This is a genomic window from Paraburkholderia nodosa, assembly GCF_001718195.1.
GTDB classification, from domain to species: domain Bacteria; phylum Pseudomonadota; class Gammaproteobacteria; order Burkholderiales; family Burkholderiaceae; genus Paraburkholderia; species Paraburkholderia nodosa_A.
This window is the reverse complement of record NZ_MCNV01000003.1, coordinates 564,014-620,370: the sequence shown is the minus strand read 5'-3', so window position 1 is coordinate 620,370 and position 56,357 is coordinate 564,014. Positions and strand designations below refer to the sequence as shown.

Below are 56,357 nucleotides of genomic sequence, written 5' to 3'. Positions count from 1 at the left end.
GCGGCTTCGACTACGGCATGGAAGCCGACTACTCGCGCTTCCGCATCACGGAAGACAATGCGACCGAAGGCGACCGCGTCGTCTTCAATCCGTACGTGTCGTACTCCCTGATGGGGCCGGGTTACTTCGTCACGCCGAAGGTTCAGTGGCACTTCGCGTCGTACAACCTGAGCAACATCGGCCCGGCGGGCACGACCTTCGGCTCGCCTGTGGGCACGCCGAAGAGCTTCACCGAATCGATCCCGACCTTCAGCTTCGACACGGGCCTCGTGTTCGACCGCTCGGTCCGTCTGTTCGGTCAGGACTACATCCAGACGCTGGAACCGCGCCTGTACTACGTGTACACGCCATATCGCAACCAGCAGTTCGCGCCCCTGTTCGATACCGCCGAGTCGGACTTCGGCCTCGCGGAAATCTTCACGCCGAACACCTTCGTCGGCAACGACCGCATTGCCGATGCGAACCGCCTGACGGCCGCGCTCACCACGCGCTTCATCGACCCGGCTTCGGGCGACGAACGCGCGCGCTTCGTGATCGCGCAGCAGTACTACTTCCAGGATCAGCGCGTCACGCTCAACTCGGGCGAAAGCACGAGTCAGGCGACGCATTCGGACCTGATTGCGGGCGCTGCACTGAAAATCGGGGCCGGTTTCGCTTCGGAAACGGCGTTCCAATATAATGCCGACAGCAACCAGCTCACCAAGGCGAGCATCGGTTTCGGGTACAGCCCGGGAACGAGCCGCGTGCTGAACGTGGCTTACCGCTACACGCGCGCGAACACGACGCTCGACTTCCAGCCGATCAATCAGGTCCTGATCTCGGCTCAATGGCCGTTCTCGCACCGGGTGTACGCCGTAGGCCGCTTCAACTACGATCTGAACGGCCATCGGATCGTCGACGGCCTGGTCGGCATGCAGTACGACGCCGACTGCTGGGTGCTCGGGGTCGGCCTGCAGCGTTACGCGAACGGGCTCAATACGTCGGGCACGCCGAATTCGTCAACGCGGTTTCTCGCGCAGCTTACGCTCAAGGGACTGTCGAACGTCGACAACGGGCTGGTGGCGGCGTTCCGCACGGCAGTGCCGGGGTACACGCAGCTGCCGGCTCAGTCGCCGCCGGACTCGCGCTTCACTGATTATCAATAACGCGTGATCCGGAGCGCATTGCTTGCGCCTCGGGGCAACGCGGTGTCGGTTGCATAGAGACGGGCGAAGCGTGCCCGCCAACATTGGAGTATCTGTGGGAATCATGAAAAAGCTTCGCCTGGCAGCGTACGCTGCGAGTCTCTTCGCCGTTGCAGGCGTGTTGCCGGCCGCGCCGGCGCAAGCTCAAGGTCTCCCGGCCGGCAACGGCCAGACGGTCGATACGATCGCCGCAGTCGTCAATGACGGCGTGATCACGCAACGCGAGCTCGACAGCCGCGCCGAAATGATCGCTCACCGGCTGCAGCAGCAAAACGCGCCGGTTCCGCCCGATGAGCAGTTGCGCGCGCAGGTACTCAACCAGATGGTGCTCGAGCGCATTCAGCTGCAGAAGGCCAAGGAAGACGGCATCACCGTAGACGACGCCGCCGTGCAGCGCACGCTGGAGCGCCTCGCCCAGGCCAACGGCATGGATCTCGCGACCTATCGCGCGCGCATCGAGGCGGCTGGGGTGCCCTGGACCACGTTCCAACGCGACGCGCGCACGGAGCTCACGCTCTCGAAGCTGCGCGAGAAGGAAGTGGACAGCAAGGTCACGGTGACGGACGCCGAAGTCGCGAACTACATCGCGAGCCAGCGCGGACCGAACGCGGGCCAGTCGAACGACCTGCATTTCCAGCACATCTTCATCAAGGCGCCGCTGAACGCCTCGGAAACCGACATCGAAGCGGCGCAGGCGAAGGCCAATGCGCTGCTCAAGGAAGCCCAGTCGGGTAGCAAGTTCGAGAGCCTCGCGAAGTCGAACTCGCAGGCGAGCGACGCGGGCAAGGGCGGCGACATGGGCTTCCTGCCGCAGTCGAAGCTGCCGCCCGAATTCGTGACCGCCGCTGCCACGCTGCGTCCGGGCGAGGTGAACCCCTCGGTGATCCGCACCAACGACGGCTTCGAGATCGTGCGCCTCGTCGAGCGCCGCCAGGGCCAGGGCACGGCCGCCGACGCGCCCAAGCTCGTGCAAACGCACGTGCGCCACATCCTGCTGCGCGTGGGCGACGGCATGTCCGAGCCCCAGGCGCGCCAGAAGCTGCTCGAGATCCGCCAGGAAATCGCAGCGGGCGGCGACTTCGCCAAGTTCGCGCGCACTTACTCGCAAGACGGCTCGGCTTCGCAGGGCGGCGACCTCGGCTGGATCAGCCCGGGTGAAACCGTGCCTGAATTCGAGCGCGCCATGAATACGCTGCAGGACGGCCAGCTGAGCGAGCCGGTACGCACCGAGTACGGCTACCACCTGATCCAGGTGCTGGGCCGCCGCGACGCCGAAGGCTCGATCGCGCAGCAAATGGAACTGGCGCGCCAGGCCATCGGCCAGCGCAAGGCGGAGCAGGCCTACGCCGACTGGCTGCGTCAGCTGCGCGACAGTGCCTACGTCGATTACAAGATCGCGGGCATGACGCCGCCGCACAACTAAGCGTCACCAGGGGATCGAGCCATGAACGCCTCCGCATCGTCGTCGCCGGCTCCGCGGAGGGCGGGGCCGATCCGCATTGCCATCACCACGGGTGAGCCGGCCGGCGTCGGCCCCGAGCTGACCGCCGCTGCACTGGCGGGTGCCTCGGCGCACTGGCCCGACGCGCAGTTCGTCGTGCTCGGCGACAGTGCGCTACTCGAAGCGCGCGCGCAGGCCGCGAGCGTCGACTGGGCCGCCGTGCTGGCGAACCAGCCCGTGCAGGTCGAGCATGTGGCGCTGGCTACGCCCGCGAAGCCAGGCAAACTCGACGCCGCCAACGGTCGCTATGTGCTGGCGCTGCTCGACCGTGCCATCGACGGCGCACTGGCAGGCGAATTCGACGCCATCGTCACTGCGCCGCTGCAAAAGAGCACGATCAACGACGCCGGCGTGCCCTTCACCGGCCACACCGAATACCTCGCCGAACGCACGCACACGCCGCGCGTGGTCATGATGCTGGCGGGCACCGGCGCTCGCCCGCTGCGCGTGGCGCTCGCCACGACGCATTTGCCGCTCAAGGACGTGTCGGCGGCGCTCACGGTCGAGGGGCTCGTCGAAACCCTGAGCATCATCGACCATGACCTGCGCCATCATTTCGGCGTGCCCCTGCCGCGCATCCTCGTGACCGGCCTCAACCCGCATGCGGGCGAGAACGGCTACCTGGGGCGCGAGGAAATCGACACGATTTCGCCGGCACTGGCCGCCGCCGCCGCGCAAGGCATCGACGCGCGCGGCCCGTACCCCGCCGACACGCTGTTCCAGCCGCGCTACCTCAAGGACGCCGACTGCGTGCTGGCGATGTTCCACGACCAGGGCCTGCCGGTCCTGAAATACGCGACGTTCGGCGAAGGCATCAACGTCACGCTCGGCCTGCCGATCGTGCGCACCTCGGTCGATCATGGCACCGCGCTCGACCTCGCCGGCACTGGCCGCGCGGACGCGGGCAGCCTGATCGCCGCCCTCGACACCGCCGTTTCGATGGCGCGCCACCGGCGCGCCATCTGATTGATTCCAGAGAAGATGTCCAACAGCAGCAGACAGCACCAGGGCCACTTCGCGCGCAAGCGCTTCGGCCAGAACTTCCTCGTCGACACGGGCGTGATCGATTCGATCGTCGACGTCATCCGCCCGCAGCGCGGCGAGCGCATGGTCGAGATCGGGCCGGGTCTCGGCGCGCTCACCGAGCCGCTCATCGAACGGCTCGCCACGCCCGAATCGCCGCTGCACGCGGTCGAGCTGGACCGCGACCTGATCGCGCGCCTCACGAAGAAGTTCGGCCCGCTGCTCGAACTCCACGCGGGCGACGCGCTCGCGTTCGACTTCGGCTCGCTCGCGGCGCCGGGCGAGAAGCCCTCGCTGCGCATCGTCGGCAACCTGCCGTACAACATTTCGAGCCCGCTGCTGTTTCACCTCACCACATTCGCCGAGCGCGTGATCGACCAGCACTTCATGCTGCAGAACGAAGTCGTCGAGCGCATGGTGGCGGAGCCGGGCAGCAAGGCGTTCGGCCGTCTCACGGTGATGCTCCAGTACCGCTATGTGATCGACAAGCTGATCGACGTGCCGCCCGAATCGTTCCAGCCGCCGCCCAAGGTGGATTCGGCGATCGTGCGCATGATTCCCTACGCGCCGCACGAACTGCCGAAGGTCAACGACGCCGTGCTCGGCGAACTCGTGACGGCCGCCTTCTCGCAGCGCCGCAAGATGCTGCGCAATACGCTCGGCGATTACCGCGAGCGCCTCGACTTCGACGCGCTGGGCTTCGATCTGGCGCGCCGCGCCGAGGAAGTGCCCGTCGAGGAGTATGTGAGCCTCGCGCAGGCGCTGGAAGCGGCTGGCGGCGCGTGATATGCGCGTGGCGCGCCGCCGCGTTGCCGGTGCACTAAGCGTCGTCGCTCAGGCAGCCTCGGCGCGCTGCGCCTCGTAGGCCTTGAGCTGGCTGTAGACGACGCGCAGCACCGAAAGCTCGGCCGACGCGTGCTGCGCCGCGCCGCCGCGCTGGATGAGGTCGCCGAGCACGTGATCGGCCTCGATGCGCGAACCGTTCTGCACGTCGCGCAACATCGAGGCGGTGAGCGACGATCCCTTGGCGAACAGCATCGCGCGCGAGCGCTCGAGGAAGCTGTCGCGCACGGCATGGCCGTGTGCGGCTGCGATCGCGCGGCATTCGGCGAAGAGTCGCTCGATGATCGTGGCGCCGTCGGGCGTGGCGAGAATCACGCCAATGGGCGCGCGGAAAAGGCACGTGCTGCCCGCGAGCGACGCGAGGAACACCCACTTCTCCCACATCTCCTGAAGAATGTGATCGCTCGCCTTCACGTGAAAGCCGGCATTGCCGAACTGATCCGCCACGGCTTGCACGCGCGCCGAGACGCCGCCGCCGAGTTCGCCGAACGTGATGGCCTGCACGTCGTTCAGATGGACGATCTCGCGCTTGTCGTTGAGCGTGGACGCAATCAGGCAGACACCGCCCAGCACCGCCTGCGTACCGAAGCGCGCCTGCAGGACTTCGAGATGATGCATGCCGTTGAGCAGCGGCAGGATCAACGTGTTGGGACCGACGGCCGCGGCGAACGAATCGATGGCATTGTCGAGGTCGTAGGCCTTGCAGCTCAGCAGGACGAGATCGAACGGCTGGCCGCCTTGTGATTCGAGCGCTTCGCGCGTGACGGTCTTGACGTCGCGCAGCGTGAGATCGCCCGCCGGACTGCGGATGACGAGGCCCGCTTCGCGCAGTTGCGAGGCGCGCGCCTCGCGTACCAGAAACGTCACGTCACGTCCCGCAGCGGCGAGCCTGCCGCCGAAATAGCCGCCCGTCGCACCCGCACCGACTACCAGAATTCGCATGTCTACTCCTCGGTTCTCACGTTCATTGCTCGCACGCTGTGCTTGCGCCTGGCTGGGGAAATTGCCGCGGCAATTTCGCGATGGCGTCCATGCTAGAGCAAATCGGCGTATCTTGCCGGCGCCGGCAGGGCTGGCCCGTTTTTGGTACAGTCCGTTTTTTGACGACGGCAAAACGGAGTACACCATGCGCCTGCTGCACACGATGATCCGGGTCGGCGACCTCGATCGCTCGATCAAGTTCTATACCGAACTGCTCGGCATGAAACTGCTGCGCCGCGAAGACTACCCCGATGGCAAGTTCACGCTGGCCTTCGTCGGGTACACGGACGAGCGCGACGGCACCGTGATCGAACTGACGCATAACTGGGATACGGCTTCGTACGATCCTGGGACGGGCTTCGGCCATCTGGCGGTCGAGGTGGAAGATGCCTACGCTGCCTGCGCGAAGATCAAGGAACAGGGTGGGACCGTGGTGCGCGAAGCCGGCCCGATGAAGCATGGGACTACGGTGATCGCGTTCGTGACCGATCCGGATGGGTACAAGATCGAGTTCATTCAACGCAAGAAGTAAGGACGTTGGTAGTACAGGCTGGCAATCCAGCCTGTTTCTTCGGTGAATTGTTTCGAACTGCGAATGAATTGAATTTCAGCTGGAATTCGCGAACTCGCAATGGAGATATCACATCCCCGGCACCATCTCCGGCGGATGCTGCTTAAGCTGCTTCCTCGCCTCGCGAAACTCCGGAAAAATCGACTCGACCGTCTGCCAGAACCTTGGACTATGATTCATCTCGCGCAAATGCGCGAGCTCATGCGCCACCACATAGTCCACGACGGAGAGCGGAAAATGAATCAGCCGCCAGTTCAGGCGAATTCTCCCTTCGCTTGAACAGCTGCCCCATCGCGTCGCTGCCGAAGAAAGCGCGTAAGACCGAAACGAGACGCCGAGCTTCTCGGCATACACCTCGAGCCGCTCACCGAAGATCCGCGTCGCTTCGCCCTGCAGCCACCCCGTCACGCGGTCCTTGATCTGCTGCGCGTCGGCATGCGGCGGCAGCGGCAACGCAAGCACGCGCGTCTCCTGATCGAACGCGAGCAAGGAAGCCCCGAGCTTCACCGTGATCGGCTTGCCAAGATAAGGCAGCTCGGCCCCATCGCTCCATTCTACGCGCGGCAAGGCGCGCTGCTCCGTGCGCGTCTGCCATTCGGCGAGCTTGGCGAAGATCCACCGCTGCTTCTCGGCGATAGCGGTCTCGATATCGGCGATCGCGACCCACCTGGGCGCCGTGATGCTGAGCCCGGTGCCGTCGATCACGAACCCGATCGATTTGCGCGACGAGCGCTTGAGCCGGTAATGCAGCGTACGCGCGCCAAGCGCGACAGAACGCAGCCGCGTGCCATCGGGTGCAAGCGGTGCCTTGCCGGGCTTTTCAGGCGAGGGCGGAGTCCCGCGCTGCGGTGTGAGGGAGGGAGAGGATGCATCGGGCGCCACGACAGGCGCCGGTTCAGCAAAGAGCGGCAAGTCGAGTTGCCGGTTGTCGAGTGCCGCGGTTGGGCGCGGCGCGGGGGACTTCTGCATCGTCAGGCCTGGTGCGGATGGGCGTGCGCGGCGTGGACGTGTGCCGTTCGCGGGGCGTTTGCGCGGAGCTTCTGGCGCAGTGTTGCGCGGCGCGCCCAGCCGTGCAGCGAGCAGCGCCCACATCCGCGCCACCACGCTTCGCGCGGCGTGAGCGAGCCCGCTCTGTGCCTCAAATCCGTGCCGCCTTCGCCGCTGCGCCATCCGTTCCGCGATAAGCCTCAGGATCGATCCGCCGCATTTCCGTTTCGATCCACGTTTGCACGCGCGTGTTCACTTCGTCGGGCGTGAGTCCGGTCGTCTCGATCGGCTTGCCGATCGACACCGTGACTATACCCGGATATTTGATGAACGAGTTTCGGGGCCAGACGTGGCCCGCGTTGTGCGCGATCGGCACCACGGGCGCGCCCGTTTCGATGGCGAAGCGCGGGCCGCCGGTCTTGTACTTGCCTGTCTTGCCCACCGGTATGCGCGTGCCTTCGGGGAACATGATCACCCAAGCGCCTTCGGCCATGCGCTGCTTGCCCTGGCGGATCACCGAGGTGAATGCGTTCTTGCCTTCCTTGCGGTTGATGTGAACCATCTTCAGCATGCCCAGCGCCCAGCCGAAGAACGGCACGAACAGCAGCTCGCGCTTGAACACGTAGCACATGGGCCGCGGCATGAGCGCGGGGAACGCCAGCGTCTCCCATGCGGACTGGTGCTTCGAAAGCAGCACGGCCGGCCCGTCGGGCAGGTTCTCCATGCCCTCGATGCGGTAGCGAATGCCACAGAGGTGGCGCGCAACGAACAGCGTGGAGCGGCACCAGCCCACGGCCATCCAGTAGCGCCGCGTCGCGTTCAAGAATGGGAACGCGATAAAGCACGCCGTGGCGTACGGCATCGTGTAGACGATGAAATAGATGAACAGCAGCAGGGAGCGGAGAAAGCGCATCGGTCGAGCCGGTTTAAAGTTCGCGTAAGCCGCCTGCGCCTCTACGCAGTGACGTTCGCGAGAAAGTCGAGCGCGAAAGCGCGCAGGTCGTCGTGGATCAGCGTGCCTTCGGGCAGGCCGCCGGCGGCGAGCGTCTTCTCGCCCTTGCCCGAACGCACGAGGTGCGTGCGAAAGCCGAGCGCCGCGCCTGCCTGCAGGTCACGCAGCGAGTCGCCCACCACCGGGGTACCGGCCGGATCGATCTCGAAGCGTTCCGCAATCATCTTGAGCAGGCCCGGTTGCGGCTTGCGGCACTCGCAGTGGTCCTGCGCCGTGTGCGGGCAGAAGAACACGGCGTCGATGCGGCCGCCCACGGCTGCCGCCTGGCGGTGCATCTTCGCGTGCATGGCGTTGAGCGCGGCCATGTCGAACAGTCCGCGCCCGATGCCCGACTGGTTCGACGCCACCGCGACGCGATAGCCCGCCTGGTTCAGGCGTGCGATCGCTTCGAGGCTGCCGGGTATCGCGACCCATTCGTCCGGCGACTTGATGAACGCGTCGGAGTCGACGTTGATCACGCCGTCGCGGTCGAGGATCACGAGTTTTCTGGTGGTGCTGGTCGGCATGGCGTTTCGCTCAGTTCCCCTTGTTTCCGCTTGTTTCCGCTTCTTTGCGCTTATGCAGCGAGTCGCGAGATGTCCGCGACGCTGTTCATCTGGCGATGCAGCGCCTTGAGCAGCGCGAGACGGTTCGCACGCAGCGCCGGGTCTTCGGCGTTGACCATCACGTCGTTGAAGAACGTGTCCACGGTTTCGCGCAGCGCCGCGAGCGCGGTGAGCGCGCCCGTGTACTCGCGTGCGGCGAGTTGCGTTTCCACGCGCGGCGCGACCTGTTCGAGCTGCGCGAACAGCGCCTTCTCGGCGGATTCGACGAAAAGGGCGATCTGCACGCCGGCGTCTTGCGCACCCTCGGACTTCTTGAGGATGTTCGAGATGCGCTTGTTGGCCGCCGCGAGCGAGGCCGCTTCCGCGAGCGCTGCGAATTCGCGCACTGCGTCCAGACGCGAGACGATGTCGTCGAAGCGCGTGGGGTTCAGTGCGAGTACCGCGTCCACTTCGGTGGCCGCGAAGCCGCGTTCGCGCAGCATGCCGCGCAGGCGGTCCATGCAGAACTCGTAGATGGCCTGGGTCGACTCCGTCACGGCCTCGATGCCGGCAAATTGCGCGGAGGTGGCGCGCAGCAGCTCGACGAGGTCGAGCGGCAGCTGCTTCTCGACGAGAATGCGCAGCACGCCCAGCGCGTGACGGCGCAGCGCGAACGGATCCTTTTCGCCCGTGGGCGCGAGGCCGATGCCCCAGATGCCGACGAGCGTTTCCAGCTTGTCCGCGAGCGCGACGATCGTGCCCGTCGTGGTGGCGGGCAGGGCGTCGCCGGAGAAGCGCGGCTGGTAGTGCTCGGAGCAGGCGATCGCCACGTCTTCGGGCTCGCCGTCGTGGCGCGCGTAGTAGGTGCCCATGGTGCCTTGCAGCTCGGGGAATTCGCCCACCATGTCGGTCAGCAGGTCGGCCTTCGCGAGGCGCGCGCCGCGTTCCGCGAGCGCGATATCGGCGCTGCACATCAGGGCGATTCGACCGGCGAGCGCTTCGAGGCGCTCCACGCGTTGCAGCTGCGAGCCGAGCTTGTTGTGATACACCACGTTCGCGAGCAGCGGCACACGGTCGGCCAGCGGCTTCTTCTTGTCCTGCTCGAAGAAGAACTTCGCGTCGGCCAGACGCGGGCGCACCACGCGCTCGTTGCCCTCGACGATCTCGTCGGGCGCTTGTGTCGCGATGTTCGAGACGATCAGGAAGCGCGAGCGCAGCCGGCCCTGGTCGTCGGTGAGCGCGAAGTACTTCTGGTTCGTCTGCATCGTGAGGATCAGGCATTCCTGCGGCACTTGCAGGAATTCGTCCTCGAACTTGCACGCGTAGACGACCGGCCATTCGACGAGCGAATTCACTTCGTCGAGCAGCGACTCGGGCATGACGACCTTGTCGCTGCCGGCCTGTTCGATCAGTTGCGCGCGGATCGACTCGCGGCGGTCGGCGTAGCTCGCGATCACGAAGCCCTTGTGCTGGAGCGTGTGCGCGTACTCGTCGGCGTGCTGGATGGCGATCAGGCCTTCCGAGAGGAAGCGGTGGCCGCGCGTGGTGTCGTCGGCGTCGACGCCGAATGCCGTGACCGGCACGATCTGGTCGCCGTGCAGCACCGTAAGGCGATGCACCGGGCGCACGAACTGCACGTTGCTGCCGTCCGGGCGCTGGTAGGTCATGACTTTCGGGATCGGCAGCTTGCCGAGCGCTTCGTCGAGCACGGCCTGAAGCCCGTCGGCGAGCATGGCGCCCGGCGCCGAGTAGCGCAGGAAGAACGCTTCGTTCTTGCCATCGCTCGCGCGTTCGAGGTCGCTCACGGGAAAATCGGGGAAGCCGAGCGCCGCGAGCTTCTTCGCGAGCGGCGCAGTGGGCTGGCCGTTGGCGTCGAGGGCGACCGAAACGGGCAGCACTTTTTCGCGCACCTGCTTTTCGGGCGCGACGCTGCGCACGTTCCTGATCGTGACGGCGAGGCGGCGCGGCGTCGCGTAACGTTCGAACGAGAGATCGCCTTCGATCAGGTCGCGCGCGGCGAGGCGCTGCGCGATGCCTTCGGCGAACGCGTCGCCCAGGCGCGCGAGGGCCTTCGGCGGCAGTTCCTCGGTCAGCAGTTCGACGAGGAGAGTGGCGTGATGAGCTTGCGTCATTGTTCTTGAGATCCGGTCATGCCTCGTCGAACTTGCGTTCGACCTTCAGCGGCGGCGCCCAGGCGGGCATCGCGGCGTCCTGTTCGTCGGTGGTCAGGCCTGGCACGCCGTGCACGGGGTTGCCGAGCATCGGGAAGCCGAGCTTCTCGCGCGACTCGTAGTACGACTGCGCCACGCTGCGCGACAGCGCGCGAATGCGGCCGATGTACGCTGCGCGCTCCGTCACGGAGATCGCGCCGCGCGCGTCGAGCAGGTTGAACGTGTGGCCGGCCTTGAGCACGAGTTCGTACGCGGGCAGCGCGAGCTGCAGATCGATCATGCGCTTCGCTTCGCTTTCGTACGCGTTGAAGAACGTGAACAGCAGGTCGACGTTCGCGTGCTCGAAGTTGTAGGTCGATTGCTCGACTTCGTTCTGGTGGTAGACGTCGCCATAGGTGAGGCGGCGCATTTCCGGGCCGTTCGGGCCCGGCTCTTCCCACTCGGTCCAGACGAGGTCGTAGACGTTCTCGACCTTCTGCAGATACATCGCGAGACGCTCGAGACCGTAGGTGATTTCGCCGAGCACCGGCTTGCAGTCGATGCCGCCCACCTGCTGGAAGTAGGTGAACTGCGTGACTTCCATGCCGTTGAGCCACACTTCCCAGCCGAGGCCCCAGGCGCCGAGCGTGGGGTTCTCCCAGTCGTCTTCGACGAAGCGCACGTCGTTCTGCTTCAGGTCGAAGCCGAGCGCCTCGAGCGAGCCGAGGTACAGGTCGAGAATGTTCTCCGGCGCGGGCTTGAGCACCACCTGGTACTGATAGTAGTGCTGCAGACGGTTCGGGTTCTCGCCGTAGCGGCCGTCCTTCGGGCGGCGCGAGGGCTGCACATAGGCCGCACGCCACGGCTCGGGGCCGATTGCGCGCAGGAAGGTGTGGACGTGCGAGGTGCCGGCGCCGACTTCCATGTCGATCGGCTGGAGCAGTGCGCAGCCCTGCTTGTCCCAGTAAGACTGGAGCGTCAGGATGATTTGCTGAAACGTGAGCATGTGTGCCTGCAGTGTCTTTCGGGCTTTCGGGGGCGGAATGCGGCGGCCGGAGCCAGGCGAGCGCGCCGGCGGGGCGGCGATGCTCCGCTTTGCCCCTTCCCCTTGCGTGGCCCGGGCCGGGAGGCGGCCAGGTGCTAAAACGTTGAATTTTACCGGATTGCCGGAGCCTTGAGACCTGGACGGGGTTCGGGCGGCCGGCAGCGGTGTGGTTGCGTCTTCAGCGCGAGGTTTCGTGTGCTTTGCGCGGCTTATTTTCCGTTGGTCGGCTTGCGTTCCTTCGCGCCCTTGAAAGCCGGTCCGAACGCAAAGCCGAGCGCCAGCAGCAGCAACGAAATGGCGATCACCGTGTTGTTGCCGCTCGTCACGTAAGGCGTGAAGCCGCTCGTGCCTTCAACCTTCACGTCGAGCGAACCGACCGCGAACGTCGGCAGGCGTGCGATCACGCGGCCTTTTGCGTCGATGGCGGCGGTGGCGCCCGTGTTGGTCGCGCGCAGCATGGGGCGGCCGGTTTCGAGCGAACGCATGCGCGCGATCTGCAGGTGCTGGTCGAGCGCGATGGTGTCGCCGAACCACGCCAGGTTCGTCGAATTGATCAGGATGCCCGGCGAGGTCGGGCTCTCGCGCACGGTGCGCGCGATCTCCTCGCCGAAGATGTCCTCGTAGCAGATGTTCACGGCCACGAGCTCACCGTGCACATGGAAGGGCGGCTGCACGGGCGCCCCGCGCGCGAAGTCGCCGAGCGGGATGTTCATGAGATTGACGAACCAGCGGAAGCCCCAGGGCACGAATTCGCCGAAGGGCACGAGGTGATGTTTGTCGTAGCGATAGAGGCCGTTCTGGCCCGGCGTGATGCCCAAGAGGCTGTTGGTGTAGTCGATCACGCGCCCGTCGGACGTGATCGTGCCGCCCACGGCGCCGAACAGGATCGCCGTGTTGGTGCCGTCGGCGAAGGCGCGAACATCGCGGCCGAACTTCTGGGGAATTTCCTGCACGAGCACCGGCACCGCGGTTTCGGGCGTGACGACGAGATCGGCGGCCTTTTCGGTAATCAACTTCTGGAATTCGTTGAGGGCGTCGATCGTGCCCTGCTCGGAGAACTTCATGTCCTGCTTGACGTTGCCTTGCAGCAGCCGCACGTTGAGCGGCGTGCCGGAGGGTTGCGTCCACGAAACGAGCGAGAGCAGCAGGCCGGCGGCGATCACGGCGAGTGCAAGCAGCGCCGGCGTCGCCACCGCGCCGCGCCGGGGCGCCGTGCCGCCTTGGCCTTTTACGTCGCTCGCACGCAAAACCGCCTGAGCGATGAGCGCCGCGACGAGCGCGAGCACCCAGCCCACGCCAAACACGCCCACGATCGGCGCAAAACCGGCAAGCGGACCGTCCACTTGCGCGTAGCCGCTCGAAAGCCAGGGAAAACCGGTGAACACATAGCCGCGCGCCCATTCGCCGAGCGCCCATGCACTCGCGAATGCAAAGGCGCCGTGCCAGCTGGGCGAGAACGGCAACTCGCCGCTGCGGCCGTTCTTCGCATGCCCCGCGCAAAACGACCAGACGAGCGAGGCGAGCGCCGGATATAGACCGAGGTAAAGCGAGAACAGCACGAGCGCGGCGCCCGCGAGCACCGCGGGCATGCCGCCGTAGAAGTGCATGCTCACGTAGAGCCACCACACGCCGCTCACGAAGTTGCCGAAGCCGAACGCCCAGCCCGTAAAGAGCGCGCTTTTCCAGCCGGTGGTGCGCGTGAGCCAGAAGTAGAACAGCGCAAAGATCGCAATGGCGAGCCAGCCGCCGTGCGGCGTGGGCGCGAACGACAGCGTGTTGAGCGCGCCCAGCGCGGCGGCGGCGAGATAGTGCCAGAAGGGCAGCGCGCGGCGCGCGGCGCCGTTGGTGGTTTCGCTCGCGCGCGTCTCGGTGTGCGTGCGGGTATCGATCGGTTCGGCCATGCGGTGCGTGGAATGCGATGGAAAGCGCGCTGAAAAGCGCGAGCGCGGATTGCGCGACGAGCGCAACGATAGCACTTTCGTGCGACGGTACCGGGACGGCCTCCTGGGGACGGATCGGAGCGTAGGCGCGGCTGAAGCAAAAACGCCAGCCGCAAGGCTGGCGTCGTCTAAGCGTAGGCCGCGCGCTCGCGCTTGCTCAGGTGCCCGGCGGCTGCAGCGCGGCTTCGCGCTGTCCTGCCATCGGGTCGCGCCGCACCAGCAGCATGTGAACCTGACGTGCGTCGGCGCGCAGCACCTCGAAGATCAGGTCGTCGATGCGCACCTTCTCCCCGCGATGCGGCACGTGCCCGAAGTGATTCGTGACGAAGCCGCCGATCGTATCGACTTCTTCATCCGGGTAATGGGTGCCGAACGCCTCGTTGAACTGCTCGATTTCGGTGAGCGCGCGCACGCGGAACCGCCCGTCGGGCGAGGCGATGATGTTGCCGCTTTCCTCGTCGAAGTCGTACTCGTCCTCGATGTCGCCCACGATCTGCTCCAGCACGTCCTCGATCGTGATGAGACCGGCCACGCCGCCGTATTCGTCCACGACGATGGCGATGTGATTGCGGTTCTGGCGAAAGTCGTGCAGCAGCACGTTCAGGCGCTTGGACTCGGGGATGAACACGGCCGGGCGCAGCATGCCGCGCACATCGAATTCCTCTTCGGCGTAATAGCGCAGCAGGTCTTTGGCGAGCAGCACGCCGATCACGTTGTCGCGGTTGCCGTCGTACACGGGGTAGCGCGAGTGCGCTTTCTCCAGCACGTACGGAATGAAGTCGTCAGGACTGTCGGCGATGTTGATCGCGTCCATCTGGGCGCGCGGGATCATGATGTCGCGCGCGCAAAGCTCGGACACCTGGAACACGCCTTCGATCATCGAAAGCGAATCGGCGTCGATCAGGTTGCGCGCGTGCGCGTCCTGGAGGATTTCGAGAAGCTCGCTGCGAGAGTCGGGCTCGGGCGAGATGAAGTCGGTCAGCCGCTCGAGGAGCGAGCGCTTTTCCTGCGGTTTGTCGGTCTGGCGTCGACTGGGATAAGAGTCGTTCATGGTGGTGCGCCCTTTGCCGCTGGGGGCAGGGCGCGCTGTTGCGGAGGGTTAAGGATACAACATGCCTGTGGCGCGACCGTGTAATGCCACACATTGGACACACACCGGCAGATCCATCCTAACGCAGATGCGGCGTGGCCGCCCGGTGGACGAAAAAGCGGCGCGCCGTGACGTCACCCGTGACGCCGACCTCAAGCGCAGCGCGCGAGCAGCCGCTCCAGGGCGCGGTCGCGCATGCCGCTCTCGCGCAGCGCATCGACGGTGCGGCGCACGTAGTCGAGCGTCGTGCCGTAGCGCCCCGATGCGCAGCCGAACACGGTGCGCACCGTGGCTTCGGAAAGCTTGCCGGTGTAAGACGCCACATCACGGCGCATGACGAAGGCGAGCGCGTCGACGCGGCGGCCGTCTGCGAGCACACAGGGCAGCCAGGCGGGGCGGTACGAGCCCATCGGCATCTCGCGGCGCCAGAGCGCTTCGAGGTGCGGCATCACGCCCTCGGCGGCGAGGCGGAACGCGACGCCCGCGCACGAGCCGCCGCGGTCGAGCGCGAGGACGAGGCCGGGCTGCTCGGGCGTGCCGCGGTTCACGCGCGACCACAGGTACAGCCCGCGATGGTAGCCGTGCACGCGCGAACGCACGTTCTCGACGGTGGGCAGCCCTGGGTTCCAGATCAGCGAGCCATAGCCGAACAGCCAGATGTCGCTCGCGCCGTCCCAGCCTTGCGCCTTTAGCGTGCAGTCGAGCGAGGCGCTCAACTCGTCTTCGCTCAGGAGCCGTGACTCGCCGAGCGCCGGCGGATACCCGGGGCAGGGCACGCTCGCATCGCCTGCCTCGGGCAGTGCTGAGGGTTCGGCGAAATCGGGCGTGCGTTTGTCGTTCATGGCGGGGGCTTACTTGTACGGATCAGGAAAGCCTAGCGAGTTGAGCACCTCGGTCTCGATGCCTTCCATCTCTTCGGCTTCGGTCTCGTCTTCGTGATCGTAACCCTGCGCGTGCAGCGCGCCATGCACGAGCAGATGCGCGTAGTGCGCGGCGAGCGGCTTGCCCTGCTCGGCGGCTTCCTTTTCCACCACGGGGCAGCACAGGACCAGATCGCCCGTGACCGGATCGTCCTCGCTCTGCGCATACGCGAAGGTGAGCACGTTGGTCGCGTAGTCCTTGCCGCGATAGGTGCGGTTGAGCGTGCGGCCTTCCTCGGCGTCGACGAAGCGCACGGCCAGTTCCGCGTCCGCGAACAGCGCGGCCTTGAGCCACGCCGCCACGGTGGCGCGCGGCAGCGCGGCCTTGTGCTCGGGGAACGCCTTCGCGGCGGGGAACTGCACGGTCAGTTTGAGTTTTGGTGCGCGGGGCATGGGGCTCGAGCTATGAAGCGACGCAGGCGGCGGCGTTAGCGCGCGTCGCCAACGCCTTCGTCCTTTTTCGAATGCGCGTCATACGCCTCGACGATACGCGCGACGAGCGGATGGCGCACGACGTCCGCACTCGTGAAGTGCGTGACGGCGATGCCGCGCACGTCCTTCAGCACATGCTGCGCTTCGATCAGGCCGCTCTTGTGGCCGCGCGGCAAGTCGATCTGCGTGGTGTCGCCGGTCACGACCGCCTTCGAGCCGAAGCCGATACGCGTGAGGAACATCTTCATCTGCTCGGGCGTGGTGTTCTGCGCCTCGTCGAGAATGATGAACGCGTGATTGAGCGTGCGCCCGCGCATGTAGGCGAGCGGCGCGATTTCGATCATCTGGCGCTCGAACATCTTCGCGGTCTTGTCGAAGCCGAGCAGATCGTAAAGCGCGTCGTAGAGCGGACGCAGATACGGATCGACCTTCTGCGACAGATCGCCGGGCAGGAAGCCGAGACGCTCGCCCGCTTCCACGGCCGGACGCGTGAGCACGATGCGCTTGACCTGGTCGCGCTCGAGCGCGTCCACGGCGCAGGCCACGGCGAGATAGGTCTTGCCGGTGCCCGCGGGCCCGATGCCGAACGTCACGTCGTGCGAGATGATCTGCTTCAGATATTCGCGCTGCGCAGGCGTGCGGCCGCGCAGGTCGGCACGGCGCGTGTAGAGCTTCGGGCCCAGTTCCTCGACGTCGACGCCTTCGCTCGCCGGCTCGTCGAACGGATGATCGGGGTCGCCGCGAAAACGCGGGTCGATCTCGGAAGCGTCGTTGCCGCCGCTATTGCCGCCATTCACATTGCCGCGCATGCCGCCGCTGCCGTTGCCACGCGGATCGTTCGCCGAGTTGCCGCCAAAGTTCGCAGGGTGCCGGGCTTCGACGAGCGCGAGCTGAATGTCGTCGACGGAGAGCGGATCGCGCGCCTGGTTGTAGAAGTTTTCGAGCGCCGCGAGCGCCAGCTTGGCGCCACGCCCGCGAATCGTGATGCGATGGCCGCGCCGCGCGAGCGTCACGTCGAGCGCTTGCTCGATCTGCCGCAGGTTTTCGTCGAGCGGGCCGCAGAGGTTGGCGAGCCGCGCGTTGTCGTCGCGCGGCGCGGTGAATTCCAGATGCTGCTGATTGGGCTTCAAGGTGTCTCTGAACTCCTGAATTCCTGGCTGGGTGCGCCGAGCCGATTAGTGCGCGAGCGTCGAAGCGTCTTCGTGCGCGAGCACGAGTTCGCCGCGCAGCGAGTGGGGGTATGCGTGGTTGATCTTCACGTCGATCATCTGGCCGATCAGGCGCGCGTGCGAAGCGAGCGGCGCCGGGAAGTTCACCACGCGGTTGTTCTGCGTGCGGCCCGAGAGTTCGCTCGGGTCCTTGCGCGAAGGGCCTTCCACGAGAATGCGTTCGACATTGCCGACCATCGACTGGCTGATGCGCGCCACGTTCGCTTCGATCGTGGCCTGCAGGTGCTGCAGGCGCTTGAGCTTCACCTCGCGCGGCGTGTCGTCTTCGAGATTCGCGGCGGGCGTGCCCGGGCGCGGGCTGTAGATGAACGAGAAGCTCGTGTCGTAGCTCATCTCCTCGACGAGCGCCATCATCTTCTGGAAGTCCTCTTCGGTCTCGCCGGGGAAGCCGACGATGAAGTCCGTGGAGAGCGACAGGTCCGGGCGGATCGCGCGCAGCTTGCGGATGATCGACTTGTACTCGAGCACGGTGTAGCCGCGCTTCATCGCCATGAGCACGCGGTCCGAGCCGTGCTGAACCGGCAGATGCAGGTGGCTCACGAGCTTGGGCACCTTCGCGTAGGTGTCGATCAGGCGCTGCGTGAATTCCTTCGGGTGCGAAGTCGTGTAGCGGATGCGCTCGATGCCGGGGATTTCGGCGACGTATTCGATGAGCGTCGCGAAGTCGGCCACGTCGTGCGCGCCATTCGTGAGCGCGCCACGATAGGCGTTGACGTTCTGGCCGAGCAGCGTGACTTCACGCACGCCCTGGTCGGCGAGGCCCGCGATTTCGGTGAGCACGTCGTCGAGCGGGCGGGAGACTTCCTCGCCGCGCGTGTAGGGCACGACGCAGTAGCTGCAGTATTTCGAGCAGCCTTCCATGATCGAGACGAACGCGCTCGGGCCTTCTACGCGCGCGGGCGGCAGATGGTCGAACTTCTCGATTTCGGGGAAGCTGATGTCCACCTGCGCGCGGCCCGAGGCGCGGCGCGCGTCGATCATCTGCGGCAGGCGGTGCAGCGTTTGCGGGCCGAACACGAGGTCCACATACGGCGCGCGCGCGACGATCGCCGCGCCTTCCTGGCTCGCCACACAGCCGCCTACGCCGATCAGCAGGTTCGGGTTCGCTTCCTTGAGCTCGCGCACGCGGCCCAGGTCGGAGAAGACCTTCTCCTGCGCCTTTTCGCGCACCGAACAGGTGTTGAAGAGGATGACGTCCGCGTCTTCGGGGGTGTCGGTCTTCACGAGACCTTCGGCGGCGCCGAGTACGTCGACCATCTTGTCGGAGTCGTACTCGTTCATCTGGCAGCCAAAGGTCTTTACATAAACTTTCTTGGTCATCGGGTTTCGCCGTTCGCAGTGGTTGACCTGGGGGCGTCGTCCGCTTGATGCACGCGCGTGATGCACGGTCTGCACGTCAGGACTACGGTGTTTTATGAGGGCCGAATCGGGATGCGAGGAGACCGGCTATGAGGCCGGCGTTGGCATCCTGCTTCTGGCAATGCGTTGGGGACGATCCGCGTTGCTTTTCACTTCTTTTTCGCTTTTTTGCCGGCACCGCCGCATTGGCCAATATTTGCAATATGGGTCAACGCGTATGCGGCTGCGGATCGCTTTCTGCGCAATCCAACATTATATCCGTTTGCGTCTGCGGCTTTGCGTCGCTTCGGCCGGATCCGTGCAGGGGACGAGCGCCTCCAGTTCGCCCGAAGTCTGCGCGAAACGCTCGGTGAGGAAATCGAGCAGCGCCCGCACGCGCGGCGCGAGAAAGCGGTTGCGGTGATAGAGCGCGTGCAGCGGCGCGTCGGGGTAGCGCCACTCGGGCATCACGGTCTTGAGCCGCCCGGCGCGCAGATCGTCCGCGACGTCCCAGATCGACTTCACCGCGAGGCCGTAGCCGCACAGCGCCCACTGGCGCGCCACTTCGCCATCCGTCGATTCGAGCGCGGCGTCGAGCGGCACCGTATAGGTTTGCGTTTCGGTCTGCGAGTCGCTGCCGCGCGTAAAGCGCCATTCGTTCACCGGCCCCTCCGCCGAGCCGATCACGATGCAGTCGAAACGGGCCAGATCGTTCGGCTCCCGCGGTTCGCCGCAGCGCGCGAGGTACTCGGGCGAGGCGCACAGCACACGGCGGTTCGGCGCGAGCCAGCGCGCCACGAGCGAGCTGTCCTGCGGCGTGCCGAAGCGGATCGCGAGATCGATGTCTTCGAGCACGAGATTCGAGAGCGAGTCGGTCAGCATCAGCGCGAAACGCACGTCGGGATAAAGAGCGCGGAACTCGTCGAGCCAGGTCATCAGCAGATTGCGGCCAAAATCCGAGGTCGCCGATATGCGCACCTTGCCGCGCACCGCGTTCTGGCCCTCCTGCAAGGCCGCTTTGGCGTCGTCGAGCGAGCGCAGCGCGTGCTCGCTGCAGGTGAGATAGACGCGGCCTTCGTCGGTGAGGCGCAGCTGGCGGGTGGTGCGGTCGAACAGACGCGCACGCAACTCCGCTTCGAGCCGCGCGAGCCGGGCACTGGCCGCCGCGGGCGTGAGGCCGAGCTTGCGGCCCGCCGCGGAAAGGCTGCCGAGGCGTGCCGCCTCAACGAACAAGCGCACGTCGCCGAGGTTGTCCATCGCGATTATTAGAAATGAATTGAAAATGATTCAAATGCTACGCCAATTATCAAATTCGAGTGTAGCCGCGACAATGCGCGTGTTTTCAGGACAACGGCCTCGGCTCGCACGCCATGCAACTCGATCACGTCACCCTCGTCACGCCCGACCTCGAAGGCACATGCCGCTTCTTTCGCGACATCGTCGGCCTCGAAGACGGCACCCGTCCGCCGTTTCGCGTGGGCGGCCACTGGCTCTACGCGAACGGCCGCCCGGTCATCCATCTGGTCGAGGCAACCGAGCCCGCCCGGTTGTCAGGCGGATCGTCTGCGCTCGTGGCGCCGCGCATCGACCACGTGGCGTTTCGCGTGGCCCCCGGTATTGAATGGCGCGCACTCGTCGAACGGCTGGCCGCGCGCCGCGTGCCGTACCAGCTGGCGGAGGTGCCCGCGAGCGAGGAAGTGCAGTTGTTCGTTGCGCTTGCGCCCGGTGTCGTCGTCGAGTTCGTGACGTCGCTGGCGGCTGGCGCGGCGGCTTGATGGCCGCGCGTTGCCACTCGACGCCACTGAAGCCCATTTGAATCCAGGCTGATTTTCGGAGATTTCGATGCCTATCCCCTTGCTCGCACTGGCCATCAGCGCCTTTGCCATCGGTACCACCGAGTTCCTCATCATGGGCCTGTTGCCCGATGTGGCGCGCGATCTGCACGTGACGATTCCCGCCGCGGGTCTGCTCGTGACCGGCTATGCGCTCGGCGTGGCGGCCGGCGCGCCGCTGCTCGCCGCGCTGACGAGCCGCATGCCGCGCAAGCTCGCGCTGCAACTGCTGATGGGCGTGTTCATCGTCGGCAACGTGATGTGCGCGGTCGCGTCGAACTATTCGCTCTTGATGGTCGCGCGCGTCGTCGCGTCGTTCGCGCACGGCTCGTTCTTCGGCATCGGCGCCGTGGTGGCCGCCTCGCTCGTGCCGCAGGAAAAGCGCGCGAGCGCCATCGCGCTGATGTTCACGGGGCTCACACTCGCCACCGTGCTGGGCGTGCCGTTCGGCACCGCCATTGGCCAGCAGTTCGGCTGGCGCGTGGCGTTCTGGATCGTGAGCGGTTTTGGCGTGATTTCGCTCGCCGGCGTGACGGCTCTGGTGCCCAACCATCACGACAGCGGCCCGGCCGGGCTCGGCCACGAAGTGCGCGTGCTGCGCGACCCGCAGGTGTGGCTCGCCCTCGGCATGACGGTGCTCGGCTTTGGCGGCGTGTTCGTCGTGTTCACGTATATCGCGCCGATCCTCGAACAGGTGGGCGGTTTCTCGCCGCGCGGCGTGACGCTGATGCTCGTGCTGTTCGGCGTGGGCCTGACGCTTGGCAACACACTGGGCGGCAAGCTTGCGGACCGCGCGCTGATGCCTTCGCTCATGGGCATTCTCGTGGTGCTCGCCGTGGTCATGGCCATCTTCACGAAGACGAGCCACGCCATGTGGCCGGCCGCGATCACCGTCTTCGTGTGGGGCATCGCCGCGTTCGCGACCGTGCCGCCGTTGCAGATGCGCGTGGTCGCGAAGGCCGCGGCGGCACCGAATCTCGCCTCGACGCTGAACATCGGCGCGTTCAACGTGGGTAACGCGATGGGCGCGTGGATGGGCGGGCTCGCCATTGCACACGGCGTGGCGCTCGATTCGCTGCCGTGGGTGGCTGCGGCCGTCTCGGTGGCGGCGCTCGTGCTCACATGGGCGGCGGCGCGGCTCGATACGCGTGCCGTAACGCTGCGCGACGCGCACGTGGCGGCGCGGCAGAATACGTGAACGCCTGACGAGGGCAAGGCGCAACGCCGTGCAGATGGCAATGCGCCTTATGCGCAGGGCGCGAAAGCAATCCACGATTTGCGCTCTGCAATGCTGATAACAGTGTGAAGATAACTTCGTTGGGCGCGGCAAATCGCGATGCTAGTCTTGCCTCCATTCATGCTCTTGCGCCGCAATGACGCGGCGCTGCCTGGAGGCAGCCATGCATTCACCCCTCGCGCTCGTACGCGATGCACAACCCGATATTGCGCACACCGAAGGATCTTACGAGACGCTTGAACATCTCGTGGGCGTCAACCTCGCCCGGCTGCGCGCCGAACGCCAGCTTTCGCTCGATGCGCTCGCACGCGCCTCCGGTGTCTCGCGCGCGATGCTCGCTCAAGTCGAGTCGGCGCGCAGCGTGCCTTCGATCAAGGTGCTGTGCAAGGTGGCGGCGGCGCTCAAGGTCTCGGTTTCGGCGTTCCTGCGGCGGCATGCCGTGAACGGTTTCGAGCATTTGCCCGCCGAGCGGGCATCGCGCCTCGTTTCCGCCGACGGCCGTTATTCGGCGCGCGCGCTCTATCCGGAAGGCGAACCCGCCGCCGCCGAATTCCACGAACTGCGCATCGCGCCGCTGCATACCGAGTCCGGCGTGCGCCGCCCGCCCGGCACGACGGTGAACCTCGTGGTGAGCGAGGGCACGCTCGAAGTGAGCGTGCACGATCGGCGCCAGCTGCTCGCCACCGGCGACGCGATCGTCTTCGACGCCGACCAGCCGCACAGCCTGCGCAACCCGGGCGACACCGAGGCGCGCGTGTTTCGCGTGACGCTCAACGCCGAGACGCCGCCGCGCTGGGACGTGCCGGCCGGGACGGCGCAGCCGGCATGAGCCGCGTCGCGCCTTCGAGAACATCGTCTAGTCGCAAGTTTTCGCGCTGCACAGTTGCGCAGCCTGTTGTATCCTTTGCCCGCCGGTCAAGTCAGGTAACAAGCCGGTAATCAGTGCGTCTTCAGGGCGGGGTGAAATTCCCCACCGGCGGTATGCCGGCCGCGCCGCAAGGCAAGGTCGACGAGCCCGCGAGCGCCTGCGCGAGCTTCATTGTGTCGTGCGCAGGGTCAGCAGATCTGGTGCGAAGCCAGAGCCGACGGTCATAGTCCGGATGAAAGAAGATGTGCAGATGGTCATGTTTGCCCATCCGCCGCGGCGTTTCGGCCGGTGCGTGTGCGTCTCCGTTTTCGAGGCGCGCCACGTCACTGCCGAATCACGCGTGCCGGGGATTCCTGCCTGTTTGCAATGCCCTGAAACGTTTTTCGCCTAACTCTCGCGAGGAGCGTTTCACATGTCCCTTACTGCCAGTACCCCTCTCGCTTCATCCCAGGGCGCGCCGCTCGACGCCGCCGCCGATCTCCCGTTCATCGATTCCGAGCCGGTGCCGCCGCGCATTGCCGCCGCGTTGCAAGCCATGCGCGAAGGCCGCCCGGTCGTGCTGCAGGACGACCACGACCGCGAGGATGAGGCCGACCTGATCGTCGCCGCCGAACGCCTCACGCCCGAAACGATGGCGCTCTTCATCCGCGAATGCAGCGGCATCGTATGCCTGTGTCTCTCCGACGAAAAAGTGCGCGCGCTCGAACTGCCGCCGATGGTGGCCCACAACGAGAGCCGCAACCGCACCGCGTTCACGGTCTCGATCGAAGCGCGTGACGGGGTGAGCACCGGCGTGTCGGCCGCCGACCGCGTGACGACGATCCGCGCCGCGATCGCCCCGGACGCCAAGCCTGCCGATATCGTGCGCCCCGGCCACGTGTTCCCGCTGCGCGCGCAGAGGGGCGGCGTGCTGGCGCGCCGCGGCCATACTGAAGGTACCGTCGATCTGGCGGTGCTCGCGGGCCTCGCGCCCGCCGGCGTGCTGTGCGAGCTGATGAACCCGGATGGCACGATGGCGCGCGGCAAGCAGGTCGACGACTTCGCCAGGCTGCACAATCTGCCGGTGCTTTCGATTGCCGAGCTGGTGGCGTTTCGCGAGTCGCTCGCCGTGGCGCGCGAGCGCTGCGCCGAGCCGGCCTGAGGCGCGCAGTCTTACGACTGCACGTCGCCGAATTCGCCGCGCACGCCGGCCTCGACGAGCGCCGGCAGTTCTTCCATGTGGGCCATGATGCGCGTGATGCCCATCTCGCGCAGCACGTCGGCGTAGCCCGAAGGAATGTGGCTCGCGCCCACGAAAGCAATCGTCTTCATGCCTGCCGCGCGCGCGGCGTTCAAACCCGAAATGCTGTCTTCGACGACGATGCAGCGCGCCGGCTCCACGCCGAGCTGCTTCGCCGCATGCAGGTACACGTCCGGATAAGGCTTGGGCCGCGCAACCTGCTCGGCGCTGAAGATGCGCTCGCCGAAGATCGTGTCGAGGCCGGCGCGCCGCACCGAAGCGTGCACGCGCGTGAGCCGGCTGTTCGAGACGACGGCGGCAGGCAGCGTCACCCGGCGCAAGGCGTCCCGCACGCCGTTGATCGGGCTCACCGATTCGGCAATGGCGGCTTCGCAACGATGTTCGATGGTCTCGAGAAAGTCCTCGGGCATCGTGAGGTCGAAGCGCGCGGCGACGTCGGCGAGAAAGCGCGAGGTCTGCTGGCCGAACGCCGCATTCACGGCGGCGTGAAAATCGATGCCGGGAAAGGTGCTGCTGAGCGTATCGAACAGAACGCGGTCGGCGATGACTTCGCTGTCGACGAGCACGCCGTCACAGTCGCAGATGAGATGGTCGATCATGCGTGAAACGAGAGGCCGGGCAGCGCGCGGCCAGCGGTCGGCGGCCGTGCATGCGCCTGAGCCAGGCAGGGGACAAGGTGGAAACCCCAATCATACGTGCTTTTGCTTTTTGAAAGCAGCGCACACGCGGCCTGGGATGCTCAGCCGGCGTCTGCTGCGTTTGCCTCGCGGGTGTCGGCCCACGCCTTTGCTGCGCCAATCGCGCGCTGCCAGCCGGCGAGGCACCTTGCCGCCTCGTCGCGCTGCAACGAGGGCGTGAAGCGGCGCTCGAGGCTCCAGTGCCGCTGGAGTTCGTCGATATCGCGCCAGAACCCCACCGCGAGCCCGGCCAGATATCCCGCGCCCAGCGCGGTGCTTTCGCTGGAGCGCGGCCGCAACACGTCCACGCCCAGCAGATCGGCCTGGAACTGCATGAGCAGATCGTTCGCGCTGGCGCCGCCATCCACGCGCAGCTCGTTCACGCGCATACCGGAGTCGGCCTCCATGGCGGCGAGCACGTCGAACGACTGATAGGCAATCGAATCGAGCGCCGCGCGTGCGATATGCGCCGCGGTCGTGCCGCGCGTGAGCCCGAACAGCGTGCCGCGCGCATGCGCGTTCCAGTGCGGCGCGCCGAGGCCGGCGAACGCGGGCACGAGGTACACGCCGTCGCTGTGCGGCACGCTGGCCGCGAGCGGTTCGATTTCCGCTGCACTGCGAATGATGCCGAGTCCGTCGCGTAGCCATTGCACCACCGCGCCCGCGATAAAGATGCTGCCCTCAAGCGCGTATTGCGTTTGCCCGAGCGCTTGCCACGCGATGGTCGTGACGAGGTTGTGGCTCGATTCGACAGGCTGCGCGCCGGTATTCATCACGAGAAAACAGCCGGTGCCGTAGGTGTTCTTCACCATGCCGGGGCGCATGCACATTTGCCCGAAGAGCGCCGCATGCTGGTCGCCGGCCACGCCGGCAAGCGGGATTTCGGCCGCGAAAAGCGACGCCGCCGTGCGCGCATAGACCTCCGACGACGAACGCACCTCCGGCAGCATGCTGCGCGGAATCTCGAAGAGCGCGAGCAGGTCGTCGTCCCAGCGCAGCGTGTGGATGTCGAAGAGCATGGTGCGCGCGGCATTGGTGACGTCGGTGGCGTGCAGCGCGCCGCGCGTGAAGTGCCACAGCAGCCAGCTGTCCACGGTGCCGAACGCGAGACGGCCTGCGCGCGCCTTATCGCGCGCCCCCTCGACATGATCGAGAATCCAGCGGATTTTCGTGGCCGAAAAGTACGCGTCGATCGGCAGGCCGGTTTTCGCGCGCACCGTCGGCTCGAGGCCGCGCGCTTTCAGCTCGTCGCAATAGCCGGCCGTGCGGCGGTCCTGCCAGACGATCGCGTTGTACACGGGCTGACCTGTTGCCCGGTCCCATACGAGGGTCGTTTCGCGCTGGTTCGTGATGCCGATGCCTGCAATCGCGGCGGCCCCGACGCCCGCGCGCGTGAGCGCTTGCGCCGCGACGCCTGCCTGGCTCGACCAGATGTCGCGCGGGTCATGTTCGACCCAGCCGGGTCGCGGGTAGCGTTGCGCGAACTCCTTCTGGGCGAGCGCGACGATTGCACCGCTGCGCTCGAGCAGCAAGGCGCGCGAACTCGTCGTGCCCTGGTCCAGCGCGAGGATGTACGACTCGGCGTGCGACTGAGGCATCGTGCAGTCTCCCTGGAGGGTGTGCGGGGTACGCGCGTCGACCGGCGCGCAACGAGGCGCGTGCCATCGGACCCAGCATAGCCCGAAAGCGATTTGCGCTCGATTCGGCGCAACGGAACGGTCAAGGTGTCGCTCGCACGGCGCGGTGCGACAATAATCGAGTCGGGATGCAGTCGTTCCAACCAGTCGAAAACGATAACGAGGCAATCATGCGTGCAATTGCGATGATCGGTGCAGCCGTGCTGCTCACGGGGTGCGTGGGCGCGCCGCCGGGCCCGGAAGGCGGGGGGCGCGCGCCGTCGCTCGCCGCTTTGCAGCAGATGTGCGGCGGCCAGGCGGTCGATTTCGGTGCCTATGCGCCGGGCGTCTACGCGGCCATTTTCGACGCGTGGGTCGCCAATCGCCGCGGCAGGCTGCCCCAGGACCAGTTTTGCGGTTTCCAGGCTCAGCTCGCGCAGCAATACACCACGCTCGGCAAGAGCGGCAACGGCGAGGCGCGGGGTGAGTGGGTGAACTTCCTCAACGCACAGCGCGCCCAGGCGCTGAGCTGGCGCTCGGCGGTCGACCCCACGTTGAGAGCCGGGTAGGCGAATAGGCGAAGGGTGCCGCGGCAGGGTGCGCGCATTCGCGCGTGCAAGCAGTGCAAACAGGCATGCGCAAAAAAATGGTCACGCGGGCATGAAGCGCGCGGGTCCGCGTGACCATGCACTGCAGGCGCGTACGTCTACTGCCGTGCGCCTGCATCGGGGACGTGCCCGACAAGCCGGGCTCGCGGACGACCCATGCGTCCGCGCAAATCGATAAAGGGCAATGGAGCCTGTGGCTGCGCGGGTACTCGGCCCGCGGGATCAGGCTACGAACACCGTTTGATGGCGCGCAACGCAGAGTCGCCGATTTCGGTTAGTCGCCATTGCTGAAGGCCGGATGCGAGGCGCTCCAGTTGGACGAGCTGTCGTTCGAGCAAGGCGTCCAGTTCTTCTCGCTCCATGTCGAGCTGGTTGGGGGCGTCCTGCACTAGCAGCAGGGTGGCGAATTCATGCGGACTCAGCATCGTTCTCTCCGTGTTGCCGCATCAGAGGTCGCCGGTTGCGGCCCGCAGGGCGGCGCAGCGACAGGAATGCGGTGGTATGAGCGAAAGCCTGCGACCGGGCAGATCGACTGGCTGGAGGGACCGGCCATCAGGCCCGCCTATGCGCGGCCCAAACGGCATCCAGCCCGGGATCTACCTCGGGGAACTGGAGTGTAGTCAACGCCGCTGCGTTGTACAAACCACGCCCCGAAAATTTTCCCTTTGACATTCGAGCCCGCACGCAGCGGTGCTGCGAGCCGCCTGGATTCGCGAAATCACTTGAAGTTCGTGCCGCAGCGCGGCACGCAGCGAGCGAATGCGCTTCGATACGCTACGCATCAAACGCACGGTATGCCCGTGGGTATTGCGTTTGCGCGTCGGTTAGTGATCGTCACATGACGTAACGCGAAGAGGTCGTCAATTTCCGGAACTGCGGGAACTGGGCCCGGTCTGTGCTTTGTGACTGCAGCTGCGCGAAAGTACAGCTAAGATGGAAATAGGGATGGCTGGTAACGTTCACTGCACGTGACTGGCGCAGTTCGCCGGGCCTCCGGCCGGACGCCGCGCGTCGTGAGCGTAAAACGCCGCTTCGGGAGTAGGACACAATGCGTAACGACAATGAGCCTCGCCATGTGATGCCCTGGCGCATCGAAGACATCGATCTCACACGTATCGACCGTCAACGCGCCGCAGCCAACGAAGATCTGCTGCTGCTCCTCGCCGCCTCTTCGTTCATTGAAAGCGGCTCCGACCTCTACACGAGCAACCTGAACGTGTTCTTCAAAGGCGACCCCGAGGTCTCCGAGTGGCTCGTTCGCGAATGGGAGCCCGAAGAGCTTCAGCACGGACGCGCGCTGAAGACGTACATCCAGTACGTGTGGCCCGAGTTCGACTGGGACGCGGCGTTTCAGACCTTCATCGAAGAGTATTCGAAGACCTGTTCGTTCGAGGAGTTCGAGAAAACGCGCGCGCTCGAAATGGTCGCGCGCTGCGTGGTCGAAACCGGCACCGCCACGCTCTATCGCGCGATCGGCGAGTATTCGGATGAGCCCGTGCTCAAGGAAATCACCGACAACATCCGCAGCGACGAAGTGCGCCACTACAAGCACTTTTTCCGCTATTTCAAGAAGTACAACCAGATAGAAGGGCACGGGCGTCTCGCCGTGCTCGGCGCGCTCATGCGCCGCGTGATGGAGATCAAGAACGAGGATTCCGAGATCGCGCTGCGTCATGTCTACGCGGGCCGCTACCCCGAGCGCGTGCGCGACGAGGCCTATAGCCGCGAACTGACCGCGCGCGTGAACAGGCTGGTACGCCACAATCTGTCCGCCGACATGTGCGTGAAGATGCTGCTCAAGCCGCTCAACCTGCCCGCGAAGATCCGGCCCGGCGTGCACTATCCGCTCGCGAAGATCACGCAACACGTGTTCTTCCGCTAGGACATCGGCGCACGAAAACAAAAAGCCCGCTGCTGGAGCGGGCTTTTTCGTTTCTGGACGCGAAGATCAGCGATCGCGCTGGCCGTTGCCGTCGCGGCGCGAATTGCCGCCTGGGCGGCCGCCGAGCAGCGCGCCCGGGTTGCCTTGCGGCTTGCGTTGTTGCGGGCGGCCCAGTGCGCTCTCGTGCGAAACGCCGCGCTGGTTTTCGCGACGCGTATGCTCGCCGCGCGCGCCTTGTGCGCCGTGATTCGCGCCTTGCTGTTTCACGGGCTTGGCGGTGCGCACGCCGCCGTTCGAGGCCGGCTTGGCCGGGCGCTGACCGCCGTTGCCGCCACCGTTGGTTGCTGCCTGTGCGCGGGTGCCGTCGCGGCCGCCTTCGCGCTTGCCTTCGCGGTTGCCTTCGCGGCCACCTTCGCGATTACCTCCGCGCGGTTCACGCGCCTGCGCGGGGCGTCCGCCGTTCGCAGCATTGGCGCCAGACGCACCGCGGCCCTGGCCCTGGCCTTGCCCCTGGCGCGGCGAGCGCCCTTGGGGCTGGCTGCGGCGCTGGATCGGCTCCGGCTTCGCGTTCGGGTCTGGCTCGAAGCCCGCAATGACCTCCTGGGGCACCGCGCGCTTGATGAGCTTCTCGATGTCCTTGAGCAACTGATGCTCGTCCACGCAGACGAGCGACACGGCTTCACCCGTCGCGCCCGCGCGGCCGGTGCGGCCGATGCGGTGCACGTAGTCCTCGGGCACGTTCGGCAGATCGTAGTTGACGACGTGCGGAAGCTGGTCGATATCGATCCCGCGCGCGGCGATGTCGGTCGCGACGAGCACCTGGAGCGTGCCGTCCTTGAACTCGCTCAAAGCGCGCGTGCGCGCCGACTGGCTCTTGTTGCCGTGAATCGCGAGCGCGCTGATGCCGTCCTTCGTGAGCTGCTCGGCGAGGCGGTTCGCGCCGTGCTTGGTGCGCGTGAACACGAGCACCTGAAACCAGTTGTGCTGGCGGATCAGGTGCGTGAGCAGATCGCGCTTGCGGTCGCGGTCGACGGGATAGATCTTCTGCGCAACGGTTTCGGCCGTGGTGTTGCGGCGCGCGACTTCGATCAGCGCGGGCGAGTCGAGCAGGCTGTCGGCGAGCGCCTTGATCTCATCGGCGAAGGTGGCCGAGAAGAGCAGGTTCTGGCGCTTGGGCGGGAGCTTCGCGAGCACGCGCTTGATGTCGTGGATGAAGCCCATATCGAGCATGCGGTCGGCTTCGTCGAGCACGAGAATCTCGAGCTGCGACAGATCGATCGTCTTTTGCTGCATGTGATCGAGCAGGCGACCCGGCGTCGCGACCACGATATCCACGCCGCGCCTGAGCGCGTCGATTTGCGGATTGATGCCCACGCCGCCGAACATCACCGTGGACTTGAGCTTCAGATACTTGCCGTAGGCGCGCACGCTCTCTTCGACCTGCGCGGCGAGCTCACGCGTGGGCGTGAGGATCAGTGCACGCACCACGCGCTTGCCGTTCGCTGCCGGCGGCATGTCCGTGAGGCGTTGCAGGATCGGCAACGTGAAGCCGGCGGTCTTGCCGGTGCCGGTTTGCGCGCCGGCGAGCAGGTCGCCGCCGCCGAGCACGGCGGGAATCGCTTGCGCCTGGATGGGCGTGGGCGTGCTGTACCCCAGTTCGTTGACTGCGCGGACCAGCGGTTCGGACAAGCCGAGAGAATCGAAAGACATAAACACCTGTTGTATTGCAGTAGCGCGGGCGTCGCTTCGCGGCCCGAAGGCGCGCTGCGCAGCCAAAGCGGTGTTGCCGGGTTCGAATGCGCCCGGTGAAGCCGCCTTTTCGCGTTGTTCGGACGGCGCGCCAGTGCGCGCGCCGCGTTTTTTCTTCATGGAACGGACAAGTCTATCGAGACCCGTCGTCTGGCGTTAAGTTGCATCATGCGGCCGCGGACACTGCGGCGGCCGTACGATGTCTTCGCATTGACGCGTCACGCGACGTAGCGCGCGACGCTCACGAATTGACAGACGCTCCCGGCGAGCACGAACAGATGCCAGATTCCATGTCCGTGCCGGATGCGCTCGTCATTGATGAAAAAATAAATGCCGACGCTGTAAATGACGCCGCCGGCCAGCAGCCACGCCGTGCCCGCGGCCGGCAAGGCTTCGACGAGCGGGCGAACCGCCACCACCGCGAGCCAGCCCATCACCACGTAGAGCGCCATCGAAAGCATTCTCGTGCGCCGCCCGAGCGTGAGTTCCTGGACGATGCCAAGGGCCGCGAGCCCCCAGCTCACGCCGAAGAGCGACCAGCCCCAGGGTCCACGCAGCGTCACCAGCGTGAACGGAGTATAGCTGCCCGCGATGAGCAGATAGATCGCGGCGTGGTCGCACTTTTGCAGCACGGCCTTCAGGCGGATGCCGCGCACGCCGTGATACAGCGTCGAGATCGTGTACAGCGCGCACAACATCGCCCCGTATACCGCAAAGCTCACGACCTTGTACGCGTCGTGATCCAGCGCCGCGAGCGTCACGAGCGAGACGAGCCCCGCTACCGACAACATCGCGCCCACGAGGTGAGTAATGCTGTTCAGACGCTCACCGGCGTGCATGACGACCACTCCTTGTTCTTCCTGAGCGCAGCGCGCGCCGGCGGAACAGTGTTCCACCGCGTGCGGCGCCGTGCTCGAGCGCAGCGTTCAAAACCAGGCCTGACGGGCCACGGAGCCGCTTTCACCGCACGGCCCCGGCGCCAAATAGCGAAGGGCGCAGCCCGCGCACCGCGGACTGCGCCCTTATCAGGCAACCGTCACTATAACAGTAACCACTTGCGTGGGACCGCCGTACGGGCTGAGGCCCTTACGGCGGTGGGCTGCTTTGCGTCAGTCGAGCGGAGACGAGCGCAGGTCCGCGACCTGTTGCGGGGACACCGGCGTGCCCTTGTTGCCCCAGGACATGCGGATGAACGTCACCACCGCCGCGACCTCCTGGTTCGCGAGCGACTGCCCAAACGGCGGCATGCCGTACGGGCGCGGATTGCCCCCCGTGCTTGGCGGATAGCCGCCGTTGAGCACCATGCGGATCGGGTTCACGGCCGAATGCATCTGGATCGACTGGTTGTTCGCAAGCGGCGGGAAGTTCGGCGGCATGCCGAGACCGTTCTCCGCGTGGCACTTTGCACACTGGTCATGGTAGATCTTCTGACCTTGCTGCAAGAGTTCGCCGCCGAACGCTTCCGACGTCTCCATCTGCATCGTTTCGGGCGCTTCCTTCTTCTGCGGGATGGTCTTCAGATACGAGGCCATCGCGTGGATGTCGTCGTCCGAGAGGTATTGCAGGCTGTTGTGGATCACGTCCGCCATCGGGCCGAACACGGCGCCGCGCTCGGAAACGCCGGTCTTCAGGAGGCTTGCGATGTCCCTGATGTCCCAGTCGCCGAGGCCGCCTTCACTGCCCGTGAGCGACGGCGCGTACCAGTTCTGCAGCGGGATCAGGCCGCCGGCGAATGCCGCCGAGTTGACCGGGCCGCCCACCGCGTTGATCGACGTGTGGCACATGCCGCAGTGGCCGAGGCCTTCCACGAGATACGCGCCGCGGTTCCATTCGACCGACTTGGTCGGATCGGGCTTGTATTCGCCTTCGCGGAAGAACAGCGTGCGCCAGCCGATCAGCAGGTTGCGGTTGTTGAACGGGAACTTGAGTTCGTGCGGGCGGCTGGGCACGTTGACCGGCGGGACCGAGCGCAGATAGGCGAAGATCGCGTCGGCGTCGGCGCGCGTGACCTTGGTGTAGCTCGCGAACGGGAACGCCGGATAGAGCAGGCTGCCGTCCTTCGAGCGGCCCGTGTGCATGGCGCGATAGAAGTCGTCGGCGCTCCACTTGCCAATGCCGTACTGGTCGTCGGGCGTGATGTTCGGGGTGTAGAGCGTGCCGAACGGCGTGGCCATCGGCAGGCCGCCCGCGAACATCTGGCCGCCGCGCACGGTATGGCAGGCGATACAGTCGCCGGCGCGCGCGAGGTACTCGCCCTTCTTGATGAGATCGGCCTGGTCGACGGGCGTCGCGGCCTGCGCCGCAGCGTTGTGCAGATAGTGGGTGCCCGACCAGAGCACTGGTACGAGGGCCGCGGTGGCGGCCACGATCACGGCGGAAAGTGCGAACAGGGACTTGCGGTTCATATTGGCTGTCTCCCCCGGCGCCTTATTGCGGTTCGCTGCCGCAGGCAAGCGGCGTCTTGAGTGAGCCAGCCGGCGCCGGCACGGGGTTCTGCGGCGCGCTCTGCGTGGAGAGCCAGGCCGCGACCGCGTTCACGTCTTCGTCGGTGAGACGCGTGGCGATCTCATGCATGCAGTCGGGCGCCTTCGCGTGCCGCGAGCCCGAGCGCCAGGCGCCGATCTGCGCACTGATGTAATCCATGTGCAGACCGACCAGACCCGGAATGGCCGGCTCCATGCCGGTGAGCTTCGCGCCGTGGCAGGCTGCGCAGGCGGGCACCTGTTTGGCCGGGTCGCCGTGCAGGACGATCTGCTGACCGCGTGCGAGCGTGTCGCTGCCGACCGAAGGTTTCGCGGGCGGCGGGTAGGGCGGCCGCTGCTGCGAGAAGAACGTTGCGATCTCGTGCAGGTAGTCGTCGGAGAGATAGGTGACCAGATAATTCATCGGAGGGTACTTGCGGCGCCCCTCGCGAAAGTTCATTAGCTGGTTGAACAGGTACTCGGCCGGTTTGCCGGCGAGACGCGGGAAGTAGTCGTTGTCGGTGCCCTGCCCATGCGAGCCGTGGCACGCGGTGCAGCCCTGCACGCGTGCGGCGATCGTGTCCGGGGCTTTGGCCTGCGGCGCGGAGGCCGCCGTCTGGGCATGTGCAGCGCTGAGAACGCCTGTCGTCCCGAGCAAAAGTGCTGCTGCCAGAGGCGCGACGAGCGGAATGAGCGGTCGGAAGATACGTCTTGGGGACACGCGTAACTCCATCTTTATCGTGGACCTGACCAGGCTTCGAACGGCCCGGCTTCCAGGCTGCGCGCGATGAAAGCAGCAGACCGTGCGCGCTGCGGCGACGCAGCAGATTCTAGCATCGGGAACTCATAGTGACCATTTGCCGCATGCACCACAAACGCTCTCCGATGGCTTCGAGGCGCCACCGCGACGTGCTTGCGGCCGATCGTCGCGTCGGTGCCGGTTATGATTCTGCACCTGTTCGCCAATCGGTGACACGGGGTTGTCCCGCACCCGCGCCCCATTCGGCGAGCCGCTCGTTGCCCGGTGCATGCATGTCATCATGCCGGGCGCATGCCGCCGCCACTTCCGGTCTCGTGCCTCGGCTCGATGCTCGCGCATGGAATGCGCGTTGAAGCCGCATCGAGCCCGCATTGAACCGAATGGCGCGGCGGCTATCGAAGCAGGCACCCTTGCGGGTCACGCGACGTGATGCTTGCGCGTGCTGCTGTTGCCGTTTTCATGTTGTTTCCTTGCCACTTGTCTCGATGACTCCAATTGCACTTTCCCTATCGTTGCATCCAGCCGACCGATCCCCTTCGCGCGAAGTCCGTGCGACCCGCAACACGCGGGAGGGCGAGGTCCGATGAAAGCTGACTGGCTCTGGATCGGGCAGGTCGCCATGGCGGCCATCGTCAACATCGCCTACGCATTCGCGCTCGGCTCGGCGTTCTATGGCGCCTGGCTCGACAAGGACGGCCGCACGCACGTCGCGCCCGCACGCCTCGCATGGCTGCGTGCGCAACGCTCGCTGCGCGTCGCGGCGTTCGTGCTCGTGGCGGCGCTCATCATGTGGATGCTCTACGAGAGCGCGTCGGTCAGCGGCGAACCGTTGCCCAGCGCGTTCGGCGTGGTCGGCACGGTGCTCTCGCAAACGCACGTCGGACACGCGTGGACCGTCGCGTTCGTCGGTGCGCTCGTGCTGCTCGGCTGCGCGTTCGCGGCTTCGAGCGTGGCGCGCGACGGTGTGCTGTGGCTCGCGCTCGTCGCCATCGCCGCGGGGCGCGCGGGGCTCGGACACGCCGCCGATGCGGGCTTCGCCTCGGCTGCGCTCGGGCTGCATACCCTCCACTTGCTCAGCGCGAGCGCGTGGAGCGGCATCGTCATGGCGGGAGGGCTTGCCGTGCTGCCGGCGCTCGGCGCATCGACGGCACGCGGCGTGCTGATCCGCACGGCGGGCCAGATTTCGAATGTGGCGTTCTTCGCGGTGGGCTTCGTGATCGCGACGGGCGTGTTCGATGCGCTGCGCGGCAGCGGCGGCTCGATCGACGCCATCGTCGGCAGCACCTGGGGCCGCGTGTTGATGCTCAAGGCTGTGCTCGTGCTGCTCGCGCTCGCGATGGGCGGCTTCAACCGGCTCGTGGCGATGCCCGAGTTGCGGCGCGCGGCGTCGACGGCGGCGGCGCGCCGGTTCGTCAACGTGATCCATCTCGAAGCGATCGTGATGATCGGCGTGCTGGTGGCCGCAGCCGCGCTCGCGCACAGCGTGCCGGCCTACGTGTTGCAGGGCTGAAACGTCGTCGCCGCAACTTATTCGTAGCCGAGCCGGTGACTGAGGATCGGTGAGAAGAAGAGGGCGAGGGCGCAGCCCGTGGCGTTGCCTTCGAGTTCCGCGAGCGCAGCCACGGAGGTTGCATTAGCGATCAGCGCGATCAACTGCGGCGCACACCATAGCGCCGCGGCGCCGATCGCGGCGTACTCGACCCAACGAATGCGCCAGCCGCGCGTGAAGGCGATTGCGGCAGCGAGCACGCGCAGGAAGCCGAAGGCGACGAGTGCGCCGACGGCGGCTTGTTCGCGGATCAGATAGTCGGGAAGCGACGCGTCCATGGAGTCCTTTGCAACACCGAGGTTGGGTTGCAAAGGAATCTGCAAGGAGCAGGCCAGTGGCTGGCGTTCGCGTTCGGCGCGTGTCTTCGATGATGGCCGCGCCTTGCGCGGCGCGGCATTCCATGAACTGGCTGTGTGCGCAAACGACATAAGGCGTGCGCGCGTCTCGCGAGCGCGCGCGCCGAAGCCCGCAAAGCCACGCGAAATGTTACGTCGCCGAAACGCGCAGCATCGAGCGCGTCACTTCACGCTGCGCGCCGCGCGTTCGGCGTACATTTGCGCATCACCATTCGGCGACGCTGCCATCTTCGTGACGCCAAACCGGATTGCGCCAGCGGTGACCGGTCTTCGCCATCTCGCGCACCTTCTCCTCGTTCACGTCGATGCCGAGACCCGGGCCCTGCGGAATCGAGACGAAGCCGTCTTCGTACTTGAAGACTTCGGGATTCCTGATGTAGTCGAGCAGGTCGTTGCCCTTGTTGTAGTGGATGCCGAGGCTCTGCTCCTGGATGAACGCGTTGTAGCTCACGGCATCGATCTGCAGGCAGGTGGCGAGCGCGATCGGTCCGAGCGGGCAGTGCAGCGCGAGCGCGACGTCATAGGCTTCGGCCATCGCGGCGATCTTGCGGCACTCGGTGATGCCGCCCGCGTGCGAGGCGTCGGGCTGGATGATGTCCACGTAGCCGCCCGCGAGAATGTGCTTGAAATCCCAGCGCGAATACAGGCGCTCGCCCAGCGCGATCGGCGTGCTGGTCTGGTTGACGATGTCGCGCAGCGCCTCGACGTTCTCCGAGAGCACGGGCTCTTCGATGAACATCAGCTTGAACGGATCGAGTTCCTTCGCGAGCACCTTGGCCATCGGCTTGTGCACACGGCCATGGAAGTCCACGCCGATGCCGACGTTCGGGCCCACGGCCTCGCGCACGGCCGCGACGTTGTTGATGACGCCCTGCACCTTGTCGAAGGTGTCGATGATCTGCAGTTCTTCCGAGCCGTTCATCTTCACGGCCTTGAAGCCGCGCTCGACTACGGCGCGCGCGTTGTTGGCGACGTCGCTCGGACGGTCGCCGCCGATCCACGAATACACCTTGATCTTGTCGCGCACCTGGCCGCCGAGCAGCGCGTGAACGGGCACGCCATGATGCTTGCCCTTGATGTCCCAGAGCGCCTGATCGACGCCGGCAATGGCGCTCATCGAGATCGGGCCGCCGCGGTAGAAGCCCGCGCGATACATCACCTGCCAGTGGTCTTCGATGAGGAGCGGGTCCTTGCCGATCAAATAGTCGGCGAGTTCATCGACGGCCGCGGCCACCGTATGCGCGCGACCTTCGACGATCGGCTCGCCCCAGCCGACGATCCCCTCGTCCGTTTCGATCTTCAGAAAGAGCCAGCGCGGCGGGACGACGAAGGTTTCGAGCCTGGTGATTTTCATGCGGTGTCTCCATGACCTTGAGCGGTAGGGCGGCGCTCGCATCACGCGCGAGCGGCAACGTCTTCATCCGCCCATGCTACTGCAAAATTCGCCTTTAAGTGCTATTAATAGTATTATTTCGCAACGCTTCCCAATATCCAGGAGAACGGCGATTCAACGCGATCTGCACGGCACGGTGGCCTACGAACTCGGCAGCGCGATCCTGCGTGGCGACTACCCGCCCGCGACGGTCCTGCCGCGCGAGGCCGAACTCATGGCAACGTTCGATGTGAGCCGAACGGTGCTGCGCGAGGCGCTGCGCACGCTCACCTCGAAAGGGCTCGTGGAGTCGCGTCCGCGCGTGGGCACGCGGGTGCGTGCGCGCGAAGCGTGGAATCTGCTCGATGCCGACGTGCTCAGCTGGTACGCGCGCGTGGCGCCGCCGCTTGCTTTTGCGCTCAAGCTCCAGGAAATGCGCGAGATGATCGAGCCGTTTGCGGCAGGGTTGGCCGCAAACGCGCATGATCCCGATGCGCTCGCGTCGATCGCCGCCGCGCACGAGGCCATGGCACAAGCGCGCAATGTGGACGAATGGGTGCGCGCCGACCTGCGCTTTCATCTCGCGGTGCTGGGCGCTTGCCGCAACGAATTGCTGGTGCCGCTCGGCACGCTGATCGAGCGCACGCTCGAAGGCCAGTTGCGCGTGAACGCAAAGCGCGCCGAGGTGTTCAACGCCGCGCTGCCCGACCACACCCTCGTGTACGAGGCGATCGTGCAACGCGACGCCTATGCGGCGAGCCGCGCAATGGCGGCGTTGCTGCGCCTCACGCGCGAGCGCATCGAGCGATGAACGCGTATGCCGAATGGGTGTCTTCGCAACGAATCGCGAAAAACGCAGCGAATTGCAGATGTAAAACGATTGCGCTGGCGCATGCAATGACGTTTGCTATGCTTTAGCTCGATCGAACGGCGCCGTAGCTTTCAGTGCCGTCAGCAAGTCAAACGCAACGCTAACGGTTAAGCGATGAAGAAGAGCGAAGCGAAAGACACCCAACTGGACAACGCAACCCTGCTGGAAATCATCAAGGCGCAGTCGGACATCGCGAAGCTCGGGCTCGATCTCGGCGGCGTGATGGCCTACGTGGCGGAGCGCACCGAGCAGCTCACGCGAGCCCAGGGTGCGGTCGTCGAACTCGCCGAAGGCGAGGACATGGTCTACCGCGCGGCCTCGGGCAACGTCGCGAACCTCCTCGGATTGCGCCTCGCGCGTGAAACGAGCCTGTCGGGCCTGTGCGTGCGCGAGGGCGAGATCCTGCGCTGCGACGACTCGGAAACCGACCCGCGCGTGGACCGTGAAGCGTGCCGGCGCGCCGGCCTGCGTTCGATGATCGTCACGCCGCTCAAGCATCTCGAGACGACGGTCGGTGTTCTGAAAGTCACGAATTCGGAAGTCGACGCCTTCAAGGACGAGGACATCCGCACGCTCTCGCTGATGTCCGAACTCATCGCCGCAGCCATGTTCCACGCCGCGCGGCACGAGACGAGCGAGCTCTATCTGCGCGCGACGCATGACGCGCTCACCGGTTTGCCCAATCGCGCGCTCTTTTACGATCGCCTGCGCCAGTCGGTGGACCTCGCGCTGCGCTCGTCGGGCGGACTCGGCGTGCTCAATCTCGACATGGACGGCCTCAAGCCGATCAACGACCGCTACGGGCATCGCGCCGGCGACGCGGCGATTCGCGAGACCGCGACGCGCATTGCGCGCCACAGCCGCCGCGTGGACACGGCCGCGCGCGTGGGCGGCGACGAGTTCGCCGTGATCCTGCCCGGCATCGCGGGGCGCGGGGACGCCGAGGCGTATAGCCGCCGGCTCGTGGACACTGTGGGCGAGCCGTTCGAGTTCGAAGGACATCGCATCGATCTCGGCGTGAGCGTAGGCGTTGCCATCCTGCCCGACGACGGCACCGAGATGACGGCGCTGATCGAATACGCAGATCGTTCGATGTACGAAACGAAGCGGGAGCGCAAGCAGATCAGGTGAATGCCGTGCGGTCCGGCGGACTCCGGTTCGCCAGGCACGCGGAAATGAAAAAAGCCGCTGTCCTTGCGGGACAGCGGCTTTCTTTTGCAACTGGTGGCGAATCAGGGATTCGAACCCCGGACCTGCGGATTATGATTCCGTCGCTCTAACCGGCTGAGCTAATTCGCCGAAGAAAAGAATTATCGCGGTACAGCCGGAGGCTGTCAACCCCCTTCGTCATCTTTTTTGCAGGGAAGGCGGCCGCCGGGCGAGAAGCCCCACCCGGCAGCGCTCACAGCCTCAATCCTGCGCGTAAATATCCGAGTCCTTGGTTTCCTTCACGAACAGCATGCCGATCACGAAGGTGCCCAGCGCGATGATGATCGGATACCAGAGGCCCGAGTAGATATCGCCGCGCGCCGCCACGATCGCGAAGGCGGTCGCCGGCAGGAAGCCGCCGAACCAGCCGTTGCCGATGTGATATGGCAGCGACATCGAGGTGTAGCGGATGCGCGTCGGGAACATCTCCACCAGCATCGCCGCGATCGGCCCGTACACCATGGTCACGAAGATCACGAGGATCGTGAGCATCACCACCGTCATCGGCCAGTTGAGCTGCGCGGGATCGGCCTTGAGTGGATAGCCCGCCGCTTTCAGCGTAGCCGCGAGCGTCTTCTCGAACAGCGCGCCGGCTTCCTTGGCGCCGGGCGCCCGGCCGTCAAACGTGTCGATGGTCGTGTCGCCCACCTTGATTTGCGCGAGCGTGCCTGCCGGGGCGGCCACGTTCTCGTAGTTCAGGCCGGCCTTTGAAAGTGCGCTCTTGGCGATGTCGCACGAGCTCGTGAATTTCGAGGTGCCGACCGGGTTGAACTGGAACGAGCATTCGGCCGGATCCGCGATCACGACGATGGGTGCGCGTGCGGTCGCGGCTTCGAGCGCGGGGTTCGCGTAGTGCGTGATCGCCTTGAAGATCGGGAAGTAGGTGAGCGCCGCGATCAGGCAGCCAGCCATGATGATCGGCTTGCGGCCGATCTTGTCGGAGAGCGCGCCGAAGAACAGGAAGAACGGCGTGCCGATCAGCAGCGCCACCGCGATCAGGATGTTGGCGCTGGCGCCGTCCACCTTGAGCGTCTGCGTAAGGAAGAAGAGCGCGTAGAACTGGCCCGTGTACCAGACCACGGCCTGGCCGGCCGTGACGCCGAAGAGCGCGAGCAGCACGACCTTGAGATTCTTCCACTGGCCGAACGCTTCCGTGAGCGGGGCCTTCGAGACCTTGCCCTCGGCCTTGATGCGCTTGAACGCCGGCGATTCGTCGAGTTGCAGACGGATCCACACCGAAACCGCGAGCAGCAGGATCGAGGCGGCGAACGGAATGCGCCATGCCCATGCGGCGAACTGCTCTTCGCCGGTGAAGGTGCGCACGCCGAGGATCACGAGCAGCGAGAGAAACAGGCCAAGCGTGGCGGTCGTCTGGATCCACGAGGTGTAGAAGCCACGTCGTCCGGCCGGCGCGTGCTCCGCGACGTAGGTCGCGGCGCCGCCGTACTCGCCGCCGAGCGCGAGGCCCTGCAGCAGACGCATGCCGATGAAGATCACCGGCGACGCAATGCCGATCGACGCATAGCCGGGCAGGAAGCCGACCACGAAGGTCGAGATACCCATGATGACGATCGTGACGAGGAACGTGTGCTTGCGGCCCACGAGGTCGCCGAGGCGCCCGAACACGATCGCGCCGAACGGACGCACGGCAAAGCCCGCAGCGAAGCCGAGCAGCGTGAAGATGAAGCCGGCAGTGGGATTGACGCCGGAAAAGAAGCTCTTGCTGATGAAGGCCGCGAGCGATCCGGCCAGGTAGAAGTCATACCACTCGAACACGGTGCCGAGCGACGACGCGAAGATCACGCGTTTTTCGTCGCTGGTCATCGGCGCGTGCGAGACTTGTCCGCCAACGGTTGCCATAGATGTCTCCAGTATTGATATGCGTGTGGTCCGTCGGGCAGGCGACTCGTAGACCCGCGGTCCTGCGGAGCATTATTGGAATGGAAACTTACGGGCTTCTGACGCGGGTGTGGGTTTCTGAGTGCAGCGTCGGCGTGGGGTGGCGTCGGCTAACTTCGCTGAATTCGCGAGCAAAATCCTGCATTTATGGGTAAATATATTCTAACGTGCAGATTTTGACTCGCTCGAAGCGTATCGGGGTAAGGGTAAATCCCATCCCGGTTTTCGGACGCGGTCCGTCAGTTTCGCGGTGGTTTCGCCGCCAAAGCGCCGGCAATGCCGCTCAGGCCTGCGTACGCAAGCGCAGCGTCACGCGCACGAGCGTGCCGGCGAGGCGCGGCGTGTCCTGATAGACGTGATCCTCGATAGCGAGCATGCCGCCGTGCATCGTGGCGATCTCGCGCACGATTGCGAGCCCGAGCCCGCTGCCTTCGCCGTCGCGCCCGAGAATGCGGTAGAAGCGCTCGAGCACGCGTTCGCGCTCGGCGCTCGGAATGCCTATGCCCGTATCTTCCACCTCGAGATGGACCATGCCCGCCGAGGGCTCGGGCCGCACGCGCACGGTGATGCGCCCGCCCGCGGGCGTGTAGCGGATCGCGTTGTCGATGAGGTTCGAGAGCATCTCGCGCAGCATCACCGGGTTGCCGTCCACTTCGATGCGCGCCCCCGCTTCGCCATCGTCTTCCTCACTGCCGCCGGCCGTTTCGGGGCCTTCGTAGCCGAGGTCCATCTGCTTGGCGAGCGCCGGCTGCACCCAGTCGCGCACGGCGTGGCGCGCCACGTCGGCCACGTCCACCGAGGTAAAGACCTGTCCGGACATGCGGTTTTCCGCGCGCGCGAGTGCGAGCAGCTGGGTGACGAGCCGTGCGGCGTGCTCGGAGCTCGTCGCGATCTGCTCGAGCGAGCGGTGCACTTCGGCGGGCGCGTCCTGGCGCAGCGCGAGCTCGGCTTGGGTGCGCAAGCCCGCGAGCGGCGTTTTCATCTGATGCGCGGCGTCGGCGATGAAGCGCTTTTGCAGTTCCATGTTCTGTTCGAGGCGCGTGAGCAGGTCGTTGAACGAGGTGACGAGCGGCTCGATTTCGGGCGGCGCGCGGCGCGCTTCGAGCGGCGAAAGATCGTCGGGGCGACGCATGCGGATGTTCGACTGCAGCGCGTGCAGGGGAGCGAGGCCCCGCGAGAGCCCGAACCACACGAGCAGGATCGCGAGCGGCAAGATCACGAACTGCGGCAGGATCACGCCCTTGATGATGTCGTTGGCGAGCTGGCGGCGCTTGTCGAGCGTTTCCGCGACCTGCACGAGCACGGGTTGACCTTGCCGATCGCCGACGCTCGGATGCGTCGGCTCCACGGTCGTATAGGCGACGCGGATGTCGATGCCATGCAGCGTGTCGTCGCGGAATTCGACGAGGCCCGGCGGCGGGCGGTCGTCGTCGTGGGGCAGCGGCATGTCGCGATCGCCGCCGATCAGCTCGCCACGGCTGCCGAGCACCTGATAGAACACGCTGTCGACGTTATCGGCGCGCAGGAAGTCGCGCGTGGAGGCGGGCAGTGTCAGCTCGGCCACGCCGTTGACGGGCTGGATCTGGCGCGCGAGCACATAGGCGTCGGTTTCGAGCGCGCGGTCGAACGGGGCGTTGGCGATCGATTTCGCCACGAGATACGTGACCGCGATGCTCATCGGCCAGAGCAGCAGCAGGGGCGCGAGCATCCAGTCGAGAATCTCGCCGAAGAGCGAGCGCGGGCGGGCCTCGGCGGCGGCTTCGGCTTCGTCGGGCGGGGCGAACGGATTGGCGTAGCGGGCGTCGCGCGCGTCGTCGTCGAGGGCGTCGGCCGCGGATGCGGATGCGGTCGCGCCCGAAACGCTGTCGCCGGCCGGGCCGGCAACGCCTGCGGCGCCCTTGGGCGGCACGGCGCGCGCGATGGGAGGACGCCCGGCCATCGTCGATCCTGCCTACTTGAAGTGGTGGCTGGCGGGCATCGCCGGCGCGGCGTCGGGCGTGCCGGCCTCGGTCCGGGCGGGCGTCTGGCCTGCGCCGGCCTGCGCTTCCTTCGCCTCCTTTTCGAGGCAGTAGCCGAGCCCGCGCACGGTCACGATGCGCACGCCGCCCGCTTCGATTTTCTTGCGCAGCCGGTGCACGTAGACTTCGATGGCGTTGTTGCTGACTTCTTCGCCCCATTCGCACAGATGGTCGACGAGCTGCTCCTTCGAGACGAGCCGCCCGAGCCGCTGCAGCAGCACTTCGAGCACGCCCAGTTCGCGCGCGGAAAGATCGAGCACCTGGTCGTTGATGCGCGCAATGCGCCCCACCTGGTCGAACGCCAGCGCGCCGTGCCGCACGACGGTCGGGCCGCCGCCCGCACCCCGCCGCGTGAGCGCACGCACGCGCGCTTCGAGCTCGTTGAGCGCGAAAGGCTTGGCCATGTAGTCGTCGGCGCCGAGGTCGAGGCCTTTGACGCGCTCGTCCACGCTGTCGGCGGCGGTGAGGATCAGCACGGGCAGGTTGGAATTGCGCGCGCGCAAACGGCGCAGCACTTCGAGGCCCGGCATTTTCGGCAGGCCCAGATCGAGGATCAGGAGGTCGAACGACTGCATCGACAACGCGGTATCGGCATCCACGCCGCTACGCACGTGATCAACGGCATAGCCCGATTGGCGGAGTGATCTCACGAGTCCATCCGCGAGTATGCTGTCGTCTTCGGCAATGAGGATTCGCATGTTGCGCCAGCGTCGCCTTCGAGGCTTTTAGACCTCGTAGTCAGGCTCGTAACACCCGCGCCGCGCCGCGTCCTTGAAGGCGCGGCCAGGCGACGCGCGGCGGTCTCCCGAAATTCGCGGTTCTGGATAGCCAGAAAGGCTTGCCAAAACCACTGTTTTTTTATACAGTGTCTGCGTTCGTGTGCATTAGCCCGAATGAGGCGTGCGCATGGTCACGAGACGCCGTTCATCATAGCAAAGGACGATTCATGGAAGATAGCAAGAAAGGCTCGGCTGGGCTGACTGCTGAAAAGAGCAAGGCGCTGGCCGCCGCGCTCGCGCAGATCGAAAAGCAGTTCGGCAAGGGGTCGATCATGCGACTCGGCGACGGCGAGGCGGTCGAGGACATCCAGGTAGTCTCCACCGGTTCGCTCGGCCTCGACATCGCACTTGGCGTGGGTGGTTTGCCGCGCGGCCGGGTGGTCGAGATCTACGGTCCGGAATCGTCGGGTAAGACCACGCTCACGCTGCAGGTCATCGCCGAAATGCAAAAGCTCGGCGGCACGGCGGCGTTCATCGACGCGGAACACGCGCTCGACGTGCAATACGCCGCCAAGCTCGGCGTGAACGTGCCCGAACTGCTGATCTCGCAGCCGGACACGGGCGAGCAGGCGCTCGAAATCACCGACGCGCTGGTGCGCTCGGGCTCGATCGACATGATCGTGATCGACTCGGTCGCGGCGCTCGTGCCGAAGGCGGAAATCGAAGGCGAAATGGGCGACTCGCTGCCGGGTCTGCAGGCGCGTCTGATGTCGCAGGCGCTGCGCAAGCTCACCGGCACGATCAAGAAGACGAACTGCATGGTGATCTTCATCAACCAGATCCGCATGAAGATCGGCGTGATGTTCGGCAACCCGGAAACCACCACGGGCGGCAACGCGCTCAAGTTCTATTCGTCGGTGCGTCTGGACATTCGCCGCATCGGTTCGATCAAGAAGAACGACGAAGTGATCGGTAGCGAAACGCGTGTGAAGGTCGTGAAGAACAAGGTCTCGCCGCCGTTCCGCGAAGCCGTTTTCGACATTCTCTACGGCGAGGGCATCTCGCGTCAGGGCGAAATCGTCGACCTCGGCGTGCAGGCCAAGATCGTCGACAAGGCGGGTGCGTGGTACAGCTATAACGGCGAGCGCATTGGCCAGGGCAAGGACAACGCACGTGAATTCCTGCGCGAGAACGCGGACATTGCTCGCGAGATCGAAAACCGCATCCGCGAGTCGCTTGGCGTGAGCACGATGCCGGACGGCGTCAAGGACTCCGGCGAAGTCGAAGTCGCTGACGAAGAGTAAGTCCACAGGCTCTCGTAGATAAGGCAAGCTGATGCGCAAGGGCGGGTCACCCACGTCCTCGCCTTCCGGCGAGCAGGCTAACCCGCACGCGGGTTCGCCTGCGGACAGGGGCGTCGAACGGCGCTCCGCCGTCAAGCCTGCCGACTCGCGCACGAGCCGTTCTGGCCATTTGAGCCGCGACGCCCAGGCGGGCGATCGCGGTTTTGCGCATTCTGGCGTCGCGTTTTCTTCGCCCGCCGATCTCAGCGACGATGGCGGCGCGGTCTTCGAAGTCCCGTTCGAGGCGTTCTTCAGCGGGGCGGATGAAGAGGCGGCAAACGTGCCGCCAGAACCGCTGTCCGAACCCACATTCAAGCGATCGCGTCGCGCGCCGCTCGAAACAGCGCGCGAATCCAGCGCGCCGCAAGCCGACCAATACGAGCGCAGCTCGGCCAGCCGCGCCGCACGCGCCAGCGAGCGCGAAAAGTCGTCCACGGCGAAGCAGCGCCCCGAGCGCTCCCTCAAGGGCCGCGCGCTCGGCTATCTTTCGCGCCGCGAATACAGCCGCGCCGAACTCTCGCGCAAGCTCATGCCGTACACCGAGGACGCCGACGCACTCGAAGTGCTGCTCGATTCACTCGAACGCGAGGGCTGGCTCTCCGACGCGCGCTTTGCCGAAAGCGTCGTGCACCGGCGCGCGTCGCGCGTGGGGGCAGGGCGTATCGTCAGCGAACTCAAGCGCCACGCGGTGGGCGAAGCGCTCATCGAAGAGGTGAGCTCGCAACTGCGTGAGACCGAGCTCGTCCGCGCCCGCACGGTCTGGCAGAAGAAGTACGGCCAGTTGCCCGAGACGCCCGCCGAACGCGCGCGCCAGGCGCGCTTTCTCGCGGCGCGCGGCTTCTCGATGTCGATCATCGGCAAGATCCTCAAGGGAATCGACGAAGACTGGTCCGATAACTGAGCCGGCCGTCTCGAAAAATCCGCTCAGGCAAGTCCCCGCCCGGCCTGTGTGTTCGCGGCTGTCTCAAATACTCGGTATGTTAAAATCACGAGGTTTTCCAATCCGGTCTTACCTTTAGCATGCCGCTTTCTCCGCCCGTGCCCCGCCAGTTGCGCCATCAGCGCGCCATCCGGGCGGTTGCCTATGAGCGCGAAGACGGCCTGTGGGACATCGACGCGTGCCTGACCGACCACAAGCCACGCGACGTGCCGCTCGCCGCCGGTGTCCGGCCCAATGGTCTGCCGATCCATGAACTCTGGCTGCGTATTACGATCGATCGCAAGCTCAATGTCGTCGACGCCGAAGCGTCGTCCGACTGGGTGCCTTACGACGGTCAGTGCCAGAACGCCAATCCCGCCTATCGGGCCCTTATCGGGCTCAATCTCCTCGACAATTTCCGCCGTGAAGCGGGCCGGCTCCTCGCCGGCACGGTCGGCTGCACACACCTCACAGAAATGTTGGGCGTTTTGCCGACCGCTGCGATCCAGGCGTTCGTCGGGGCAGTGTGGGACACATCGAACGGCTCGCCGGGTGAAGCGCCCGGACCGGAACTCGGCAAGACCGCCGGAGGCAATGAGGCCGCCGGTGAAAAGCCGCCCTTCCAGCTGGGCCGCTGCCACGCGCTGCGGTTCGACGGGGAGGCGGTGAAGCAGTTTTATCCGCGCTGGTATGGCCATGTGCCGCGTTCGATCGCACGCGGCGCGGAAAGCCCCGGCGTGCGCGACAGCCGGAGCCCGGGCCAAGAGGGCAGGGCCGACGCCGTCTCGCATGAATAACAACAGCGGAATCGAAGTTCACTCCAACTCTCAGACTGAAGGAATCACGCATGAAGATTCACGAGTACCAGGGTAAGGAAATCCTGCGGAAATTCGGAGTCGCGGTCCCGCGCGGCATCCCGGTGTTTTCGGTGGATGACGCGGTCAAGGCCGCTCAAGAGCTGGGCGGTCCGGTTTGGGTCGTCAAGGCGCAGATCCACGCTGGCGGCCGCGGCAAGGGCGGTGGCGTGAAGGTTGCCAAGACGATCGAGCAAGTCCGCGAATACGCGAGCCAGATCCTCGGCATGCAGCTCGTCACGCACCAGACCGGTCCGGAAGGCCAGAAGGTCAACCGTCTGCTGATCGAAGAAGGCGCCGACATCAAGCAGGAACTGTATGTCAGCCTCGTCGTCGATCGCGTGTCGCAAAAGATCGTTCTGATGGGTTCGAGCGAAGGCGGCATGGACATCGAAGAAGTCGCCGAAAAGCACCCGGAACTGATCCACAAGGTCATCGTCGAGCCGTCGACGGGTCTGCTCGACGCTCAGGCCGACGACCTCGCCGCGAAGATCGGCGTGCCGGCTGCTTCGATTCCGCAAGCCCGCGCCATCCTGCAAGGCCTGTACAAGGCATTCTGGGAAACCGACGCATCGCTGGCTGAAATCAACCCGCTGAACGTCTCCGGCGACGGCAAGGTCATCGCGCTCGACGCGAAGTTCAACTTCGACTCCAACGCACTGTCCCGTCATCCGGAAATCGTCGCTTACCGCGACCTGGACGAAGAAGATCCGGCTGAAATCGAAGCCTCGAAGTTCGACCTCGCGTACATCTCGCTCGACGGCAACATCGGCTGTCTGGTGAACGGCGCAGGCCTCGCCATGGCGACGATGGACACCATCAAGCTGTTCGGCGGCGAGCCGGCGAACTTCCTCGACGTGGGCGGTGGCGCCACGACCGAGAAGGTCACGGAAGCGTTCAAGCTCATGCTCAAGAACCCGGGCCTGAAGGCGATCCTCGTGAACATCTTCGGCGGCATCATGCGCTGCGACGTGATCGCAGAAGGCGTGATCGCTGGTTCGAAGGCCGTGAACCTGAACGTGCCGCTCGTCGTGCGCATGAAGGGCACGAACGAGGACCTCGGCAAGAAGATGCTGGCCGAATCGGGCCTGCCGATCATTTCGGCAGACAGCATGGAAGAAGCCGCGCAGAAGGTCGTCGCGGCTGCCGAAGGCAAGTAATTCTCACCGGACACGAATGGCGGCGTGCCGGCGCGAAATCCGCAACGCAAGGCGCGGATGACGCGACGCGCGGCGCCAAACGAAAAGAGGTCAATACATGTCGATTCTGATCAACAAAGACACCAAGGTCATCACGCAGGGCATCACCGGCAAGACCGGTCAGTTCCATACCCGCGCGTGCCGTGAGTACGCAAACGGCCGCGAAGCGTTCGTCGCTGGCGTGAACCCGAAGAAGGCCGGCGAAGATTTCGAAGGCATTCCTATCTACGCGAACGTGCGTGAAGCGAAGGACGCCACCGGCGCGACCGTTTCGGTCATCTACGTGCCGCCGGCAGGCGCTGCTGCTGCGATCTGGGAAGCCGTCGAGGCCGATCTCGATCTCGCGATCTGCATCACGGAAGGCATTCCCGTCCGCGACATGATCGAAGTCAAGGACCGTATGCGCCGCGAAGGCCGCAAGACGCTGCTCCTCGGCCCGAACTGCCCCGGCACGATCACGCCGGACGAGCTGAAGATCGGCATCATGCCGGGTCACATTCACCGCAAGGGCCGCATCGGCGTCGTGTCGCGTTCGGGCACGCTGACGTATGAAGCGGTTGCCCAGCTGACCGCGATCGGCCTCGGCCAGTCGTCGGCAGTCGGTATCGGCGGCGACCCGATCAACGGTCTGAAGCACATCGACGTCATGAAGATGTTCAACGACGATCCGGATACGGACGCCGTGATCATGATCGGCGAAATCGGCGGTCCGGACGAAGCGAACGCCGCCGAGTGGATCAAGGACAACATGAAGAAGCCGGTGGTTGGCTTCATCGCGGGCGTCACGGCGCCTCCGGGCAAGCGCATGGGCCACGCCGGCGCGCTGATCTCGGGCGGTGCGGATACGGCCGACGCGAAGCTGGAAATCATGGACGCGTGCGGCATCAAGGTGACGCGCAATCCGTCGGAAATGGGTCGTCTGCTGAAGGCGATGCTGTAAATTCGAAATGCGCCGCCACTCGTGCATCATGTATGCGCGGGCGGCCGGCGTTTTTTGATATGCTTGCGGAATCCTTTCACGAGGTTTCCGAACAAAGAGCGAGGGAGCCAGTCGTGGCCTCCTCGCTTTTTTATTTGGCTCACCGTATGAGCCGCCTATCCTGAGTCACGGCTGAGTCTTCGTCTCCATGCTCGAGTTTTTCGCGACGCTCCACTGGGGCGCTGTCATCCAGATCATCGTCATCGACATCCTGCTCGGCGGCGACAACGCCGTGGTGATCGCGCTCGCCTGCCGCGACCTGCCTTCGCAGCAGCGCATGCGCGGCATTCTGTGGGGCACCGCGGGCGCGATCGCGCTGCGCGTGGTGCTGATCGCCTTCGCCGTAGTGCTGCTCAACGTGCCGTTCCTCAAGTTCACAGGCGGCCTGCTGCTGCTGTGGATCGGCGTTCGGCTGCTCGCGCCCAGTCAACTCGAGCACGCCAACGTGAAGCCTGCCGAGAAGCTGATGGGCGCGATCAAGACGATCGTCGTTGCCGACGCGGTGATGAGCCTCGACAACGTGGTCGCGATTGCCGGCGCTGCCGAAGCGGCCGATCCACGCCATCGCATCGCACTCGTGATCTTCGGGCTGATGGTAAGTATTCCGCTCATCGTGTGGGGCAGCCAACTCGTACTCAAATTGCTCGACCGCTACCCCGTGATCGTGACGCTCGGCGCCGCGCTGCTCGGCTGGATTGCGGGCGGGCTCATCGTCAACGATCCCGCCGGCGACCGCTGGCCGCTGCTCGATACGCCCGCGGCCGAATACGGCATGTGCGTGGCGGGGGCCGTGTTCGTCGTCGCGCTCGGGACCTGGCTTCGGCGCCGCAACGCGCAGCGCAGCGCGACGCAGGGGCCGCAGTCGCACTGAGCGCGCATGGCTGTGCCATAGTGCCTGGGCCATCTGGCCGACTGCTGCGCAGCACGGGCCGCCGATACGATCAAGACGCCTGTTCACGACTGTGAGCAGGCGTTTCTTGTTTCAGGAGCCCTGACGATGATCGTATCCGCACTTCCCATGAGCCCGCCGCCGCGCAACGGCTGCGCGTGTTTTGCCAGACTCTCGCGCCTCGCGAGCATTGCCGGGCGCTGGACCGCGCGCGGCTTCACGCTGATCGAACTGATGATCGTGCTCGCGATCGTCGGTGTGATCGCGGCCTACGCCATTCCCGCGTACCAGGATTACCTCGCCCGCAGCCGCGTGGGCGAGGGCCTTTCGCTCGCGGCTTCCGCGCGCCTCGCCGTGGCGGAGAACGCCGCGAGCGGCAACGCGTTCGGCGCGGGCTACACGGTGCCGCCCGCCACGCGCAACGTGCAGTCGCTGCATATCGATGACACGACCGGTCAGATCACGGTCGCTTTCACCTCGCGCGTGGCGCCCGAGGGCAGCAACACCATCGTGCTCGTACCCTCGGTGCCAGACAACGCCGATGCGCCCACCGCGCGCGTCGTGCTCGCCCAGGGCAGTGTGCAGGGCGGCACGCTCACGTGGGAGTGCTTCGCAGCGGGCAAGACGGCTTCGTCCCTTGGCGCGCCCGGCACGGGCCCATCGCCCACGGACGCCGCAACGCTGGCGGGCAACCTCGCACCGCCGGAGTGCCGCGCATAAGGTTTGCGCATCGGTGCGGGGGCAACCGTGAGCGCTTTCAAGCCCACTCGCGCAGCGCACGCGGATGCGACCCGACCGGCCGCACCCGCACAGCGGGGGAAAAGTTTTGTATAGTGCCCCGTTGCTGAACGCCCCCGCCCAACCATGCCTTCCAATTTTGCGCGTTACCTTACGTTCGTCTTGCTGGCCCTCGCGTTGACGCTGCCCTATGCGGTCGTCAACCACACCTATCCGATTCCGACTTTCTACGCGGAATTCGTTGCACTGACACTTTATGTGCTGATGGGCGCCGCGACGTTGCTGCTCATTCGCCCGGCGCGCGCAGGCGAGGGCTTCGCATCGCCCACGGTCGCGCTCGTGCCGCTCTTCTTCGGTCTGTTGCTGATCGTGCAGACGTTCGCACTGCCGCTTGCCGAGCCTTCGATGAACTGGCTCGGCGCCGGTTATCTGCTCGCCGCGTTCCTCGCGACGCACGCGGGCTACACCATCACGCGCGCGCGCCTCATGCAATCGGCGCTCGTGTGGGCGGCTTTCGCGCTGCAGTTCGGCGGCCTCTTCGCCGTTTTCACCCAGGTGATCCAGCTCTTTCACCTGGAGACGAAGGTCACGCCGCTCGTGGTGGCGTACAACATCACGGTCGATCGCCGGCCGTTCGGCAACATGGCGCAGGCCAACCACCTCGCCACCTATATCGCCTTTGCGATGGCGGGTGCGATGTACCTCGTCCTCACGCGGCGTTTGAACATCCTGCTGTGGGGCGTGCTGACCGTGATCTATTCGGGCGGTCTCGCGCTCACCGTGTCGCGCGGGCCGTGGCTGCAGATGGGCGTGATTTTCGTCGCGGGTCTGTGGATCGCGCTCACGGGCTGCCGCAGCGAAGGCGACGAGGGACGCGGTGCGGGTGCGGGCCGCAAGGCCGGCGGCGTGCGCGCCTGGGCCATCCCGTTCGTGCTCGTGCTGATCTTCTTCGGCATGAATGCATTCGTGCGCTGGGCCAACGTCCACTACGGCCTGGACCTTGCGCAGTCCGCCGCCGAGCGCATGAAGGACGCCAGCCAGATCGCGCCGCGCCTCGCACTGTGGCGCTACGGTTGGACGATGTTCAAGTCGCATCCGGTGCTAGGCGTCGGCTGGGGCGATTTCCCGGTGCACCAGTTCGAGCTGGCGCGCTCGCTTGGCGGCGTCGAGATCGCCAACAACGCGCACGACATCTTCCTCGACCTGCTCGCGAAGACCGGCCTCGTCGGTCTTGCCATCGTCGTGATCGGGCTCGTCGCGTGGTTCGTGCGCGGGCTGCGCGCGCCGCATACCGCCGAGCGCGTGTTCGGCTTCATGCTGATCGGCGTCCTCGTCATGCATGCGCTCGTCGAATATCCGCAGCAGTACATGTTCTTCCTGCTGCCGGCGATGTTCGTGTTCGGCCTGCTGGAGACGAAGCCGCTGCGTGTCGTGCCGCCGCGCGTCTCGCTCGGCGTGTATGCGGTGGTCGTGTTCGGCGGCGTCGCGGCGCTGTACCCGGTGCTGCGCGACTACAACCGCGCCGAGGTGCTGTATTACGGTCAGCACCCGGCGCGCGACTACGGCGACGATCCTTCGCGCCTGTTCGGCGCTTGGGGCGACTACGGTATGGCCACGCTGTTGCCGATGAACGCCGCGAGCCTGCCGAGCAAGCTTTACGCGCACCAGCGCGCCATCGCGCTGCTGCCCGGCGAAACGGTGCTGCGCCGCTACGCGGTCTTGCAGGCGCTGGATGGCGATACGGCGGGCGCTTTCGATACGGTGGAGCGTCTGCGCATTTTCGCCACGGAACTGCACGACTGGCAGACGCAACTCGCTTCGCTCTACGGCCTGCTCGACGAGCAGCCCACGCTCGCGGACTTCAAGGCGCAACTCGTCAAGAAGTACGGGACGCCGGCGAAATCGGTCGAACAGGACGACGAGGACGATTCGGACGATTGAGTCTCACAGCGCGCGCGTGAAGGGGCGGTGAGTCAGCTCGCCGCCGTTCCGGCAATCAAAGCTCGGAGTACTTCGCGGCGCTGCCTTTTGCCTTCTCCACGGGATAGCGCTGCGCGTTCAGCTTGAGCTTTTCCGCCGCCGCTTCGACCAGATCGATCCCGGCGGTATGGGCGACCAGCAACAGGTAGATGAACACATCCGCGCATTCGTGCTTGAGTTGCGTGAGCTGCGCGGGATCGGCGAGCTGTGAGTCGATCTGCGCGTCGGTCTTCCACTGGACCGTTTCCAGCAGCTCGCCTGCCTCGATGCTGGTTGAGACGATCAGGTTGCGCAAGGTGTGAAACTGCTTCCAGTCGCGCTCGTCGCGAAAGGCCAGAACCTGCGCGAGCAGTTCGTCGAGCGTCATGGCGTCAGCGCTCCGCCACCCAATCTCCCGACTTGCCGCCGTGCTTTTCCAGCACGCGCACATCGGTGATCGTCATGCCGCGATCCACGGCCTTGCACATGTCGTAGACGGTCAGCAGTCCGACCTGCACGGCGGTCAGCGCTTCCATCTCCACGCCCGTGCGGCCGAGCGTTTCCACCTGCGCCGTGCAGTGAACCCCGGGCATCGTTTCGTCGAGCACGAAATCCACTTTCACTCGCGTGATGGCGAGCGGGTGGCACAGCGGAATCAGATCCGAGGTGCGCTTCGCCCCCTGGATCGCGGCGATACGCGCAACGCCGATCACGTCACCTTTTTTCGCGTGGCCGTCGCGGATCAGCGCGAAGGTTTCCGGCAACATGCGGATCGTGCCGCTCGCGAGCGCGATGCGCTTCGTCTCTGCCTTGCCGCCGACATCGACCATATGGGCGTCGCCGGCTGCGTCGAAATGCGTGAGTTCAGGCATGGTGGTTCTTCCTTGAGGGGTACCTATCTTAACAGTGCGGCACGCCGCGCTTTCTACGCGTCTTGCCGTGTCGCAAGTGTTGTAAGGCGGGCTACAATCGATGGGTTGGCGCACGGGCGCGGGCGGTCCTCACCGGGCGCGCCGCCGCGCCGGTGTTCCGCATTCCCCGATCCTGTCATCAATGCGTCTGAAACGGCTGCTTGCTGCATGGTTGTGCGCGTCGCTTACGGTTTCGCCGCAAGCGTACGCGCAGGCGTCGAATGCCGCCGTCGTCAAGCCCGGCGCGGCCCCGCCGATGGCCGCGCAGCCGGCACCGGCCCCCTCCAGCCCGGCACCGAACGCGGCCAATGCGGCGCCCGTACTCGTCAGCGGCCCGTTCGACGACTCGGCTGACCCCGTCGTCCCCGCCTCGATCGCGCAGGGCGTGTTCGGCACTTACGGCGGCGCGCAGAGCCGCTTTTCGGCCCAGGGCCAGGCAGGCGCAGCTTCCTCGTCGTCGAGCGGCAATACCAGCGTGCGCGCCCCCGCCTGGGTGCCGCAACTGCCCGACCTCGGCGACGGCTCCGGCGGCGCGCTCACGCCGCAGGCCGAGCGCCGTATCGGCGAGCGCGTGATGCGCGAGATTCGCCGCGACCCCGACTATATCGGCGACTGGCTCGTGCGCGACTACCTCAATTCGGTGGCCGCGCGCCTCGCGGCGGCCGCCAGCGCGCAGTTCATCGGCGCCTATCGGCCCGACTTCGATCTGTTCGCGATCCGCGACGGCCAGATCAACGCCTTCTCGCTGCCGGGCGGCTTCATCGGCGTGAACTCGGGGCTCATCGTCGTCACCCAAACGGAGTCCGAACTCGCCTCCGTGCTCGGTCACGAAATGGGCCACGTCTTGCAGCGGCACATCGCACGTATGCTTTCGCAGAGCGAGCGCACGGGCCTGGCCGCGCTGGCCGGCGTGCTGTTCGGCATTCTCGCGGGCGTGCTCGCGCATAGCGGCGATCTCGGCGCCGGGATTGCGCTCGGCAGCCAGGCGTATGCCGTGGACAGCCAGTTGCGTTTCTCGCGCGCCGCGGAGCACGAGGCCGATCGCGTGGGCTTCCAGCTGCTTACGGGCGCGGGCTACGACCCGTGGGGCATGGTGGCGTTTTTCGAGCGGCTCGAGCGCGATTCGATGGAAGACACGGGCGTGCCGGCCTACGCGCGCACGCACCCGCTCACCGGCGAGCGCATCGCCGACATGCAGGACCGCGCGCGCCGCGCCGCTTACCGTCAGCCGCGCCAGGCGCCCGAGTACGGTTTCGTGCGCGCACGCGTGCGTGTGCTTCAGGACCGCACGCGCAACGAGTACATCGACGAGGTTTCGCGACTGCGCTCGGAGCTCGAGGACCGCACGGCGCTCAACGTCGCCGCGAACTGGTATGGCATTGCCTACGCGCAGTTGCTGCTGGAGCGCTACGACGACGCCACGGCGTCGCTCGCGAACGCGCGCGCGGCGTTCGCGAAGTTCGAGGCCGCGGATGGCAGCAAGACGCGCAGCTCGCCGAGCCTCGACGTGCTCGCCGTGGATATCGCGCGCCGCTCAGGCCGCACCGACGACGCCGTGCGGCTGGCCGAGGCCGCGCACAAGGCGTGGCCAGGCTCCCACGCGGCTACCGATGCGCTGCTGCAGGCGCTGATCGCGGCGCGGCGCTTCAAGGAGGCGCAGACGCTCGCGCGCAGCGAAACCGAGGCCGAACCGCAGCAGGACGCCTGGTGGCTCTATCTGGCGCAGGCGAGCGCCGGACTCGGCGACGCGCTCACTCAGCATCGGGCGATGGCGGAGAAGCTGGCGCTCGACGGCGCGTGGCCCTCGGCTATCCGTCAGCTCAAGGAGGCGCGCGACATGAAATCGGTGGGCTACTACGATCTGTCGACGATCGAAGCGCGCCTGCACGACTTCGAGGCGCGCTACCAGCAGGAGCGCCAGGACGAGAAGGATGAGGGCCGCGGCTAAGTCGGGGCTCAGTCCGCGGATGCAGGCGGCGTGCCGCTCGCGCCGTGCCCCGCGGCCTGCGCTTCGCGCTCGGCGCGCGCCGGGCTCGCCACGAAGGCGAAGCGCGTGCTCACGTCGGCGCGCTTGACCGGCTGCAGCGGCAGCGCGGCGCCGGCGCGCCAGTGGAAGGTGCCGCTGTGGGCGTCGTCCGCGAGCGTGGCGTGGTCGGTGAAGAGGTCGAGGTCGTGGTCGTGCAGCAGCGCCGCGCGCGGCGGCGAACTCGCATCGGCGAAGATCACGCTGCCCGCTTCGTCGAGGTAGGCGGCCACAGGCTCGAACGCTTGACCGCCCTGATCGGTGAGCGTCAACGCGTCGTCGCCCTCGTGACCCGCGGCGAGACGCACGATCCACGGCGTGTATTCGAGTTCGACGTACACGCGCTGCGGCCCGTTCTGGAAGTACCACTGGCCGTGTTCATCGCGCTCGTAATTGCGGTTGATGAAGCCGAGCAGCGCTTCGTGGCGGATCGCGGTGCCGGGTGCGTTCTGCGCCTGGGCGGCCTCGTCGCGCATGCGCCAGTTGCCGCGTGCGTCGAGCAGCAGCCAGCCCGTGCAATGCGGGACGTTGGGCCAGCGCGCGAGCGCCTGTTTGACGATGTCATCCATGAGAGACGAAAGGCGAGAGATAAGCGAACACGCGCTGCGAAAGCCAGTCGCTGCGGCCAGGGAACGGTCCCGTCATGAAGCCGACGTGGCCGCCGTGCGCGGGCTGATCGAGTTCGACGGCGGCGCTCACTTCGTGGCGCGCGGGCAGCGCGCGGCCCGGCAGGAACGGATCGTTGCGCGCGTTCAGAATGAGCGTGGGGACGGCGATTTCGCCGAGCTTCGGACGGATCGTCGCTTGCGTGTAGTAGTCGTGGGTGTCGCGAAAACCGTGCAGCGGCGC

52 protein-coding genes, 1 tRNA gene and 1 riboswitch (2 of these 54 running past the window's edge) are annotated in these 56,357 nt (G+C 66.0%); of the genes, 23 read left to right on the top strand and 30 right to left on the bottom strand.

Features of this window, described 5'->3' with window-relative positions:
- The 4 genes from BFD71_RS09110 to rsmA form a co-directional block, all read left to right on the top strand.
- Nucleotides 1-1,145, top strand: the end of a protein-coding gene (locus tag BFD71_RS09110; RefSeq protein ID WP_069262895.1) for an LPS-assembly protein LptD. Its footprint begins 1,240 nt before the window's first position; only the last 1,145 of its 2,385 coding nucleotides appear in the window; its start codon lies off the left edge, out of view; the stop codon is at nt 1,143-1,145.
- Between the two features lie 94 nt (nt 1,146-1,239).
- Complete coding sequence (locus BFD71_RS09105) at nt 1,240-2,607, top strand: peptidylprolyl isomerase (protein WP_176732847.1); 1,368 nt, start codon at nt 1,240-1,242, stop codon at nt 2,605-2,607.
- Between the two features lie 21 nt (nt 2,608-2,628).
- The gene (gene pdxA / locus BFD71_RS09100; RefSeq protein WP_069262893.1) at nt 2,629-3,651 is read left to right on the top strand and encodes a 4-hydroxythreonine-4-phosphate dehydrogenase PdxA; all 1,023 of its coding nucleotides are present in this window, start codon (nt 2,629-2,631) and stop codon (nt 3,649-3,651) included.
- A 15-nt stretch (nt 3,652-3,666) separates the two neighbouring features.
- The gene (rsmA, locus tag BFD71_RS09095) at nt 3,667-4,494 is read left to right on the top strand and encodes a 16S rRNA (adenine(1518)-N(6)/adenine(1519)-N(6))-dimethyltransferase RsmA (RefSeq protein ID WP_069262892.1); all 828 of its coding nucleotides are present in this window, start codon (nt 3,667-3,669) and stop codon (nt 4,492-4,494) included.
- A gap of 48 nt (nt 4,495-4,542) precedes the next feature.
- On the opposite strand, the gene panE is transcribed toward rsmA, so the two are convergent.
- On the bottom strand, nt 4,543-5,493 hold the full coding sequence (gene panE / locus BFD71_RS09090) for a 2-dehydropantoate 2-reductase (protein ID WP_069262891.1): 951 nt from the start codon (nt 5,491-5,493) through the stop codon (nt 4,543-4,545).
- 184 nt (nt 5,494-5,677) lie between these two features.
- Here panE and gloA point away from each other — a divergent pair, with 184 nt between their 5' ends.
- Nucleotides 5,678-6,064, top strand: a complete 387-nt coding sequence (gene gloA / locus BFD71_RS09085; RefSeq protein ID WP_069262890.1) for a lactoylglutathione lyase — start codon at nt 5,678-5,680, stop codon at nt 6,062-6,064.
- 108 nt (nt 6,065-6,172) lie between these two features.
- Here the strand turns inward: gloA and BFD71_RS09080 are convergent, their stop codons facing one another.
- The 12 genes from BFD71_RS09080 to BFD71_RS09025 form a co-directional block, all read right to left on the bottom strand.
- Complete coding sequence (locus BFD71_RS09080; RefSeq protein ID WP_069262971.1) at nt 6,173-7,072, bottom strand: M48 family metallopeptidase; 900 nt, start codon at nt 7,070-7,072, stop codon at nt 6,173-6,175.
- 169 nt (nt 7,073-7,241) lie between these two features.
- Complete coding sequence (locus BFD71_RS09075) at nt 7,242-8,003, bottom strand: lysophospholipid acyltransferase family protein (protein ID WP_069262889.1); 762 nt, start codon at nt 8,001-8,003, stop codon at nt 7,242-7,244.
- Nucleotides 8,004-8,044: 41 nt separating this feature from the next.
- Nucleotides 8,045-8,608 carry a D-glycero-beta-D-manno-heptose 1,7-bisphosphate 7-phosphatase gene (gmhB, locus tag BFD71_RS09070; RefSeq protein WP_069262888.1) on the bottom strand — a complete coding sequence of 188 codons (564 nt, stop codon included), beginning with the start codon at nt 8,606-8,608 and terminating at the stop codon, nt 8,045-8,047.
- Between the two features lie 50 nt (nt 8,609-8,658).
- Nucleotides 8,659-10,758, bottom strand: a complete 2,100-nt coding sequence (gene glyS, locus BFD71_RS09065) for a glycine--tRNA ligase subunit beta (RefSeq protein ID WP_069262887.1) — start codon at nt 10,756-10,758, stop codon at nt 8,659-8,661.
- A gap of 16 nt (nt 10,759-10,774) precedes the next feature.
- Complete coding sequence (gene glyQ, locus BFD71_RS09060) at nt 10,775-11,782, bottom strand: glycine--tRNA ligase subunit alpha (RefSeq protein ID WP_083245137.1); 1,008 nt, start codon at nt 11,780-11,782, stop codon at nt 10,775-10,777.
- A gap of 248 nt (nt 11,783-12,030) precedes the next feature.
- The gene (gene lnt / locus BFD71_RS09055; protein WP_069262970.1) at nt 12,031-13,722 is read right to left on the bottom strand and encodes an apolipoprotein N-acyltransferase; all 1,692 of its coding nucleotides are present in this window, start codon (nt 13,720-13,722) and stop codon (nt 12,031-12,033) included.
- Between the two features lie 196 nt (nt 13,723-13,918).
- Complete coding sequence (locus BFD71_RS09050) at nt 13,919-14,812, bottom strand: HlyC/CorC family transporter (protein ID WP_069262886.1); 894 nt, start codon at nt 14,810-14,812, stop codon at nt 13,919-13,921.
- Between the two features lie 191 nt (nt 14,813-15,003).
- On the bottom strand, nt 15,004-15,693 hold the full coding sequence (locus BFD71_RS09045) for a gamma-glutamylcyclotransferase (RefSeq protein WP_069262885.1): 690 nt from the start codon (nt 15,691-15,693) through the stop codon (nt 15,004-15,006).
- Between the two features lie 9 nt (nt 15,694-15,702).
- Nucleotides 15,703-16,164 (bottom strand): rRNA maturation RNase YbeY, encoded by a 462-nt coding sequence (gene ybeY, locus BFD71_RS09040; RefSeq protein ID WP_069262884.1) that lies wholly within the window; start codon nt 16,162-16,164, stop codon nt 15,703-15,705.
- Nucleotides 16,165-16,199: 35 nt separating this feature from the next.
- The gene (locus BFD71_RS09035; RefSeq protein ID WP_069262883.1) at nt 16,200-17,333 is read right to left on the bottom strand and encodes a PhoH family protein; all 1,134 of its coding nucleotides are present in this window, start codon (nt 17,331-17,333) and stop codon (nt 16,200-16,202) included.
- A 45-nt stretch (nt 17,334-17,378) separates the two neighbouring features.
- A complete protein-coding gene (gene miaB / locus BFD71_RS09030) occupies nt 17,379-18,752 on the bottom strand; it encodes a tRNA (N6-isopentenyl adenosine(37)-C2)-methylthiotransferase MiaB (RefSeq protein ID WP_069262882.1) in 1,374 nt (457 codons plus the stop codon).
- A gap of 291 nt (nt 18,753-19,043) precedes the next feature.
- Nucleotides 19,044-20,027, bottom strand: coding sequence for a LysR family transcriptional regulator (locus BFD71_RS09025; protein WP_069262881.1), 984 nt, complete (start codon nt 20,025-20,027; stop codon nt 19,044-19,046).
- 113 nt (nt 20,028-20,140) lie between these two features.
- Here BFD71_RS09025 and BFD71_RS09020 point away from each other — a divergent pair, with 113 nt between their 5' ends.
- From BFD71_RS09020 to ribB, 4 genes are all read left to right on the top strand, one after another.
- Nucleotides 20,141-20,545, top strand: coding sequence for an extradiol dioxygenase (locus tag BFD71_RS09020; RefSeq protein WP_069262880.1), 405 nt, complete (start codon nt 20,141-20,143; stop codon nt 20,543-20,545).
- 67 nt (nt 20,546-20,612) lie between these two features.
- Entirely contained in the window at nt 20,613-21,800 is a 1,188-nt protein-coding gene (locus tag BFD71_RS09015) for an MFS transporter (RefSeq protein WP_069262879.1), read from the top strand.
- Nucleotides 21,801-22,002: 202 nt separating this feature from the next.
- Nucleotides 22,003-22,668, top strand: coding sequence for a helix-turn-helix domain-containing protein (locus tag BFD71_RS09010; RefSeq protein ID WP_069262878.1), 666 nt, complete (start codon nt 22,003-22,005; stop codon nt 22,666-22,668).
- A gap of 113 nt (nt 22,669-22,781) precedes the next feature.
- A riboswitch (FMN riboswitch) is annotated at nt 22,782-22,955 on the top strand.
- 164 nt (nt 22,956-23,119) lie between these two features.
- Nucleotides 23,120-23,848, top strand: coding sequence for a 3,4-dihydroxy-2-butanone-4-phosphate synthase (gene ribB, locus BFD71_RS09005; RefSeq protein WP_069262877.1), 729 nt, complete (start codon nt 23,120-23,122; stop codon nt 23,846-23,848).
- Between the two features lie 11 nt (nt 23,849-23,859).
- Here the strand turns inward: ribB and BFD71_RS09000 are convergent, their stop codons facing one another.
- Together BFD71_RS09000 and glpK are read right to left on the bottom strand one after the other, a co-directional pair.
- Nucleotides 23,860-24,546 (bottom strand): HAD family hydrolase, encoded by a 687-nt coding sequence (locus BFD71_RS09000; protein WP_069262876.1) that lies wholly within the window; start codon nt 24,544-24,546, stop codon nt 23,860-23,862.
- Nucleotides 24,547-24,686: 140 nt separating this feature from the next.
- Nucleotides 24,687-26,222, bottom strand: a complete 1,536-nt coding sequence (gene glpK / locus BFD71_RS08995) for a glycerol kinase GlpK (RefSeq protein ID WP_069262875.1) — start codon at nt 26,220-26,222, stop codon at nt 24,687-24,689.
- A 209-nt stretch (nt 26,223-26,431) separates the two neighbouring features.
- Between glpK and BFD71_RS08990 the strand changes: the two genes are divergently transcribed.
- Entirely contained in the window at nt 26,432-26,809 is a 378-nt protein-coding gene (locus tag BFD71_RS08990; RefSeq protein WP_176732846.1) for a hypothetical protein, read from the top strand.
- Nucleotides 26,810-27,075: 266 nt separating this feature from the next.
- Here the strand turns inward: BFD71_RS08990 and BFD71_RS08985 are convergent, their stop codons facing one another.
- The gene (locus BFD71_RS08985) at nt 27,076-27,273 is read right to left on the bottom strand and encodes a hypothetical protein (protein WP_028205977.1); all 198 of its coding nucleotides are present in this window, start codon (nt 27,271-27,273) and stop codon (nt 27,076-27,078) included.
- Between the two features lie 623 nt (nt 27,274-27,896).
- On the opposite strand from BFD71_RS08985, the gene BFD71_RS08980 reads away from it, so the two are divergent.
- Complete coding sequence (locus BFD71_RS08980; RefSeq protein ID WP_069262874.1) at nt 27,897-28,730, top strand: acyl-ACP desaturase; 834 nt, start codon at nt 27,897-27,899, stop codon at nt 28,728-28,730.
- Nucleotides 28,731-28,796: 66 nt separating this feature from the next.
- Here BFD71_RS08980 and BFD71_RS08975 read toward each other — a convergent pair whose 3' ends face one another.
- The 4 genes from BFD71_RS08975 to BFD71_RS08960 form a co-directional block, all read right to left on the bottom strand.
- On the bottom strand, nt 28,797-30,440 hold the full coding sequence (locus BFD71_RS08975; protein WP_069262968.1) for a DEAD/DEAH box helicase: 1,644 nt from the start codon (nt 30,438-30,440) through the stop codon (nt 28,797-28,799).
- A gap of 257 nt (nt 30,441-30,697) precedes the next feature.
- Nucleotides 30,698-31,318, bottom strand: a complete 621-nt coding sequence (gene trhA, locus BFD71_RS08970) for a PAQR family membrane homeostasis protein TrhA (protein ID WP_069262873.1) — start codon at nt 31,316-31,318, stop codon at nt 30,698-30,700.
- Nucleotides 31,319-31,588: 270 nt separating this feature from the next.
- The gene (locus BFD71_RS08965) at nt 31,589-32,884 is read right to left on the bottom strand and encodes a cytochrome c (RefSeq protein WP_069262872.1); all 1,296 of its coding nucleotides are present in this window, start codon (nt 32,882-32,884) and stop codon (nt 31,589-31,591) included.
- Between the two features lie 22 nt (nt 32,885-32,906).
- Nucleotides 32,907-33,674 carry a c-type cytochrome gene (locus tag BFD71_RS08960; protein WP_069262871.1) on the bottom strand — a complete coding sequence of 256 codons (768 nt, stop codon included), beginning with the start codon at nt 33,672-33,674 and terminating at the stop codon, nt 32,907-32,909.
- Between the two features lie 610 nt (nt 33,675-34,284).
- On the opposite strand from BFD71_RS08960, the gene BFD71_RS08955 reads away from it, so the two are divergent.
- Nucleotides 34,285-35,211 carry a CopD family protein gene (locus tag BFD71_RS08955; protein WP_069262870.1) on the top strand — a complete coding sequence of 309 codons (927 nt, stop codon included), beginning with the start codon at nt 34,285-34,287 and terminating at the stop codon, nt 35,209-35,211.
- Between the two features lie 17 nt (nt 35,212-35,228).
- Here the strand turns inward: BFD71_RS08955 and BFD71_RS08950 are convergent, their stop codons facing one another.
- Complete coding sequence (locus BFD71_RS08950; RefSeq protein ID WP_069262967.1) at nt 35,229-35,528, bottom strand: hypothetical protein; 300 nt, start codon at nt 35,526-35,528, stop codon at nt 35,229-35,231.
- Between the two features lie 283 nt (nt 35,529-35,811).
- Complete coding sequence (gene dgoD, locus BFD71_RS08945; protein ID WP_069262869.1) at nt 35,812-36,960, bottom strand: galactonate dehydratase; 1,149 nt, start codon at nt 36,958-36,960, stop codon at nt 35,812-35,814.
- Between the two features lie 73 nt (nt 36,961-37,033).
- Between dgoD and BFD71_RS08940 the strand changes: the two genes are divergently transcribed.
- On the top strand, nt 37,034-37,789 hold the full coding sequence (locus BFD71_RS08940; RefSeq protein WP_083245136.1) for a FadR/GntR family transcriptional regulator: 756 nt from the start codon (nt 37,034-37,036) through the stop codon (nt 37,787-37,789).
- A 174-nt stretch (nt 37,790-37,963) separates the two neighbouring features.
- Nucleotides 37,964-38,980: a sensor domain-containing diguanylate cyclase gene (locus BFD71_RS08935; RefSeq protein ID WP_069262868.1), complete on the top strand. Its 1,017-nt coding sequence runs from the start codon at nt 37,964-37,966 to the stop codon at nt 38,978-38,980.
- A gap of 91 nt (nt 38,981-39,071) precedes the next feature.
- Here BFD71_RS08935 and BFD71_RS08930 read toward each other — a convergent pair.
- The 4 genes from BFD71_RS08930 to BFD71_RS08915 form a co-directional block, all read right to left on the bottom strand.
- A tRNA-Met gene (locus tag BFD71_RS08930) sits at nt 39,072-39,148 on the bottom strand.
- Nucleotides 39,149-39,259: 111 nt separating this feature from the next.
- On the bottom strand, nt 39,260-40,918 hold the full coding sequence (locus BFD71_RS08925) for an MFS transporter (protein WP_069262867.1): 1,659 nt from the start codon (nt 40,916-40,918) through the stop codon (nt 39,260-39,262).
- Nucleotides 40,919-41,240: 322 nt separating this feature from the next.
- Nucleotides 41,241-42,896, bottom strand: coding sequence for a sensor histidine kinase (locus BFD71_RS08920; protein ID WP_083245135.1), 1,656 nt, complete (start codon nt 42,894-42,896; stop codon nt 41,241-41,243).
- A gap of 12 nt (nt 42,897-42,908) precedes the next feature.
- Complete coding sequence (locus tag BFD71_RS08915; protein ID WP_069262866.1) at nt 42,909-43,673, bottom strand: response regulator transcription factor; 765 nt, start codon at nt 43,671-43,673, stop codon at nt 42,909-42,911.
- A gap of 248 nt (nt 43,674-43,921) precedes the next feature.
- Here BFD71_RS08915 and recA point away from each other — a divergent pair, with 248 nt between their 5' ends.
- The 8 genes from recA (at nt 43,922) to BFD71_RS08875 (ending at nt 52,556) form a co-directional block, all read left to right on the top strand.
- Entirely contained in the window at nt 43,922-44,998 is a 1,077-nt protein-coding gene (gene recA, locus BFD71_RS08910) for a recombinase RecA (protein WP_069262865.1), read from the top strand.
- Between the two features lie 31 nt (nt 44,999-45,029).
- Nucleotides 45,030-45,938 (top strand): recombination regulator RecX, encoded by a 909-nt coding sequence (gene recX / locus BFD71_RS38980; protein WP_083245134.1) that lies wholly within the window; start codon nt 45,030-45,032, stop codon nt 45,936-45,938.
- Between the two features lie 119 nt (nt 45,939-46,057).
- Complete coding sequence (locus tag BFD71_RS08900; protein ID WP_069262864.1) at nt 46,058-46,753, top strand: DUF2889 domain-containing protein; 696 nt, start codon at nt 46,058-46,060, stop codon at nt 46,751-46,753.
- A 50-nt stretch (nt 46,754-46,803) separates the two neighbouring features.
- Nucleotides 46,804-47,970, top strand: coding sequence for an ADP-forming succinate--CoA ligase subunit beta (sucC, locus tag BFD71_RS08895; RefSeq protein WP_069262863.1), 1,167 nt, complete (start codon nt 46,804-46,806; stop codon nt 47,968-47,970).
- 97 nt (nt 47,971-48,067) lie between these two features.
- Nucleotides 48,068-48,949, top strand: a complete 882-nt coding sequence (gene sucD / locus BFD71_RS08890) for a succinate--CoA ligase subunit alpha (RefSeq protein WP_069262862.1) — start codon at nt 48,068-48,070, stop codon at nt 48,947-48,949.
- Nucleotides 48,950-49,136: 187 nt separating this feature from the next.
- On the top strand, nt 49,137-49,859 hold the full coding sequence (locus BFD71_RS08885; protein ID WP_069262861.1) for a TerC family protein: 723 nt from the start codon (nt 49,137-49,139) through the stop codon (nt 49,857-49,859).
- Nucleotides 49,860-49,988: 129 nt separating this feature from the next.
- Nucleotides 49,989-50,597: a pilin gene (locus tag BFD71_RS08880; RefSeq protein WP_370684264.1), complete on the top strand. Its 609-nt coding sequence runs from the start codon at nt 49,989-49,991 to the stop codon at nt 50,595-50,597.
- A gap of 144 nt (nt 50,598-50,741) precedes the next feature.
- The gene (locus tag BFD71_RS08875; RefSeq protein ID WP_069262859.1) at nt 50,742-52,556 is read left to right on the top strand and encodes a PglL family O-oligosaccharyltransferase; all 1,815 of its coding nucleotides are present in this window, start codon (nt 50,742-50,744) and stop codon (nt 52,554-52,556) included.
- 55 nt (nt 52,557-52,611) lie between these two features.
- Here BFD71_RS08875 and BFD71_RS08870 read toward each other — a convergent pair whose 3' ends face one another.
- A complete protein-coding gene (locus BFD71_RS08870) occupies nt 52,612-52,962 on the bottom strand; it encodes a nucleotide pyrophosphohydrolase (protein WP_069262858.1) in 351 nt (116 codons plus the stop codon).
- 4 nt (nt 52,963-52,966) lie between these two features.
- Entirely contained in the window at nt 52,967-53,446 is a 480-nt protein-coding gene (gene moaC, locus BFD71_RS08865) for a cyclic pyranopterin monophosphate synthase MoaC (protein ID WP_069262857.1), read from the bottom strand.
- Between the two features lie 181 nt (nt 53,447-53,627).
- On the opposite strand from moaC, the gene BFD71_RS08860 reads away from it, so the two are divergent.
- Nucleotides 53,628-55,433, top strand: a complete 1,806-nt coding sequence (locus BFD71_RS08860) for a M48 family metalloprotease (protein ID WP_069262856.1) — start codon at nt 53,628-53,630, stop codon at nt 55,431-55,433.
- A gap of 8 nt (nt 55,434-55,441) precedes the next feature.
- On the opposite strand, the gene BFD71_RS08855 is transcribed toward BFD71_RS08860, so the two are convergent.
- Together BFD71_RS08855 and BFD71_RS08850 are read right to left on the bottom strand one after the other, a co-directional pair.
- Entirely contained in the window at nt 55,442-56,077 is a 636-nt protein-coding gene (locus BFD71_RS08855) for a DUF2946 family protein (RefSeq protein ID WP_069262855.1), read from the bottom strand.
- Nucleotides 56,070-56,357 carry the end of a YheT family hydrolase gene (locus tag BFD71_RS08850; RefSeq protein WP_069262854.1) on the bottom strand. 783 nt of this gene lie beyond the right edge of the window, so only the last 288 of its 1,071 coding nucleotides appear in the window; its start codon lies beyond the right edge, outside the window; its stop codon occupies nt 56,070-56,072. Before BFD71_RS08850 ends, BFD71_RS08855 begins: the two co-directional genes overlap by 8 nt.

Bases quoted from the DNA above. Each gene is read 5' to 3' on its own strand.
- BFD71_RS09080 (WP_069262971.1), bottom strand. From the start codon at position 7,072: ATGCAGAAGTCCCCCGCGCCGCGCCCAACCGCGGCACTCGACAACCGG.
- BFD71_RS08940 (WP_083245136.1), top strand. From the start codon at position 37,034: ATGCTACTGCAAAATTCGCCTTTAAGTGCTATTAATAGTATTATTTCG.
- ybeY (WP_069262884.1), bottom strand. From the start codon at position 16,164: ATGCCCCGCGCACCAAAACTCAAACTGACCGTGCAGTTCCCCGCCGCG.
- BFD71_RS08875 (WP_069262859.1), top strand. From the start codon at position 50,742: ATGCCTTCCAATTTTGCGCGTTACCTTACGTTCGTCTTGCTGGCCCTC.
- gloA (WP_069262890.1), top strand. From the start codon at position 5,678: ATGCGCCTGCTGCACACGATGATCCGGGTCGGCGACCTCGATCGCTCG.
- BFD71_RS08900 (WP_069262864.1), top strand. From the start codon at position 46,058: ATGCCGCTTTCTCCGCCCGTGCCCCGCCAGTTGCGCCATCAGCGCGCC.
- BFD71_RS09020 (WP_069262880.1), top strand. From the start codon at position 20,141: ATGCAACTCGATCACGTCACCCTCGTCACGCCCGACCTCGAAGGCACA.
- BFD71_RS09050 (WP_069262886.1), bottom strand. From the start codon at position 14,812: ATGAACGACTCTTATCCCAGTCGACGCCAGACCGACAAACCGCAGGAA.
- BFD71_RS08975 (WP_069262968.1), bottom strand. From the start codon at position 30,440: ATGTCTTTCGATTCTCTCGGCTTGTCCGAACCGCTGGTCCGCGCAGTC.
- miaB (WP_069262882.1), bottom strand. From the start codon at position 18,752: ATGACCAAGAAAGTTTATGTAAAGACCTTTGGCTGCCAGATGAACGAG.
- BFD71_RS08855 (WP_069262855.1), bottom strand. From the start codon at position 56,077: ATGGATGACATCGTCAAACAGGCGCTCGCGCGCTGGCCCAACGTCCCG.
- moaC (WP_069262857.1), bottom strand. From the start codon at position 53,446: ATGCCTGAACTCACGCATTTCGACGCAGCCGGCGACGCCCATATGGTC.
- recX (WP_083245134.1), top strand. From the start codon at position 45,030: ATGCGCAAGGGCGGGTCACCCACGTCCTCGCCTTCCGGCGAGCAGGCT.
- ribB (WP_069262877.1), top strand. From the start codon at position 23,120: ATGTCCCTTACTGCCAGTACCCCTCTCGCTTCATCCCAGGGCGCGCCG.
- lnt (WP_069262970.1), bottom strand. From the start codon at position 13,722: ATGGCCGAACCGATCGATACCCGCACGCACACCGAGACGCGCGCGAGC.
- glyQ (WP_083245137.1), bottom strand. From the start codon at position 11,782: ATGCTCACGTTTCAGCAAATCATCCTGACGCTCCAGTCTTACTGGGAC.
- panE (WP_069262891.1), bottom strand. From the start codon at position 5,493: ATGCGAATTCTGGTAGTCGGTGCGGGTGCGACGGGCGGCTATTTCGGC.
- BFD71_RS08950 (WP_069262967.1), bottom strand. From the start codon at position 35,528: ATGGACGCGTCGCTTCCCGACTATCTGATCCGCGAACAAGCCGCCGTC.
- gmhB (WP_069262888.1), bottom strand. From the start codon at position 8,608: ATGCCGACCAGCACCACCAGAAAACTCGTGATCCTCGACCGCGACGGC.
- BFD71_RS09075 (WP_069262889.1), bottom strand. From the start codon at position 8,003: ATGCGCTTTCTCCGCTCCCTGCTGCTGTTCATCTATTTCATCGTCTAC.
- pdxA (WP_069262893.1), top strand. From the start codon at position 2,629: ATGAACGCCTCCGCATCGTCGTCGCCGGCTCCGCGGAGGGCGGGGCCG.
- BFD71_RS09025 (WP_069262881.1), bottom strand. From the start codon at position 20,027: ATGGACAACCTCGGCGACGTGCGCTTGTTCGTTGAGGCGGCACGCCTC.
- BFD71_RS08985 (WP_028205977.1), bottom strand. From the start codon at position 27,273: ATGCTGAGTCCGCATGAATTCGCCACCCTGCTGCTAGTGCAGGACGCC.
- BFD71_RS08960 (WP_069262871.1), bottom strand. From the start codon at position 33,674: ATGGAGTTACGCGTGTCCCCAAGACGTATCTTCCGACCGCTCATTCCG.
- BFD71_RS08990 (WP_176732846.1), top strand. From the start codon at position 26,432: ATGCGTGCAATTGCGATGATCGGTGCAGCCGTGCTGCTCACGGGGTGC.
- BFD71_RS08915 (WP_069262866.1), bottom strand. From the start codon at position 43,673: ATGCGAATCCTCATTGCCGAAGACGACAGCATACTCGCGGATGGACTC.
- BFD71_RS08955 (WP_069262870.1), top strand. From the start codon at position 34,285: ATGAAAGCTGACTGGCTCTGGATCGGGCAGGTCGCCATGGCGGCCATC.
- sucD (WP_069262862.1), top strand. From the start codon at position 48,068: ATGTCGATTCTGATCAACAAAGACACCAAGGTCATCACGCAGGGCATC.
- BFD71_RS09015 (WP_069262879.1), top strand. From the start codon at position 20,613: ATGCCTATCCCCTTGCTCGCACTGGCCATCAGCGCCTTTGCCATCGGT.
- recA (WP_069262865.1), top strand. From the start codon at position 43,922: ATGGAAGATAGCAAGAAAGGCTCGGCTGGGCTGACTGCTGAAAAGAGC.
- BFD71_RS08920 (WP_083245135.1), bottom strand. From the start codon at position 42,896: ATGGCCGGGCGTCCTCCCATCGCGCGCGCCGTGCCGCCCAAGGGCGCC.
- BFD71_RS08935 (WP_069262868.1), top strand. From the start codon at position 37,964: ATGAAGAAGAGCGAAGCGAAAGACACCCAACTGGACAACGCAACCCTG.
- dgoD (WP_069262869.1), bottom strand. From the start codon at position 36,960: ATGAAAATCACCAGGCTCGAAACCTTCGTCGTCCCGCCGCGCTGGCTC.
- BFD71_RS09045 (WP_069262885.1), bottom strand. From the start codon at position 15,693: ATGAACGACAAACGCACGCCCGATTTCGCCGAACCCTCAGCACTGCCC.
- sucC (WP_069262863.1), top strand. From the start codon at position 46,804: ATGAAGATTCACGAGTACCAGGGTAAGGAAATCCTGCGGAAATTCGGA.
- trhA (WP_069262873.1), bottom strand. From the start codon at position 31,318: ATGCACGCCGGTGAGCGTCTGAACAGCATTACTCACCTCGTGGGCGCG.
- BFD71_RS08885 (WP_069262861.1), top strand. From the start codon at position 49,137: ATGCTCGAGTTTTTCGCGACGCTCCACTGGGGCGCTGTCATCCAGATC.
- rsmA (WP_069262892.1), top strand. From the start codon at position 3,667: ATGTCCAACAGCAGCAGACAGCACCAGGGCCACTTCGCGCGCAAGCGC.
- BFD71_RS08925 (WP_069262867.1), bottom strand. From the start codon at position 40,918: ATGGCAACCGTTGGCGGACAAGTCTCGCACGCGCCGATGACCAGCGAC.
- glyS (WP_069262887.1), bottom strand. From the start codon at position 10,758: ATGACGCAAGCTCATCACGCCACTCTCCTCGTCGAACTGCTGACCGAG.
- BFD71_RS09000 (WP_069262876.1), bottom strand. From the start codon at position 24,546: ATGATCGACCATCTCATCTGCGACTGTGACGGCGTGCTCGTCGACAGC.
- BFD71_RS08860 (WP_069262856.1), top strand. From the start codon at position 53,628: ATGCGTCTGAAACGGCTGCTTGCTGCATGGTTGTGCGCGTCGCTTACG.
- BFD71_RS09010 (WP_069262878.1), top strand. From the start codon at position 22,003: ATGCATTCACCCCTCGCGCTCGTACGCGATGCACAACCCGATATTGCG.
- glpK (WP_069262875.1), bottom strand. From the start codon at position 26,222: ATGCCTCAGTCGCACGCCGAGTCGTACATCCTCGCGCTGGACCAGGGC.
- BFD71_RS08870 (WP_069262858.1), bottom strand. From the start codon at position 52,962: ATGACGCTCGACGAACTGCTCGCGCAGGTTCTGGCCTTTCGCGACGAG.
- BFD71_RS08965 (WP_069262872.1), bottom strand. From the start codon at position 32,884: ATGAACCGCAAGTCCCTGTTCGCACTTTCCGCCGTGATCGTGGCCGCC.
- BFD71_RS08980 (WP_069262874.1), top strand. From the start codon at position 27,897: ATGCGTAACGACAATGAGCCTCGCCATGTGATGCCCTGGCGCATCGAA.